46 protein-coding genes and 1 tRNA gene (2 of these 47 cut by a window edge) are annotated in these 57671 nt (G+C 42.8%); 22 read left to right on the forward strand and 25 right to left on the reverse strand.

All coding sequences use genetic code 11. The annotated features are described in order from the left end of the window. Together folK and folB are read right to left on the reverse strand one after the other, a co-directional pair. Positions 1-259: the 5' portion of a 2-amino-4-hydroxy-6-hydroxymethyldihydropteridine diphosphokinase gene (gene folK, locus VPNCDNU1_RS08510; protein WP_104399952.1), read on the reverse strand. The gene continues 236 nt to the left of window position 1, outside the view; 259 of the gene's 495 nt are visible here — the first part of the coding sequence; its start codon is at positions 257-259; its stop codon lies beyond the left edge, outside the window. Then, positions 256-615 (reverse strand): bifunctional dihydroneopterin aldolase/7,8-dihydroneopterin epimerase, encoded by a 360-nt coding sequence (gene folB, locus VPNCDNU1_RS08515; RefSeq protein ID WP_104399953.1) that lies wholly within the window; start codon positions 613-615, stop codon positions 256-258. Before folB ends, folK begins: the two co-directional genes overlap by 4 nt. A gap of 112 nt (positions 616-727) precedes the next feature. On the opposite strand from folB, the gene plsY reads away from it, so the two are divergent. Beyond that, positions 728-1333, forward strand: a complete 606-nt coding sequence (gene plsY, locus VPNCDNU1_RS08520) for a glycerol-3-phosphate 1-O-acyltransferase PlsY (protein ID WP_104399954.1) — start codon at positions 728-730, stop codon at positions 1331-1333. 14 nt (positions 1334-1347) lie between these two features. On the opposite strand, the gene VPNCDNU1_RS08525 is transcribed toward plsY, so the two are convergent. Beyond that, positions 1348-2163, reverse strand: a complete 816-nt coding sequence (locus VPNCDNU1_RS08525) for an alpha/beta fold hydrolase (protein WP_104399955.1) — start codon at positions 2161-2163, stop codon at positions 1348-1350. A 110-nt stretch (positions 2164-2273) separates the two neighbouring features. After that, the gene (gene tsaD, locus VPNCDNU1_RS08530; protein ID WP_104399956.1) at positions 2274-3293 is read right to left on the reverse strand and encodes a tRNA (adenosine(37)-N6)-threonylcarbamoyltransferase complex transferase subunit TsaD; all 1020 of its coding nucleotides are present in this window, start codon (positions 3291-3293) and stop codon (positions 2274-2276) included. Positions 3294-3501: 208 nt separating this feature from the next. Between tsaD and rpsU the strand changes: the two genes are divergently transcribed. The 5 genes from rpsU to VPNCDNU1_RS08555 all read left to right on the forward strand — a co-directional run bounded on the left by rpsU (position 3502) and on the right by VPNCDNU1_RS08555 (position 8224). Continuing rightward, positions 3502-3717, forward strand: a complete 216-nt coding sequence (gene rpsU / locus VPNCDNU1_RS08535) for a 30S ribosomal protein S21 (protein ID WP_001145625.1) — start codon at positions 3502-3504, stop codon at positions 3715-3717. A gap of 25 nt (positions 3718-3742) precedes the next feature. Then, positions 3743-4186 carry a GatB/YqeY domain-containing protein gene (locus VPNCDNU1_RS08540; protein WP_104399957.1) on the forward strand — a complete coding sequence of 148 codons (444 nt, stop codon included), beginning with the start codon at positions 3743-3745 and terminating at the stop codon, positions 4184-4186. A 100-nt stretch (positions 4187-4286) separates the two neighbouring features. Then, the gene (dnaG, locus tag VPNCDNU1_RS08545) at positions 4287-6029 is read left to right on the forward strand and encodes a DNA primase (protein ID WP_104399958.1); all 1743 of its coding nucleotides are present in this window, start codon (positions 4287-4289) and stop codon (positions 6027-6029) included. A gap of 129 nt (positions 6030-6158) precedes the next feature. Further along, the gene (gene rpoD / locus VPNCDNU1_RS08550) at positions 6159-8006 is read left to right on the forward strand and encodes an RNA polymerase sigma factor RpoD (RefSeq protein ID WP_101113303.1); all 1848 of its coding nucleotides are present in this window, start codon (positions 6159-6161) and stop codon (positions 8004-8006) included. A gap of 142 nt (positions 8007-8148) precedes the next feature. Then, positions 8149-8224, forward strand: a tRNA-Ile gene (locus VPNCDNU1_RS08555). 89 nt (positions 8225-8313) lie between these two features. Here VPNCDNU1_RS08555 and VPNCDNU1_RS08560 read toward each other — a convergent pair. Next, positions 8314-10233 carry a hypothetical protein gene (locus tag VPNCDNU1_RS08560; RefSeq protein ID WP_104399959.1) on the reverse strand — a complete coding sequence of 640 codons (1920 nt, stop codon included), beginning with the start codon at positions 10231-10233 and terminating at the stop codon, positions 8314-8316. A 328-nt stretch (positions 10234-10561) separates the two neighbouring features. After that, positions 10562-13354 carry a methyl-accepting chemotaxis protein gene (locus VPNCDNU1_RS08565; protein ID WP_104399960.1) on the reverse strand — a complete coding sequence of 931 codons (2793 nt, stop codon included), beginning with the start codon at positions 13352-13354 and terminating at the stop codon, positions 10562-10564. A gap of 814 nt (positions 13355-14168) precedes the next feature. On the opposite strand from VPNCDNU1_RS08565, the gene VPNCDNU1_RS08570 reads away from it, so the two are divergent. From VPNCDNU1_RS08570 to VPNCDNU1_RS08600, 7 genes are all read left to right on the forward strand, one after another. Continuing rightward, complete coding sequence (locus VPNCDNU1_RS08570) at positions 14169-15962, forward strand: lysophospholipid acyltransferase family protein (protein ID WP_104399961.1); 1794 nt, start codon at positions 14169-14171, stop codon at positions 15960-15962. Positions 15963-16150: 188 nt separating this feature from the next. Continuing rightward, entirely contained in the window at positions 16151-17299 is a 1149-nt protein-coding gene (locus VPNCDNU1_RS08575; RefSeq protein ID WP_104399962.1) for a histidine decarboxylase, read from the forward strand. Positions 17300-17420: 121 nt separating this feature from the next. Next, positions 17421-18308 (forward strand): hypothetical protein, encoded by an 888-nt coding sequence (locus VPNCDNU1_RS08580; protein WP_145959449.1) that lies wholly within the window; start codon positions 17421-17423, stop codon positions 18306-18308. A 198-nt stretch (positions 18309-18506) separates the two neighbouring features. Continuing rightward, on the forward strand, positions 18507-18737 hold the full coding sequence (locus tag VPNCDNU1_RS08585; RefSeq protein ID WP_104399964.1) for a microviridin/marinostatin family tricyclic proteinase inhibitor: 231 nt from the start codon (positions 18507-18509) through the stop codon (positions 18735-18737). A gap of 261 nt (positions 18738-18998) precedes the next feature. Then, positions 18999-20066: a TRAP transporter substrate-binding protein gene (locus VPNCDNU1_RS08590; RefSeq protein ID WP_104399965.1), complete on the forward strand. Its 1068-nt coding sequence runs from the start codon at positions 18999-19001 to the stop codon at positions 20064-20066. Between the two features lie 165 nt (positions 20067-20231). Continuing rightward, a complete protein-coding gene (locus tag VPNCDNU1_RS08595; protein WP_104399966.1) occupies positions 20232-21194 on the forward strand; it encodes an LLM class oxidoreductase in 963 nt (320 codons plus the stop codon). Positions 21195-21276: 82 nt separating this feature from the next. Beyond that, a complete protein-coding gene (locus VPNCDNU1_RS08600) occupies positions 21277-21519 on the forward strand; it encodes a YdcH family protein (protein WP_104399967.1) in 243 nt (80 codons plus the stop codon). Positions 21520-21644: 125 nt separating this feature from the next. On the opposite strand, the gene glmS is transcribed toward VPNCDNU1_RS08600, so the two are convergent. Both glmS and VPNCDNU1_RS08610 read right to left on the reverse strand, forming a co-directional pair. After that, positions 21645-23480 (reverse strand): glutamine--fructose-6-phosphate transaminase (isomerizing), encoded by a 1836-nt coding sequence (gene glmS / locus VPNCDNU1_RS08605; RefSeq protein ID WP_104399968.1) that lies wholly within the window; start codon positions 23478-23480, stop codon positions 21645-21647. 54 nt (positions 23481-23534) lie between these two features. Next, on the reverse strand, positions 23535-24299 hold the full coding sequence (locus tag VPNCDNU1_RS08610) for a DeoR/GlpR family DNA-binding transcription regulator (protein WP_104399969.1): 765 nt from the start codon (positions 24297-24299) through the stop codon (positions 23535-23537). Between the two features lie 437 nt (positions 24300-24736). Between VPNCDNU1_RS08610 and pykF the strand changes: the two genes are divergently transcribed. Together pykF and VPNCDNU1_RS08620 are read left to right on the forward strand one after the other, a co-directional pair. Then, positions 24737-26149 (forward strand): pyruvate kinase PykF, encoded by a 1413-nt coding sequence (gene pykF, locus VPNCDNU1_RS08615; RefSeq protein ID WP_104399970.1) that lies wholly within the window; start codon positions 24737-24739, stop codon positions 26147-26149. A gap of 198 nt (positions 26150-26347) precedes the next feature. Then, a complete protein-coding gene (locus VPNCDNU1_RS08620) occupies positions 26348-27013 on the forward strand; it encodes a GntR family transcriptional regulator (protein ID WP_104399971.1) in 666 nt (221 codons plus the stop codon). Between the two features lie 88 nt (positions 27014-27101). Here the strand turns inward: VPNCDNU1_RS08620 and VPNCDNU1_RS08625 are convergent, their stop codons facing one another. The 13 genes from VPNCDNU1_RS08625 to VPNCDNU1_RS08685 form a co-directional block, all read right to left on the reverse strand. Continuing rightward, entirely contained in the window at positions 27102-28976 is a 1875-nt protein-coding gene (locus VPNCDNU1_RS08625; protein WP_104399972.1) for a sensor domain-containing diguanylate cyclase, read from the reverse strand. A gap of 209 nt (positions 28977-29185) precedes the next feature. Beyond that, the gene (gene ilvN / locus VPNCDNU1_RS08630; RefSeq protein WP_101113318.1) at positions 29186-29680 is read right to left on the reverse strand and encodes an acetolactate synthase small subunit; all 495 of its coding nucleotides are present in this window, start codon (positions 29678-29680) and stop codon (positions 29186-29188) included. A gap of 1 nt (position 29681) precedes the next feature. Next, positions 29682-31403: an acetolactate synthase 3 large subunit gene (locus VPNCDNU1_RS08635; protein ID WP_104399973.1), complete on the reverse strand. Its 1722-nt coding sequence runs from the start codon at positions 31401-31403 to the stop codon at positions 29682-29684. 512 nt (positions 31404-31915) lie between these two features. Next, a complete protein-coding gene (locus VPNCDNU1_RS08640; protein ID WP_104399974.1) occupies positions 31916-33076 on the reverse strand; it encodes a lipase family protein in 1161 nt (386 codons plus the stop codon). Next, entirely contained in the window at positions 33076-33609 is a 534-nt protein-coding gene (locus VPNCDNU1_RS08645) for a DUF6795 domain-containing protein (RefSeq protein ID WP_145959450.1), read from the reverse strand. Before VPNCDNU1_RS08645 ends, VPNCDNU1_RS08640 begins: the two co-directional genes overlap by 1 nt. A 234-nt stretch (positions 33610-33843) precedes the next feature. Further along, positions 33844-35652, reverse strand: a complete 1809-nt coding sequence (locus tag VPNCDNU1_RS08650) for an AMP-dependent synthetase/ligase (protein ID WP_104399976.1) — start codon at positions 35650-35652, stop codon at positions 33844-33846. 334 nt (positions 35653-35986) lie between these two features. After that, positions 35987-36946 carry a transcriptional regulator LeuO gene (gene leuO, locus VPNCDNU1_RS08655; protein WP_104399977.1) on the reverse strand — a complete coding sequence of 320 codons (960 nt, stop codon included), beginning with the start codon at positions 36944-36946 and terminating at the stop codon, positions 35987-35989. 417 nt (positions 36947-37363) lie between these two features. Beyond that, positions 37364-38416: an MJ1255/VC2487 family glycosyltransferase gene (locus tag VPNCDNU1_RS08660; protein ID WP_104399978.1), complete on the reverse strand. Its 1053-nt coding sequence runs from the start codon at positions 38414-38416 to the stop codon at positions 37364-37366. Positions 38417-38431: 15 nt separating this feature from the next. Continuing rightward, positions 38432-38956, reverse strand: coding sequence for a phosphatase PAP2 family protein (locus VPNCDNU1_RS08665; protein WP_104399979.1), 525 nt, complete (start codon positions 38954-38956; stop codon positions 38432-38434). Between the two features lie 141 nt (positions 38957-39097). Then, positions 39098-40135, reverse strand: a complete 1038-nt coding sequence (locus VPNCDNU1_RS08670; protein WP_104399980.1) for a porin — start codon at positions 40133-40135, stop codon at positions 39098-39100. Between the two features lie 117 nt (positions 40136-40252). Continuing rightward, on the reverse strand, positions 40253-41068 hold the full coding sequence (locus tag VPNCDNU1_RS08675; RefSeq protein ID WP_237324106.1) for an SH3 domain-containing protein: 816 nt from the start codon (positions 41066-41068) through the stop codon (positions 40253-40255). Then, positions 41055-42416 (reverse strand): ATP-binding protein, encoded by a 1362-nt coding sequence (locus VPNCDNU1_RS08680; RefSeq protein ID WP_104399982.1) that lies wholly within the window; start codon positions 42414-42416, stop codon positions 41055-41057. The genes VPNCDNU1_RS08675 and VPNCDNU1_RS08680 overlap by 14 nt, the downstream gene beginning before the upstream one ends. Further along, entirely contained in the window at positions 42403-43065 is a 663-nt protein-coding gene (locus VPNCDNU1_RS08685) for a response regulator transcription factor (protein ID WP_104399983.1), read from the reverse strand. Before VPNCDNU1_RS08685 ends, VPNCDNU1_RS08680 begins: the two co-directional genes overlap by 14 nt. A gap of 246 nt (positions 43066-43311) precedes the next feature. On the opposite strand from VPNCDNU1_RS08685, the gene VPNCDNU1_RS29310 reads away from it, so the two are divergent. From VPNCDNU1_RS29310 to VPNCDNU1_RS08700, 3 genes are all read left to right on the forward strand, one after another. Then, positions 43312-43587 (forward strand): hypothetical protein, encoded by a 276-nt coding sequence (locus tag VPNCDNU1_RS29310; protein WP_371410782.1) that lies wholly within the window; start codon positions 43312-43314, stop codon positions 43585-43587. 173 nt (positions 43588-43760) lie between these two features. Then, positions 43761-44819: a molybdopterin guanine dinucleotide synthesis B family protein gene (locus tag VPNCDNU1_RS08695; RefSeq protein ID WP_104399985.1), complete on the forward strand. Its 1059-nt coding sequence runs from the start codon at positions 43761-43763 to the stop codon at positions 44817-44819. Next, positions 44816-46336, forward strand: coding sequence for an ABC transporter transmembrane domain-containing protein (locus VPNCDNU1_RS08700; protein WP_104399986.1), 1521 nt, complete (start codon positions 44816-44818; stop codon positions 46334-46336). The genes VPNCDNU1_RS08695 and VPNCDNU1_RS08700 overlap by 4 nt, the downstream gene beginning before the upstream one ends. Before the next feature lie 56 nt (positions 46337-46392). On the opposite strand, the gene VPNCDNU1_RS08705 is transcribed toward VPNCDNU1_RS08700, so the two are convergent. The 4 genes from VPNCDNU1_RS08705 to VPNCDNU1_RS08720 form a co-directional block, all read right to left on the reverse strand. Then, the gene (locus VPNCDNU1_RS08705; RefSeq protein ID WP_167404753.1) at positions 46393-47193 is read right to left on the reverse strand and encodes an SH3 domain-containing protein; all 801 of its coding nucleotides are present in this window, start codon (positions 47191-47193) and stop codon (positions 46393-46395) included. Between the two features lie 309 nt (positions 47194-47502). Next, positions 47503-50607, reverse strand: coding sequence for an efflux RND transporter permease subunit (locus VPNCDNU1_RS08710; protein WP_104399988.1), 3105 nt, complete (start codon positions 50605-50607; stop codon positions 47503-47505). Beyond that, the gene (locus VPNCDNU1_RS08715; protein ID WP_104399989.1) at positions 50604-51914 is read right to left on the reverse strand and encodes an efflux RND transporter periplasmic adaptor subunit; all 1311 of its coding nucleotides are present in this window, start codon (positions 51912-51914) and stop codon (positions 50604-50606) included. Before VPNCDNU1_RS08715 ends, VPNCDNU1_RS08710 begins: the two co-directional genes overlap by 4 nt. Positions 51915-51917: 3 nt before the next feature. After that, a complete protein-coding gene (locus tag VPNCDNU1_RS08720; protein ID WP_104399990.1) occupies positions 51918-52610 on the reverse strand; it encodes a TetR/AcrR family transcriptional regulator in 693 nt (230 codons plus the stop codon). A gap of 446 nt (positions 52611-53056) precedes the next feature. Here VPNCDNU1_RS08720 and leuA point away from each other — a divergent pair, with 446 nt between their 5' ends. The 4 genes from leuA to leuD form a co-directional block, all read left to right on the forward strand. Further along, on the forward strand, positions 53057-54610 hold the full coding sequence (leuA, locus tag VPNCDNU1_RS08730) for a 2-isopropylmalate synthase (RefSeq protein ID WP_104399991.1): 1554 nt from the start codon (positions 53057-53059) through the stop codon (positions 54608-54610). A 129-nt stretch (positions 54611-54739) separates the two neighbouring features. Further along, positions 54740-55831 (forward strand): 3-isopropylmalate dehydrogenase, encoded by a 1092-nt coding sequence (leuB, locus tag VPNCDNU1_RS08735; RefSeq protein WP_104399992.1) that lies wholly within the window; start codon positions 54740-54742, stop codon positions 55829-55831. 175 nt (positions 55832-56006) lie between these two features. Then, the gene (gene leuC / locus VPNCDNU1_RS08740) at positions 56007-57407 is read left to right on the forward strand and encodes a 3-isopropylmalate dehydratase large subunit (protein WP_104399993.1); all 1401 of its coding nucleotides are present in this window, start codon (positions 56007-56009) and stop codon (positions 57405-57407) included. Positions 57408-57420: 13 nt separating this feature from the next. Then, positions 57421-57671: the beginning of a 3-isopropylmalate dehydratase small subunit gene (gene leuD, locus VPNCDNU1_RS08745; RefSeq protein ID WP_104399994.1), read on the forward strand. 352 nt of this gene lie beyond the right edge of the window; 251 of the gene's 603 nt are visible here — the first part of the coding sequence; the start codon lies at positions 57421-57423; its stop codon lies beyond the right edge, outside the window.

Raw genomic sequence — 57671 nt, forward strand, 5'->3', positions numbered from 1 at the left:
GCATTTTTTTTGCGTCAGGGTTTCGCCCCCAACGAATTTCGGCTTCTCGTAACTTAACCGCTAAATCGTCAAGATTTAACGGCGTTTTCATCTCGACGACTAAGTTATAAAAAGGACGACTTTCAAATCCAACCGAAGCACATTCATAGACAGTTGAAACACGCAATTGTTCGCCAAGTTGACGTAACTCTGACACAGCAGCTTGAACATGCTTCACTGGTTCTATATTTGATCCTACACCTATATAGGTGGTGATCATGCCTGACCTCGCTCGATCACAACGCCAACGCTTTTTGCTTGAGGAACCGCACCAGGTTTAGCTAGACGAATTTTCACCCATGGCACTGAAAAGCGTGACATGATGATGTCGGCCACTTCTTCAGCGACACGCTCAACCAACAAAAATCGCCCATTTTCGATATGCTCTAATACCGCTCCGCTCACTTGAGCGTAATCAAGGGCATCGGCTACATCATCACTCTTACCAGCTGGTTGGTTATCATGTGCCATTTCGATATCTAGAACCAATTTTTGTTTTATTTCTTGTTCCCAGTCGTAAACCCCAATAGTGGTAATCACTTCCAATTGTTCGATGAATACTTTGTCTAAAGCCATTATTCTTCCTTTATCGTTTACAGGTCGGATACCCATTTGAGGTAAAAACCCGTAGAATATACTCGATTTTCCTAACCTAATCAGCATTACTTTTGGTGAATTAAGGACAAGCATGACACCCACTGCACTCATCATGATCATCTCTGCCTATCTGTTAGGTTCGATCTCTAGTGCCGTTTTAATTTGCCGCTTGTTCCGAATCCCAGACCCTCGAACGACAGGTTCCCATAACCCTGGTGCGACCAATGTACTCAGAAGTGGTTCTAAGTTTGCTGCGGTATCAGTATTGCTGATCGATATGCTCAAAGGCACCGTTCCTGTTTGGCTAAGTTGGTACCTTGGGGTAGAAGATGTCATTTTAGGCATAGTCGCAATTGCCGCTTGCTTAGGTCATATGTATCCGCTGTTTTTTCATTTTAGAGGTGGAAAAGGTGTTGCGACGGCACTGGGTTCAATGGCACCCATGGGGCTAGGTTTAATGGGAATGTTAATGGCAACGTGGGTAACGGTTGTCTTTTTTACTCGCTATTCTTCTGTTGCATCTATTCTAACTACGCTAATTGCGCCGCTTTATACATGGTGGTTTAGGCCGGAATACACACTTCCTGTCTCTATGTTGTGCTGCCTAATTATTTTACGTCATCATCAAAACATTAAGCGTTTATATGAAGGTACGGAACCAAAAGTTGGTGACCGCACCTCCTCATCTAAAGCTTAACCGTGCACTCAATTTTAACCGTAGACTCTATTTAAGAAGCTAATCAGTTTTTCATTAACAAAACTTGGTTGCTCTAGGTTACTGATATGACCCGCATTAGGGATAACCGTTAATTCACTACCTGTAATAGCATCTTGCATCAAATACGATTCGAAGACAGGTCTTGGCTTATCTTGATCGCCCACCATAATCAGTGTGGGTAAAGCAAACTTCTCAATCTCTTCAAACTGATCACGGCGGCCAAATACAACTCGCCCTACTTGAGTAACATCAACAGCCGCTTTACCTTGCAATCGAGAAAGTGATTGACGGAAATTTGCGACCAATTCAGGGTTCTCAACTTTCGCATCTTTGGCGAAAAACAAAGGTACGATTGCTTCCAAGATAGGTTCAGGTATCGATTTGGCGAGCGCGATACCATCCAGCATTCCAAAATATTTGGCGTGTGTAATTTCCGGCTCCAGACCAACAAATGAGTCCATAATCACCAAAGCCTTCACTCGAGATGGGGCTAATGTGACAACTTCGGTTCCCCACATTCCGCCGACAGACAGCCCAATAAGACTGAACTCTTCAATCTCCAAACTATCCATTAGTGACAAAACATCTGACGCGTAGTCTTGAAGTGTGGAGGTTTGCTGCGGCAAGGCTTCGGACTTACCGTGTGCCCATAAGTCCGGCACGATACAACGATATTGCTGACTCAATACCTCGATTTGAGGTGCCCACATATTGCTATCCCACAGATAGCTGTGTCCAAACAGTAAAACTGGGCCTTGACCCACGTCTTGATAATGCATGGTTTGACCATGACGGGTGAAAGTAGGCATAGGAATCCTTTAGAAAATGCATCCCAAATAACATCCTAATTAAAGGAAGCTTGGGAACTTACAGAAACGACCAGTTATCAGCTGGTCGCTATATGTGAATCACTTAGTAATCATGAATGTATCGGTTCTAGCTGATCAATTGGCCAACGTGGCTTAGCTGAAACAGATAAATCTGCAATCTCGTCATTCTTAAGACGCTGCATACCAGCATAAGCAATCATGGCACCATTATCGGTGCAGAACTCGGTACGTGGGTAATACACTTCCCCACCAATTTTATTGGCTAACGTTTCGAGATCAGCACGTAATTGTTTGTTTGCACTCACTCCACCCGCAATAACAATGCGCTTCATGCCCGTTTGTTCTAGTGCTCGCTTGCACTTAATCACTAAGGTTGCGCATACCGCTTCTTGAAACGCATAAGCGATGTCGGCGCGGGTTTGATCATCATTATCGTTAGCCGCTATCGTATTGGCCGCGAATGTTTTAAGACCGGAGAAGCTCATGTCCAGCCCCGGGCGATCAGTCATCGGACGAGGGAATTTAAATCGCCCCGGAGTTCCGTTTTCCGCCAAACGAGAAAGCAATGGACCACCTGGGTAATCTAGCCCCATTAATTTGGCGGTTTTATCAAACGCTTCACCCGCAGCGTCATCAATCGATTCACCCAGAATTTGGTACTCACCAATGCTTTTCACTTCCACCATCATGGTGTGTCCACCAGAAACCAGCAGAGCAACAAAAGGAAATGGAGGTGGATTATCTTCCAGCATTGGTGCCAACAAGTGACCTTCCATATGGTGCACTGGAACGGCTGGCACTCCCCATGCGTAGGCTACGCTGCGGCCAATCGTTGCACCTACTAATAGAGCCCCGACCAAACCAGGTCCGGCTGTGTATGCGACGCCATCAATGTCTTTTGATGTTAACCCTGCTTCTTTTAGCGCTTCTTTAATCAATGGAATGGTTTTCTTGACATGATCTCGGGAAGCAAGCTCTGGCACCACTCCACCGTAATCGGCGTGAAGTTTAACTTGGCTATATAGCTTATGACTTAAAAGCCCTTTATGGTCATCGTAAATGGCGATGCCTGTTTCGTCGCAGGACGTCTCTATACCTAAAATGCGCATTACGTTCTCAGTATTAGCTAGAATTGCGGCAAGTTTACCGCTACGAAAAAAAATTAACCAGTTCTGACGGCGATAATACTTTACAAAGGGTAACTGATCAGATTAAAATTCCGCACCATTTTTGATCAAGCTGGTTAAAGACCCTTCAGACTACTGATGGGTTGGTAAGGTACCAGCATTAACGAATAACCCCTGAGGTGAAAGGCATATGCCAGTAGTTAAAGTACGTGAAAACGAACCGTTCGACGTAGCTCTACGTCGTTTTAAGCGCTCTTGCGAAAAAGCAGGTATTCTTTCTGAAGTGCGTCGTCGTGAGCACTATGAGAAACCAACTACAGTTCGCAAACGCGCTAAAGCAGCAGCTCAAAAGCGTCACGCTAAGAAGCTAGCTCGCGAAAACGCACGTCGCGTTCGCCTGTACTAATAACTTGCTCCAAAAGGATTAAGTTATGGCTCTAATTGATAAACTCAAAGATGAGCAAAAATTAGCGATGAAAGCCAAGGACAAACCGCGCCTTGGCACAATTCGTTTAGCTCTATCAGCCATTAAGCAACGTGAAGTCGATGAACGGATTACTCTGTCAGACGACGATATTCTTGCTGTGCTGACCAAAATGGTTAAACAACGTCGCGATTCAGTCGCTCAATTTGAATCTGCTGGTCGTCAAGATCTTGCAGACGCGGAGAAAACTGAAATCAATGTACTAGAGGACTTTATGCCTCAACCGCTAACCGAAGAAGAAGTAGCTGCACTGATTGATGCTGCTATTACTGAATCAAAACCAGCGGGCATGCAAGACATGGGTAAAGTGATGGGTGTTCTGAAACCGCAAATTCAAGGGCGCGCAGATATGGGTAAAGTCAGCGGACTCGTTCGCTCTAAATTGGCTTAAACCCAAATCAAATTGCAACAAGCCGTGCTATCCTCTGGAGTGCACGGCTTGTTTGTATCTGCAAGCCTCTTCTTTTCTTTGATTCAATACTCTGGTTTTTATGGCAGGACAGATCCCTCGTTCTTTTATTGATGACCTCCTCGCACGGCTTGATATCGTCGATATCGTCGACGCTCGAGTGAAGCTGAAAAAGAAAGGCAAAAACTACAGTGCTTGCTGCCCCTTCCATAACGAGAAGACCCCATCTTTTAGCGTAAGCCAAGAAAAGCAGTTCTATCACTGTTTTGGTTGTGGTGCGCATGGCAATGCCATCGACTTCCTTATGGAATACGAACGTTTAGAGTTTGTTGAAACCATTGAAGAACTCGCTTCCTATCTTGGACTGGAAGTGCCAAGAGAACAGCGAAGCGGAGGTGGCTTCAGCTCAGCTCCAAAAGCCAACACGGAGCAAAAGCGTAACCTTTACGACATGATGGGCAGCATTGCGCAGTTTTATCGCTCTCAATTAAAACTATCAAGTAGCAAGCATGCCATTGAGTACTTAAAAGACCGCGGTCTTTCAAAAGAAATCGTTCAAAAGTTCGGAATCGGTTATGTCGCAGATGAATGGGACTTAGTACGTAAAAACTTCGGACAATCTCAAACCAATCAAGACATGCTTGTTTCTGGTGGCATGCTGATCGAAAACGATAAGGGCAATCGCTACGACCGATTTCGTGGACGTGTCATGTTCCCGATTCGCGACAGACGTGGACGTGTTATTGGTTTTGGCGGTCGAGTCATTGGTGATGGCACACCAAAATATCTCAACTCACCAGAGACCCCAATATTCCATAAAGGTAAAGAGCTTTACGGGTTGTATGAGGTACTCCAAGCCTATCGAGAGCCGCCTCAAATACTTGTGGTTGAAGGTTACATGGATGTGGTTGCCTTGGCACAGTACGGGGTGGACTATTCCGTCGCATCGCTAGGTACATCCACCACTGGCGATCATTTGCAACTCCTGTTCCGACAAACCAATACGGTCGTCTGTTGTTACGATGGAGACAGAGCGGGTCGAGAAGCTGCTTGGAGAGCATTAGAAAATGCGCTTAGCTTTTTAAAAAGCGGTAATATTTTAAAGTTTCTTTTTCTTCCTGATGGGGAAGACCCCGACAGCTACATTAGAACACACGGCAAAGAAGCTTTTGAAGAGCAGATGAAAAATGCCGAACCTCTCTCTAATTACCTTTTTAGCAATTTACTTTCGCAAGTAGATGTCGGCAACAACGAAGGTAAAGCAGCGTTAGAAGCGTTGGCACTGCCCTTAATACATAAAGTGCCTGATACCTCTATGCAAGATCAGCTATTAAAGCTGTTGGGGCAAAAGACGGGAATTTACAAAAAGCCATCCTTACCGAAGCAGGATGGAAAGCCCTCAGCTCCTCATAGAGAAATCAAACGCACTCCAATGCGTGAAGTCATTGCCCTACTTCTGCAGAACCCACATTACGTGGAGTTAGTACCGGATTTGACCAGCGTACGGCATATTAACTTGCCTGGGTTAAGTTTATTTGAGGAAGTACTTGATAAATGCCGTTCTCATCCCAATATCAACACTGGCCAGCTACTTGAGCATTGGCGTAACGAGAAAAACGGATCACTGTTATCACGACTCGCAGGTTGGGAAGTACCACTCGAAGACGATAATCAGGAAGACATTTTCCTCGACTCACTGGATAACATTATTGCTCAGTGTGTTGAAAAACAAATTGAATCGCTACAAGCGAAAGATAGAAGTGTCGGCCTAACACCCGACGAAAAAAGAGAGCTCGTCGCTCTAATGCTGGACTTAAAGGCATAGATAACCACCATGTAGCGGTGAAATTATGTGCTAAGTTATCATAGTCATCAGCTATTTTTTTTGATAAAATTGGCGGTTTGCATTTCGCAAAACTAAACTCATCACCAGACCTGAAGTTGGATATCGTCTATGGATCAAAATCCGCAGTCACAGCTAAAAATACTTGTTATTAAAGGCAAGGAAAAAGGCTATCTGACCTACGCCGAAGTAAATGACCACCTACCTCAAGAGATTGTCGATTCTGAACAGGTAGAAGACATCATTCAGATGATCAACGATATGGGTATCAAAGTAGTTGAAACTGCTCCTGATGCTGATGATCTAGCACTGAACGATGACACAAACATCACCGATGAAGATGCGGCTGAAGCTGCAGCTGCAGCACTTTCTAGCGTAGAAAGTGAAATTGGTCGCACCACAGACCCTGTCCGTATGTATATGCGTGAAATGGGTACTGTAGAACTATTGACTCGTGAAGGCGAGATCGATATTGCAAAACGCATTGAAGATGGTATTAACCAAGTTCAGTGTTCAGTTGCAGAATACCCAGGAACGATTTCTTATGTACTTGAGCAGTTTGACAAAGTTCAAGCCGAAGAATTGCGCCTGACCGACATCATTTCTGGTTTTGTTGATCCTAACGACGAAGAAACTGCAGCGCCGACTGCAACACACATCGGTTCAGAGCTTGCAGAGAAAGATCTGGAAGACGAAGACAAAGACGAAGCTGATTCTGACGACGACGATGATGAAGAAGAAGATACAGGTATTGATCCGGAGCTAGCCGCAGATAAATTCTCTGAGCTACGCAACGCTTACCAAAACCTTCAACTTGAAATCAACGAACAAGGTCGCGATGTTGCTCTAGCGGGTGAAACTGCGACAGAGCTACTTGATATTTTCCGTCAGTTCCGTTTGATTCCAAAACAGTTTGATTACCTTGTAAATGAGCTTCGCACTTCTATGGATCGCGTACGCACACAAGAGCGCTTAATTATGCGTTCGTGTGTTGAATACGGTGACATGCCAAAGAAATCTTTTGTTGCTCTGTTTACAGGTAATGAATCTTCAGAAGCGTGGTTAGATGAAGTATTGTCTTCAGACAAACCATACGCAGCGAAGATTAAACGCAACGAAGAAGAAATTCGCCGTAGCATCTTGAAGCTAAAAACCATTGAAGAGGAAACGTCTCTTCCGGTTCAAAGCATTAAAGACATCAGCCGTCGCATGTCAATTGGCGAAGCGAAAGCTCGTCGTGCGAAAAAAGAGATGGTTGAAGCAAACTTGCGTCTTGTTATTTCTATCGCGAAGAAATACACCAACCGTGGTCTACAGTTCTTGGATTTGATTCAAGAAGGTAATATCGGTCTGATGAAAGCGGTAGATAAGTTCGAATACCGCCGTGGTTATAAGTTCTCTACTTACGCCACATGGTGGATTCGTCAGGCAATTACACGTTCAATCGCTGACCAGGCACGTACAATCCGTATCCCTGTTCACATGATTGAAACGATCAACAAGTTGAATCGTATCTCTCGTCAAATGCTTCAGGAAATGGGTCGTGAACCTCTTCCAGAAGAATTGGCAGAGCGCATGCAAATGCCTGAAGACAAGATCCGTAAAGTACTTAAGATCGCGAAAGAGCCAATCTCGATGGAAACACCTATCGGTGATGATGAAGATTCGCATCTTGGTGACTTTATCGAGGATACAACCCTTGAGCTACCGCTCGATTCTGCTACATCGACAAGTTTGCGTGTCGCAACGAAAGATGTACTAGCAGGGTTAACACCTCGTGAAGCAAAAGTACTTCGTATGCGTTTTGGTATTGATATGAATACCGACCATACACTTGAAGAAGTGGGTAAGCAGTTTGACGTAACACGTGAACGTATTCGTCAGATTGAAGCAAAAGCACTTCGCAAGCTTCGTCACCCAAGCCGCTCGGAAACACTTCGCAGCTTCTTGGACGAGTAATAAAAACTCAAATATGTATAAAAGGTGAGCACTTGCTCACCTTTTCTGTTTCTAGTGTTCTAAGTGCGCAAAAACTAGACATAAATTACCCCCTCACTATCTAGACACACCCTTAGGCTTCCCCTATAATCATCCACCTACTGGCCCCTTAGCTCAGTGGTTAGAGCAGTCGACTCATAATCGATTGGTCCGCAGTTCAAGTCTGCGAGGGGCCACCATATACAGAAAAGCCTGAGAGTGAGTTCACTTCTCAGGCTTTTTGCTATTTTGGCTTCCTATTTTTGGAAAAGCCTTCCCTAAAAGACATTCATTTCTGTATCCACTGCGCTGCATTGGCTTTATGGAAAGAAAGAGTCGAACCATTCGGCACATCAATAAAACGATCTGCTAGCGAACCAACACCTATGCTGAGAACTCCAGTGTATGCATTCGCAACACGCTTCACTGAAATTCGTCCAGACGTTGAAAGCATTGAAACCTCCGTATCCACCACTTCATCAAGAAGCTCGGCGTGATTCAATGTAATTACTTGAGCCGCACTACTTTTTGAGCCTGCATTTGCAACATTATTTAAGCTAACATTGACCACTGAGTTCGATATAGAACGGTGATCAAATACCTCATCGACAAGCTCACCATGGCTAATGCTAAGCACATCAACTGTCTTTGCATTACCAGAGTGTTTTAAATCTATAGAAATATGTGCAGAAGACACATCCTGTGTATCCAAAGTTTCATCAAGGAGCTCCCCTTGATGAATCTCAATCTCTTTTGCATTGCTATTCGCTGTATCTGAAATCTCTATATTCGCTCTTGAGTGCTTGAAGTGTCGCTCAATATCAAACACTTCATCAACAAGCTCTCCCCATTCGATATAAGTTTTTCCACCTCCGAAGACGTTTCCAGAATCTTCAATTTCAATGGATACGCCAGAATGGTTTACCTCACCGGCATCTATGGATTCATCCAATAGCTCTCCGTATTTTATTGTGGTGTTGAATGCGTTGGAGTTGGCACTTTCTTCAATATCTACCGACACCAAAGAATGTTCGAGTTTTTCGATATCCATCACCTCATCAATCAATTCACCTTGAAGAATAAACACGTCTTGATGCGTTGCGCTATTTCCTGACTCTTCAACGGAAATGGAAATATTCGAGTGCTTAATGTGGTTGGCATCCAAGACTTCGTCTAAAAGCTCCCCTTCATGAATATGCAGCTTTGTACCACTGACATTGGCCACATTTTCTAGAGAAATAGAAACTAAGCTATGCTGCACGTTAGCCGTATCTAACACTTCATCCACCAGCTCTCCGTCTATTACCCGTAAACTATCGACATACGCATTCCCAACGTCTTCCAAGATGAGGTTAATCACGGAACTCGAAAAACTTTGCGTATCGACACTTTCATCGGAAAGCTCCCCATCAAAGATATGCAGCTCTTTCGCTCTAACATTTGCTACGTTTTCTTTTTCCACTAAAACGCTAGAGATTCCCAAGGTGTAATCGATGTTCTCATCTTCTAGTTGCCCATCTCGAATGTAAACGCGGCTTGAATTAGTACCATAAACGTTCGCTGTGTCTTCTAAATCCAATTGCAAACAACCAAAATGAATATGGGAGTGCTTTCCATCTCTAGGCTTATTGATGACTTCTTCAAATAAACTGGCTTTGCCAATATGAAGCTCTGAGTCTGCTGCTGTTAGGTACACATTCGCAGAAGATTCGACATTGACTTGAATTTGAGCACCTTCTTTCACATCACCATGAATGATGTCAGAAATGAGTGCGGGAGTGGCTATATCGGGTTCTGGGATTACAGGGGCGGGTGGCTGAACGCTATTTGGAATGCCTTCAGGGAGCTCCTCTCCCATCACGAGTTTTTGGCTTACTTCGATATTGGCACTGTTCACGATATCGATTCGCAAAGATGCATTCTTTCCAACACTGCCAATAATCGTAGGAATAACCGAGTAATCAGAAATGACCTTCTCTGCCACTTTGCTATTTTTGTAATGACAGACGGCGACAGATAGCTGCTCTCCATCTTTAACCAAATAGGGTGATTGTTCGTCCCACTGAGCAACTGTACTGCCAGGGTTCTTCATAAAGATCCCTGTTCGCTTCTCACAAGATATGGGGGAAATCTCAATCGCACATTGAGACGAGTAGGCAATGTTCGGCAATAACATTGCAGCTAAAATAAGCACCGCCCTTAACTTCATAAAATCACCTTTATTTCACAAAAATAAAAGTGTAGTTGAGCCGTACACTAAATCACCTGCTCAATTGTTAGTTAAAGTAAAAGACTGTGCCAAAATACTTTTTTTCTACCTAGACAAAACAAAAGCCATGCGTCTGCATGGCTTTATAGGCAATAAATTAGTCATATATAATACAGACTTTTATTTCACGGAAGTAGCCGCCTCTGGGTTCAGCACCTTGACTTCAACGTCCTTCAATTGAGAAGGCAATGAGAGCTGAAATTCCTCAAACATCGGCGCTCTTCTACAATCGTCCGCAGATCTTAAAACACCTATTTAATCGTGACACCTAAACCTTAAACTGATGCGTGTATTCACTCAGGTTTTCAGCGGATTGGGCAACTTCTTGGCTGGCTCCAGATAACTGTTCGGCACTGGCGGCAGTTTGCATAGATGCCTCACTGATGCGTAACACGCTCTGATTGACCTCTTCCGTTACTTGAGATTGTTGCTCAGAGGCGGCTGAAACTTGCGTCATCATGTCGTCTATTTGCTCTATAGACTCTGTTATCTCAATAAATGCCTGTCTAGTCCGATCGGACAACTCTGCAGTGATATTGGCTTGTTCTTCACTTTTCGCCATATTACTTGTCGCAGAGTCCGCGGCTTTTTGAACAGCGGTGATCATAGTTTGAATATCAGAAGCGGACGTTTGTGTGCGCTGAGCAAGAGTTCTAACTTCATCGGCAACGACGGCAAAACCTCTTCCGGCTTCACCAGCACGAGCCGCTTCAATGGCAGCATTCAGCGCGAGAAGGTTGGTTTGCTCAGCAATTTCTTGAATCACAGTAAGCACGTGACCAATTTCACCACTCTTACTCTTGAGCACAAGCATGTTTTCGTTAGTGGATTTCACATCTTCAACTAGTTGGCTCAAGGCTGCTTCGCTATCGGTTAATACCTTCTGACCTGAGTCGCTCTTTGTGTGGGCACCTTGAGCGGCACTTGCAGCACCGGCAGTACTTCTGGAAACATCCGCTATCGTGCTCGACATTTGATTGATAGCTGTCGCGACCATTTCAGTATCCTGATGTTGATGACTTACCGCCGTCGTCGTTTGCTCTGATGCAACGGATGTTTCTTCCGCTGTCGATGCTAATGTATTCGCTGCCTGTTGGATATGAGCAATGAGTGCTGTCAATTTTTCAGACATATCACGCAATGCGCCATACAGTGTTTCGGAAGAGATTTTCTGATCAAAATGATGCGTTAAGTCACCATTAGCAATTTGCCGAGCCAATTGAATCATTTCTTTAGGTTCACCGCCAAGAGGTCGCTTAATGGTATTCGCGAGATAGATAGCAAAGCCAACAGTGAGTACAACGGTAATAGCCAGCAGAGTCCAGATGCTTGTACGAATGGTATTCACTGCCGAAAAAGCTTCAGACTCATCAACTTCCACCACCAATGCCCAAGTAAAGTCACCAATATCTAAAGACGAATAGGAAGAAAGGACACGATTGCCATTATAGTCTTCAATGATTTTATCTCCGGACTTGCCTTGTAGTGCCTCCATTGTGGCTTCTGTTTTAACGCCATTGTTTTTCACGTTCCCTGCAAATGAGGCGCTTACTGTCCTACCTTCTGGATCTAAAAACGAGTCGGATCGCATACGAAAGTCTTGTCCAACTAAATACGACTCTCCGGTCTCCCCCATTCCTGTTCTTAGCTGCATGACGTTATTGATCGCATCTATCGATAACTGAAGTGCAACCACCATTACGGTGTTGCCTTGGTTATCCAAAACTGGCTGACCAATAAACGCAGCAGGGTCGCCATTCGATGGCGCGTAAGGTTCGAAGTCCGCGATGTGATATTGCTGGTTATCCAACACTTTTCGAGTGAGTTCACCTAAATTTGAACCTGAATACTCACCTGTCAGAATGTTGGATTGGTAGTCCGATTCTTTTGCTACGGTATAAAAAACTTCACCGTTTGGTTCGATTAAGAAGAGATCATAGTAGCCATACTTTTCTATGTACTGACTATAAAAATCTATGCCGCTATTGTTTTTGGGCACAAATGATTCGGCAACATCTTTTTCAGTCACCATAACCCAACTCAGTTCATCTGAAACATTGATGATGTCCCACACAGACAATACCAAGTTGCCGTTATAATCTTTGAATATGCCTTGTCCGCTTTGACCTTCAAGCCCCATCTCTACAGCATCGGTATTTACTTGGGTGTTGTTTTTGAAAGACGCAACAACAGAATGCCCTGTGGGATCGAGCTTGGAGTCAGAACGCATGAGCTTATCAGGACCGACTAAATAGGTTTCCCCTGTGCTCCCCATTCCCTGTGATTGGCTAACAATGTGGTTAATCTTGTTAATGGGGAATTGAAGCGCTACATACCCAGCCACATTGCCTGATATGTCTTTGACTGCAGAAAGAAAGAAGCCAGCAGGTTCATTATTAGAAGGTTCGTAGAGGGTAAAATCCCCCACCACAACTTGCCCTTCATCGATGTTCTTATCTACCGCTTGGCGATATGCCTTTGCTAAACCCGAATGCGTTAACATCTCCGAGTCTAAGTTTTGCCCAAGATCCGATTCACGAGCGCTGGTGTACATGATTTGCCCATTTGGCGTAATCATGAATACGTCATACCATCCAAAATGCTTTACATAGGCATCGATTTCATCTTGAAACATAATGGCATGAAATTCCCACATCCCATCTCCGTAGGAAGCATGTGAAAACATCTGTAGGGCTTCTTCAGCCATCTTTGATTCTGCAAGAAGAGATAACCCCGATTTGAGTTGTTCTAAGTAATCAACAAGCTGTTGTTTTTGAGATTGATTAACGGCGCTGAGCTTTCGAAAGGCTTCTAGCTGCAAGGTATTGGCGACTTCAGTAAGAACATCCATATCCCCTTCGCGCTCTTTAAAGAAGTTTTCTATTTGCGATTGCTTAATACTTCGAACCGTATCCAATTGATCATATGAACGCTCTCTTAGCGCCTCTTCTGCCAATCCAGATGACCATAAGCCTAAAATTAAAGCTGGAATAAGCCCAATAAAAAGAAGCGCGCCAATAATGACGTTTGAAAGTTTAAATTTGTTGATGAATCGTCCCATGATAACTCCGCTGAATCCGCTTATCCAAGCCAGCTTTTACACTTCTAATGACGCTTAACTGATTGGAAATCAAAAACATCATCGTGCGGTAAAAATATTTATATCAGTAGGTATGAGACCTAATTAATAATCAAGTTTCAATAAGCAGACACACGTTGAAACATTTTTATTATCAACAATTTATTTAATATTTTTTTACACCATCATTTCGAAAAATGAAAAGCACAAATGCCAAATGTAATGAGGCATGGAAACTAAATATTTAAGAAAGATAAAAGATAAAAGGCAACTAGATGGAAGAGCTAGGAATAAATATAAGAAGAGGTAAATTGGCGAGCAAGAAATCTTAACATGCCCGCCATCCAAGCAGCAGTAAGCGAGATATCATTATGTTGTACTAATGTGGAAATGGGCTTATCTCATGAGCCACATTTCTAAATTAGCATATTCAAATATAAGTGCGTTGAATTATTCAGTATTTTGCGACTGAGTTATTTTTTAGCGTTTCAAAATTTATCATTGTTACATTTTTACATACTTTTGCTGATTATCGTGTCCAAGCAAGAAGATCAAATATGATCTTACAACCTCTATCCAATCTACATTGTCACTTTTTCGACTTGTAATCGAAGCCAAATTGTCACTTCTTCGTCATAGCATAACCTCGTCTGCTCAGAAATGTGTAGGCATAAGGTTCGTTCAATCACGTACCTAAATAAGTAAGTTCATCAATAGATTGGGTAGTTAAAGCTCATTAGCTGCAAATGGTTGAACTCCCCAAGCTTACGTTCTTAAAAATTGAATAGAGGTTCGTATGACAGTAAGCAGTCCATTCAAAATCCCAAGGAAAACCCCATTTGGAATTGGCGAAGCCGTTGCAGAGTGGGCAACAGGCCTCACTCAACTCGACAAATTCTATGCTCAGCGTCCAGCAGAATGTAATACAGCACAGTTTCTACGTTTCACATTGGAGAGGTTGGGGATTGAATATCGGCTATTACAAGGCACACTAGAAAGAGTTCCGAAATCGGGAGCAACCGTTGTGGTTGCTAACCACCCACTTGGCTGTGTCGAAGGGGTAATACTGGCTGAGCTCCTTCTTACTATTCGACCTGATGTTCAGATTTTGGCAAACCAGTATCTTAAAACGGTTCCAGAATTGGATAAGCTATTCATTGGTGTGGATGTATTTGAAGGCCGAGAGGCTCACAAAGCCAACCTCAAAGCATTACGTCAAGCGCACCGACACTTAGCCAATGAGGGGATTCTGCTGGTTTTCCCTGCGGGAGAAGTATCTCGCATAGAAAGAAAACGCACAAAAGCACAAATACAAGACAAAGAGTGGAGCCGCTCTGTCAGCTCTCTTATCAAAAAGAACAAAGCCGCTACAGTGCCATGCTTTATTGATGGTCAAAACTCTCGTCGCTTCTACATGGCTGGAAAGATTCATCCCTTGCTTCGTACGCTAATGCTAGGACGAGAGCTACTGAACAAACGTGAATGTAAAATCGGAATCAGTATTGGCGAACCCATTCAATACAAAGAAATTCACTCCCTTTGCGATTCTCAATTGATCAATTATCTGCGCCTAAATACTTATCTTTTGAAACCAGCAAACTCAATCAAGCACTATTCCTCTCATTCAACACTCGGAAAAGCGTATAACAATGCTGCTCCAATTGCGCCTCAGCTTCCTGTGCACGAACTATTAGACGATCTGAAAAACCTTCCAGATGAAGCGCATCTTTTGGATAGTAATCAGTTCTCTGTATATTGTTGCCACTCAAAACGTATCCCTGCCCTTTTACATGAAATCGGCCGGATGAGAGAAGAAAACTTCCGGCTCGTAGGAGAAGGTACGGGTCGAGATCTAGATTTAGATGCGTTTGATAAGGAATATCTACATTTGTTTGTTTGGGACAATGATGCCAAGTGCTTAGTCGGTGCCTATCGCCTAGGCATCGTGGATTATTTGATGCAAAAAGGTGGGCTCAATGCACTCTATTCCCGAACGCTGTTCCAGTATAAACATCAGTTCATTCAAAAAATGAGCAAGAACGGTAAGTGCATTGAAATGGGCCGCTCGGTTATCGCAAAAGATTATCAACGCAGCATGAGCGCTCTATTATTACTATGGAAAGGGATTGGCGCATACATTCAACGAAACCCAGAATACACCCACCTCTTTGGTCCAGTCAGTATCAGTAATGACTACAGTGACAAAGCGAGAAAGCTGCTTGCTGAAACAATGACGATGCACCATTACGATACGGATAGCGCACATTATGTTAAGCCCACCAACCCTCTGAAAAATGAAAGCAGCGTGTGGAACCCTAGCATGCTTACTGCTCTTGGGGATCTTCAGCTACTCTCTAGAGTGATCGCTAGAATAGATGATGGGAAAACGTTACCCGTACTGCTGCGCCAATATCTTGCTCTTAACGGAAAGTTAGTCAGCTTCAATGTTGATCCTGCATTCAACAATGCGCTTGACGGCCTAATCCTTGTTGATCTTCGAAATGTTCCAATAAAAACATTGGCAAGGTATATGGGGCTAGAAAACGCTCGGGGCTACCTAACTCGGCATAAAGTTAATCAATGCGATTAGGTATTATTAAAACTCATAAATCAGTACTAAATTGGATTATAGGAGCTCAGATAGAGCTCCGTAAAAAATAATTTACAAAACCAGCTCACGTCGAGATATGTCAATCAAGTTACATTTATTGTTCACTCAAACATCAGTTGCTAGCATCTTTACTAGACGCACGCACATATGTAAATGGATGTATATAAATGGCATTATCTCCACAAGACCAGCAAACGCTTCAAGAATTCTTTGAATACTGTAAGACCCACCAATACAACAATATTGGATACCCTGTTGCAGCAGACTTTAACTACAAAGAACTCGAAGAATTCTGGCAGTTTTCATTTAATAACTGTGGAGATTGGGCAGAAACATCAAACTACCGATTAAATACTTTTTACTTCGAAAAAGAAGTGATGGCGTATTTTGCCGATAAGTTTCAATTGCCCTTTGATGAATCTTGGGGGTATGTGACCAATGGCGGTACAGAAGGCAACATGTATGGATGCTACCTAGCACGCGAAATGTTCCCTAACGGCATCTTGTACTTCTCGGAAGATACACACTATTCTGTCGCAAAGATCGTTCGCCTATTAAGAATTGAACACCGAGTCGTAAAAAGCCTTCCAAATGGCGAAATGGACTATAACGACCTTGAAAAACATATTGCTTCGAATGGAAAAGCCAACCCGATAATATTTGCGAATATTGGTACAACCCTATATGGCGCAACGGATGACCTAACCAAAATTAAGAGCATCTTATCGAGTGCAGGTTTCCAAAAGGAGGAATACTACCTCCATGCTGATGCCGCTTTTCATGGCATGATCCTACCCTTTGTCGACCAGCCGCAACAATACTGCTTCTCTGATGGCATCGACTCCATTTCTGTTTCTGGTCATAAAATGATTGGAGCGCCTATCCCTTGTGGCATTGTGCTAACCAAGAAATCCTATGTAGACAATATTAGCGTTGCCGTGGATTACATTGTCGCTTTCGACAAAACCATTACCGGATCTCGCAATGGTTTAACGCCATTAATGATGTGGCATGCCATTAAAAGCAGTACCGAACAAGAAAAAGAACTGCGCGTTAAACGCTGCCTTAGGCTGGCCGAATACGCCGTAGAAAAACTTCAGAATAAAGGTGTTGCGGCTTGGTGTAACCCAAACTCTGTTATTGTGGTATTCCCAACGCCTACAGAAGCTGTGTGGCGTAAATATGGACTCGCAAATTCAGCTAAACATGCGCATCTCATTATTACAGGACACATGATTGATAACACCGATTTGTTAAAGCAACTTATTGAAGACGTTGCGGAAGATACTCTCCATCTTCAGCCCACATGCAGCTAACTTGAAATTGGTGTGATTTTTAAAAGCAACGAAGTGTAATCATTCTCATTTATATGCCATTAAGCTCTTAGGGTTAATATTGTCCCTTTAATTTTTATATTCAATAAGTTAAGGGTACAGAGTGAATAAGGCAGTTATTACGGCATCTTTCTCAAGTATTATGTTGATGGGTTGCGGTGGCGGTGGAAGTGGCGATGCCAACTCTGTCACTCACCCCACCGTCAAGGGCAACTGTGGCGAAATTTACTTAAATCGAAGTTATAGCAACACCGAATTTGTCCGCTCTTATTGGAATACACGAGATCAACAATCTGACATACTTTCTAGATCTCACCCAACTGTCTTCAACGGCGCGGTGGAAACGATCTTAACGTCCAGCTCATCCCAATGTCAGCAAACACTCAATGCATTGGGTGGTTATGAATACCACACATGGGAAGGAGAATCACAAGGTAACTTGGTTACGGGTAAGCAGTTTTATTTTAAACCGACCCTTAATGTTAAATACGATCTCCCTTCGGTCGAGTCATACCAAGAATGGGCTGAAGCTAGCAAACCAGAATTCGTGAATACCACTATCAACAAGGTAGAGCTCTATTCTGTCGTTGCTATTGGTAGTGGCAACAGTTACCAAGATTTTAGACCATCAAACTCAGAAGCCATGTACTTAGCGGAACTTCCACTTCAATGCACAGTAGCTTTACCTACCTCAGTAAAAATTACGGAGAGCTCGCCTAAATCCATCGCGGATGTACAGGTTGCGAATATAGACACTCGATACTGTAGCGAGCCTACTGATGGTGTAATTAATAACAAAAAAGAGTTGGTCAGAAGCTGCATATCAGCCTCTCCAATCACAGAAAAAACACCAGTCAGCTGTACTTTCAACAATGCCAAGGTTGGTGTTCCCGACAACAAAGGTAACTACTTTCCAGCTTATGTTTCTGGCAGTGTGACTCGAGAGCAAGGTCAAGACTTTGTATTACAAGTCAATAAGGTGGAGTATTAAATTTGAAATTTAAGGCGGCGATAACCTTCGCCTTTACCTATTACTTAATGGCATTCATTCTAGTTTGAACTCGGGCGAAGTTTTTCAATCAATGAGAAAAAGTCGCATTTTTTCCTTTATTTTTTTTTGCTTTCACAGAAAAATACGCATTGATTATGACTATTAATCAGTAAGTTATAAAACTAAAAGGAATTTATCATGAGTAAGAACACTCCATTTTTTTCAAATTTTGTTGAGTCACAAATTGAAGAATTGTCACAAGAAGAGATGACACAGTGCGCCGCGGGAAAAGTTGACGGAGCTTTTGAGTTTACAGCTTCAGCTAGCAGCTTTGTCACTCTAAAAGCACCTTCAGATGCCGATGAGCTTGCGTTCGAAGATGTCATCCTTAGAGGTACTTGTCCGGGGATGAACCCGACTTTAGCCTAAACTGATTCAGTTGCCCCTCATATCTCTGAGGGGCAACTTACCTTAAAAGTGATGTTCATATCACTTTGAATTCCACATAAAGCACTAATTAAACTCAATATTCTGGCTTAATACCCCACCCTTTCTAGCACAATTATTTTTATCGCCTTACCAAATACAATTCGTAAGAATAATCAATTATTCAAAGCTCTAGAACACTATTTTTATTCTTCATTATTTGTCTTTATGCTGGCTAAAAACCATGGAACAGGATGAATAACAATGACAATAAAACAGTGTGTCTCCAAAGTGCTCATTGCCTTAGCCGCAATATCTTTACCGTTAAGTGCAAGTGCCGCTGAAAAAATCTACCGATTAAAGTTGGCTGAAACTTGGGGACCGAATACTCCAATACTTGGAGACGCCACCAAAAATATGGCGAAATTGGCAAAAGAAATGTCGAATGGTCGCCTCGATATTCGAGTGGATTCTGCAAACAAGCACAAAGCACCTTTAGGCATTTTTGATATGGTCAAATCAGGTCAATACGATCTGGGGCATTCCAGCTCTTATTACTGGAAAGGTAAAGTGCCAAACACATTGTATTTCTCTTCTATGCCATTTGGCATGATGTCTACAGAACAATACGCTTGGTTTTACCGAGGTGGAGGCATGGAGCTAATGCAGCAGGTGTACGCTCCTCATAACTTGCTTTCTTTCCCCGGTGGCAATTCCGACATTCAAATGGGAGGTTGGTTTAAAAAAGAAATCAATTCCGTCGACGATCTAAAAGGCTTGAAAATCCGCATTCCAGGGTTTGCCGGAGAGGTGATGGCTAGAATCGGTGCAAAGCCGACGAATATTGCACCTGGTGAGCTTTATACTTCATTGGAACGAGGCACAATTGATGCGCTTGAATGGGTCGGACCGGCATTTGATTTACGTATGGGCTTTCAGAAAATCGCGCCTTACTACTATTCAGCATGGCATGAGCCCGGAAGCGAAACCCAATTTCTAGTGAATAAAAGAGCTTGGGATAAGCTACCTAAAGATCTACAGGTTATTTTAGAAACGGCATTCCGAGTGACTGCTTTCGATATGTATAACCAAGCATTGGATGCAAACGCCAATAGTTGGGCAACCATGAAAAGTGAATACCCAGATATCAAAGTACGTGATTTCCCAACATCGGTACTTACCGCTATGCGTCAGGCAACCGATGAATTACTGCAAGAACAAGCGAGTAAGGATGAGTTAGCAAAAGAAATCATTCAGTCTCAAGCCATTTATCTTAAGAAAGTTCGCGATTGGACTGATATCTCACTCAAAGCCTACTTAAACTACGAGTAATCAGAATGAGGAATGTTAATACCATTCCTCATTTCCTCATTTCCTCATTTCCTCATTTACATTATCAATAAAATTTAAAAACTGATTATCATTAATGATGGATTATCTGTTTTTTCATTGATTGTTAACATTCAATTAAATGTGAGAGTTGAGTGAGTAGCCACTATGAGCGAGTCCTATCTAAATAAAGATTTCCTTTCGATTAATCAAGCTTACAACTCCGTTTTTAAAGTTGGTAAGCTCAGCATCGGATTGGTTGTTCCATTGGAATCCTACCCTGTTGGAAGCGAACCTAATATGGCTGATGACATAGCTCGAATTCAATATGCAGAACAACTCGGTTTCTCTGCCGTGTGGTTACGTGATGTTCCATTCAATGTGCCTGCATTTGGCGATGTGGGACAAATCTATGACCCATTTGTTTACCTTGGTATGTTAGCAGGGCAGACCAAACGTATTGCACTGGGAGTTGCTAGTATCATTTTGCCTCTTCGCCACCCGGCCCATGTCGCAAAAGCCGCGTCGAGTATCGATGTTCTATCTCAGGGGCGACTTCTTCTTGGAGTCGCGTCTGGTGACCGCCCCGAAGAATACCCAGCACTAAACATGCCCCATCAAGACCGAGGCGTTCGATTTCGTAGGAGCTTTGAATACATAAGAAGCATGGCAGAAGCCAAACCTCGCTTTTCCAATCAATATGGAGAATTAAACGGTGATATAGACATGCTTCCAAAGCCTAATGGCATTCATTTACCTATGTTGTTAACAGGTTCGAGTCAACAAGATCCAGATTGGCTGGCTCAAAATGGAGACGGGTGGATGACTTATCCCAGAAACATCTCACTTCAAGCTAAGATAGTAGATGACTGGCGGGACCGAATTTTCTCTCATGGTGGAAGTAATAAACCGGCTATGCAATCGCTGTACATTGATTTAGTAGGCGACCCGAACATGGCACCTGAACCGATCCATTTAGGCTTTCGAACGGGGATCAATTACTTACGTACCTATTTAAAGTCGTTGGAAGAAATTGGAATGAACCACGTGGCGTTAAACTTGCGCTTCAATCAAGCCAATATTCCAATTACCTTAGAGCGCATTGCCGAGGAGTTGTTACCAGATTTTTAGGTATAAGTTGCCAAGGAATGAGTTGAACAGCTACACCCTAATCCCGCTTTGACCATTGCCACAAGATAAAAAGGTGATAATTATGCTAGGAGAAGATCATAGTTTAATCGTCGATTTCCCGGAGTTGGAAGCAACAATTGTAGAGCTCATGCAGTCCGATGCGGAATTTGCGAAAGAAAACAAAAAATACACCGCCTTAGATAAGGAGATAAGAACATTAGAACTCAGAAATGCTCCTATTGATGACGATGAAATGCACCGAATCAAAAGTGAGCGCGCTTATCTAAAAGACACCCTATATAAAAAACTCACTAGCGGTCGTTAAATACCGAAATCTCATTTACTCAAACCACTCTATCTTGAAACTCGCACCAGTAAGTTAATTGGGTAGAAACTGAAAGAGCCATCTGGGTTAAAGATGGCTCTTCTGTTTACTTAGGAAATGATCCGTTATTCTACCGTCACCGATTTCGCTAGGTTACGCGGTTGATCGACATCTGTCCCTTTGATCAAAGCGACATGGTAAGACAGCAACTGCATGGGTACTGTATAGAAAATTGGCGCTATCACCTCGTCGACATGCGGCATAGTGACGATTTTCAACCCATCGCTTTCTTCAAAGCCCGCTTCTGCATCCGCAAAGACGTAAAGTTGCCCGCCACGCGCTCGCACCTCTTCAATGTTGGATTTTACTTTCTCCAGTAAATCATTACTTGGTGCAACGACAATGACAGGCATTTCTGCATCAATCAGCGCAAGGGGACCATGCTTCAATTCGCCAGCAGCATAAGCCTCAGCGTGAATGTAGGAAATCTCTTTAAGCTTTAATGCCGCTTCAACAGCGATAGGGAAAAATTCACCTCGCCCTAAAAATAAAGAGTGGTGCTTATCTGCAAAATCTTCCGCCAGCGATTCAATCACGGCATTGCTTGTCAGTGCGTTTTCAAGCTGAACTGGCAGTTCATTAAGGGATTTAACGATCTCCGCTTCTTTAACGAAGTCTATCGTTCCTTTTTGCTTACCCAGTGCGGTAACAAACATCAACAATGACGCTAGCTGAGTCGTAAATGCCTTCGTTGAAGCAACCCCTACTTCTGCTCCTGCACGAGTCATAAAAGCAAAATCAGATTCGCGTACCAAAGAAGAACCCGGAACGTTGCAGATCGTCATTGCAGCCAGATAGCCTTTCTCTTTTGCGAGGCGAAGCGCTGCCAATGTATCAGCGGTTTCACCTGATTGAGAGAGGGTAATCAGGAGACTGTTAGGTCGAGTGACAAATGGGCGATATCGAAATTCAGAGGCAATTTCAATGTCACAACTTACGTTTGCCAATGACTCGCACCAATATTTTGCTACCATTCCGGCATTAAATGACGTACCACAAGCGACAATCTGAACATGTTCAACTTGGTTAAACATGTCTGCGCTATTTGCGCCAAACGATTCTAAAAGAATAGAGTTACCAGTGACTCGTCCTTCTAGGGTGTCTTTGAGAACCACAGGTTGTTCATATATCTCTTTTTGCATGTAGTGACGGTATTGACCTTTATCCGCCGCATCTTGTTCCACCGTTGACTCTTTCGCTTCTCTCTCGACCGATTCTCCGTTCACATCGAAAATATTTACGTTACGACGTGTAATTTCAGCGACATCCCCTTCTTCAAGGAAGATAAAACGACGCGTCACGTTCAAAAGAGCGAGTTGATCAGAAGCTAAGAAATTTTCCCCAACCCCTAACCCTATAACCAATGGGCTGCCTGAACGCGCAACGACCAATTTATCGGGTTGCTCTCGGTCAACGACAACCATTCCGTAAGCCCCTTCCAGCTGCTTAACAGCAATTTGAACAGCATCTATCAGGGAATTCGCTTGCTTTAATTCAAGATCCACTAAATGACCTATCACTTCCGTATCGGTTTGAGATTGAAACTGGTATCCCAGTTCTTTCAGTTTCTCTCGCAGAATTTGGTGATTTTCAATAATACCGTTGTGCACAACGGCAATACGTTCATTGGACATGTGTGGGTGTGCATTGGCTTCAGAAGGTTCTCCGTGCGTTGCCCAACGTGTATGGGCCAAACCAGTACCACCTGAAAAGGTGTTAAAATCAATGCTGTCTGCTAAATTTTGGACTTTACCAACTTTACGCATTCGTTGAATATTAGAATTGGTATCAATGACCGCAACTCCGGCCGAATCGTACCCTCGGTATTCCAGTCTTTGTAATCCTTGTAACAAAATTTCAGCAACGTCGCGCTGCGCAACTGCACCTACAATTCCACACATAGTAACTCCAATTTTTAATAGTATTTTTTGGGGTCTTTCGACCTGGCAAGCAAGTTAGCTAACTTGAATAACTTTAACGTTGTGAGATTCAATGATCGCAACAGACTCAGCCTTAACCTGATCGTCTGTTACAAGCACATCTATCTCTTTCCAAGGTAGCTCAAGATTTGGTATTTTTCGTCCAACCTTCTCAGATTCAACCATCACAATAACTTCTCGAGACACATCGGCCATGACTTTGCTCAGCCCCAGTAATTCATTAAAACTGGTTGTTCCTCGCTCTAAATCAATACCATCAGCACCTATAAATAGCTGATCAAAGTCATATGCACGTAAAACAGATTCCGCAACCTGCCCCTGGAACGATTCAGAATGTGTATCCCAAGTCCCTCCAGTCATCAATAAGGTAGGTTCACTTTCCAGCTCATTGAGAGAATTCGCAACATTAAGTGAATTGGTCATGACAACCAGTCCTTTTTTTTCATTTAATTGCTGAATTAGCGCCCCCGTTGTGCTCCCACTGTCGATAACAATTCGATTGTGGTCTCTTATCAACTTAGCGGCAGCTTGTGCCAACTTAACCTTACGAACTGAAACCTTACTTTGAAAGTCATCATGAACCGTTTCTTTTGGCAGTGCGACAGCACCACCATATCGACGAAGTAAAAGACCGCTCTGCTCTAATGTTGCTAGATCCTTTCTTATAGTGACTTCGGAGGTTTCAAATTGATGAGATAGCGCTTCAACACTCACCTCACCAGATTCTTCTACAAGCTTGGATATTGCGTGTCTTCTTAGTTGTGTATTTCGTTTTGACATTTCGAATCGATAGTTAAAGTTTCACTTTGAAAGAAATATAGTCGATCTGAAACATAATTGTCTATTTTTTTTACAGCAAAAAATAAATCAATTTGCATCAAAACCTTGTTCTAAGACAACCCAGACCCGTGATATTGACGAAATTCGGTGGTAGAATCCGCACCCTAAAAGAAAAAAAATTACAGAAATTCACGTTATTTTTTTGCAATCAATTTCAGTTAGGCTGATTTAAATAGACAAAAATTTACTTACATCAATATCGTTTAGGTAGATACACCCTAAACTTGTTGAAAGATTTTGCGATACCAGAGGGCGTTGACGTCTAAAGCTACAGAAAGTCACAACTTACGAAAATGTTGTCATTTTCTTTCTTATGAGCGTTTCCTTTGGTTCACCCAAATTAAAATTGCAACTATACGTACCGGAGAGTATTTTCCATGAAAAAGACCAAAATCGTTTGTACGATTGGCCCTAAAACTGAACCAGTAGAGAAGCTACGCGAGCTCGTTGATGCAGGCATGAATGTAATGCGCCTGAATTTCTCTCACGGTGACTTCGAAGAACACGGCAACCGCATTGCTAACTTCCGTCAAGTAATGAAAGACACTGGTAACCAGCTAGCGATTCTTCTTGATACTAAAGGTCCAGAAATTCGTACTATCAAACTAGAGAACGGCGACGACGTTGATCTAGTAGCTGGTCAAGAATTCACTTTCACTACAGACGCAACAGTTGTTGGCAACAAAGATAAAGTTGCAGTGACTTACGCAGGTTTCGCGAATGATCTAACAGCTGGTAACACCATTCTTGTAGACGATGGTCTAATCGAAATGGAAGTTATCGCAACTACAGAAACTGAAGTTAAGTGTAAAGTGCTTAACAACGGTGCACTAGGTGAAAACAAAGGTGTTAACCTTCCTGGCGTTTCTGTGAAGCTTCCTGCTCTATCTGAAAAAGACAAAGCCGATCTTAAGTTTGGTTGTGAGCAAGGTGTCGATTTCGTTGCGGCGTCTTTTATTCGTAAAGCAGAAGACGTTCGTGAAATCCGTGAGCTTCTAAACGCAAACGGCGGCGAGTACATCCACATCATCTCTAAGATCGAAAACCAAGAAGGTGTTGATAACTTTGACGAAATCCTTGAGCTTTCTGATGGCATCATGGTTGCTCGTGGCGATCTAGGTGTAGAGATCCCTGCAGAAGAAGTTATCTTCGCTCAGAAAATGATGATCGAGAAATGTAACCGCGCTCGTAAGATGGTTATCACTGCCACTCAAATGCTTGATTCTATGATCAACAACCCACGTCCTACACGTGCGGAAGCAGGCGATGTTGCCAACGCAGTAATGGATGGTACTGATGCTGTTATGCTTTCTGGCGAAACTGCGAAAGGTAAATACCCTGTTGAAGCAGTAACGATCATGGCTCAAATCGCGAACCGTACGGATTCAGCGTTAGAAGCTGAGCTAGGTTCTCGTTTAGACAGCCCTCGTCTTCGTATCACTGAAGCAGTATGTAAAGGCGCAGTAGACACAGCTGAAAAACTAGCGGCACCACTTATTGTTGTTGCGACGCAAGGCGGTAAATCTGCTCGTTCAGTACGTAAATATTTCCCTACTGCGAACATTCTTGCTCTGACAACGAACACTAAGACTGCTGCTCAGCTTGTTCTTACTAAAGGTGTTACGCCAGTAGTTGTTGAAGAAATCAGCAACACCGATGCATTTTATGTACGCGGTAAAGAGCTCGCGCTTGAATCTGGTCTTGGTAAAAAAGGTGACATCGTTGTTATGGTATCAGGCGCATTAGTTGCATCCGGTACAACAAACACAGCATCTGTACACGTTCTGTAAGATCAAACAGTTAACATCTGATAAAAAGAGGGCTTAAGCCCTCTTTTTTTATGAAACAAGCTTGCCCCATTAATCCGCATGGCGTATTATTCAACATACTGAACTGTATGTGGTTAAAAGTGAGACACATTTAAATGTGAGCTCAGTGCGAAAAGCCTACTACAATAATTATGCAATTGAAGTACTAATGAGGATATCGTGTCTAGCCCCACTCTGACTGACAAAGTGTCAAAAATGATTCGCCAAGATATCTTAAATGGCATTCTAATCCCTGGTCAAAAACTAGTTGTAGCAGAACTCAAGGACAAATACGCAGTAGGAGCTTCACCTATTCGTGAAGCATTAGTTCAGCTTTCTTGGAAGAAATACGTCCGACTAGAACCACAAAAAGGTTGCTGGGTCTCTTCAGTAACTCAAAGTGAACTGTCTGATTTATTTGAAAGTATGAAAATTGCGTCGGTCCATTTGCTTAAAAAGGCAATTCAGCAAGGTGACGAAAACTGGGAACTGGAAGTACTGTCTGCATTCCATAAACTTTCCCGTATACAACACACGGAAAATGCATTCGACAATTCAGAATGGGAAGAGCGCCATCAACGCTTCCATACTGCATTGCTAGAAGGTTCTGATGCCCATACCATGTATGGTTTTTTCCTTGAGCTCGATAATCAAATCAAGCGTTACCGTTATGTTGCATTAAACTCAGACAAATTTGAGTCAAATACCTTCATTAATGTTGACGAACATGAAAGCTTAATGAAACTGGTTCTAGCCAAAAACGAAGTGCAAGCGCTTCAAGTTATGGACAAGCACCTGGACAATACTCAACGCAAAATCGAATCCGTTTTGCCTGAAGAAGAATAAGCCCTCTTTTTTATACGAAAACGCTGAGCCATGGCTCAGCGTTTTTATTTGTTTCTCACTCAAAATACTGGATATCGATTTCGATTTGTTAAGCGATATCATCGTTACTCAAACACACTGAGACCCTATTTCGCCCCTGAGTTTTTGATTCATACAGTGCGATGTCCGCGTATTTATAAGAACGTTTTGTATCGCTGCACACATCTGTTACGCCAGCACTCACCGTCACTCGGTTAGATGACTCTAGTTCTATAGAGATTCTCAGTCGGTTCATCAGTACTTCTGCTTGCTCAACCTGTGTATTCGGCAAAATAATGGCAAATTCTTCGCCGCCAATTCGAGCTAAAAAGTCTGTTTCTCTCAATTGCCCTTCCATAGAACTTGCAACACTTTGGATAACTCTATCACCCTCATCATGACCAAACTGATCATTTACACGTTTGAAATGATCGATATCCACTAATACCAAGCAAGATGGGGAAGAATAACGCTCAACCAACCGAGTTTGTTTAAACAACTCTTGATCAAACTTCCTTCGATTCCAACACCCCGTCAGTGCATCTCTCTCACTCAGCTGGCGCAACTGCTCTTCAAGGTGTTTACGCTCTGTAATATCAAACAGTGAAAGAATGTAATATTTCGAACGAGCATTTTCAGAGTCAATAGATTGAATTCGCGTTAAGCTAATAAAGCTATCACCACAGGATTTGTTATTTTCTAATTCTCCTTCCCAAAACCCAAAGCCTTTCAACCCTTCCGCTATTTCAATGATCTGATCATTACTGTGTTTTCCACATAACAATTTAAGTGCATTTCGCCCAACCACTTCATTATTCGTAAAGCCCGACAAATTCTCAAATTCTGTGTTCACCTGAATAATTCGGTGGCGCTTATCCGCAATGATCACCGCCGACATGCCATGCAGAGCTGCAATAGCTAACTTACTTTCTAGGTTACGTTTCTTATAAAGGTAAATAAAATACGCCGTAGGAATGGCAAATAAGAAAATCCACACTAATACATAAGTAAACTGCTTCACTAAATTGGAAGTTTGCAGCTTAATGCCTTCTTCAAGTTGATCTTGTTTCACTTCTATAAGTAGCTTAACTTCGCCTTCTTTAAAGAATTCTACTTGGTAGAAAACAAATAGATTACCGTTTTCAATGGCGTGGCCATGTCTGCTGTTCTTTATTTTCTGCCAAGCTTCTGGGTGAGTTACCGAAAGATTGTATTTCTGCCTGTCTGGTAATAGAAAACCAAAGAGTTTCTGACGATCTTTACTCACTAAATAGTCTCCATCTTTGGTGACGACCTCTGGCATCAATTGCGAACTGGGTGAATATTCGATCACTGACATCAAAAACCAAACATCCAAAACGAAGACAAGATAGCCTGCACGTTCCCCTAAAGAATAGATGGGGGTAACTATTTCAAGAACTGGACTGAAACTGGATTCTTCGACATGCTCCATAGCTCGGATCGTTAATCCATAAGTGGCAATATCGTTGGCGTTTAAAGACTCTGAGAATTGAAAGAGAGGGGTATTTTTATGGTCCTCTAAATGATGTCTAGCCTGAGCACTACTTGCTTGAAAAGAGAAATCAACGGCGATTGATTCTTTTCCTTTATTATCCATGTAATAAATACTTTTAAACCATTGCTGGCTAGACGCTATCGACATCCATAGCTCTTCAACCAACACTCGCCGACTTTGAATAGGATATTCGACATAGTCGTATAAGAAACGATTACCTCGTAGCAGCTCCATCGTCGCACGCAGTTGGACTTCGATCTCATTGAGTTCTCGTTCAGAAAAGGCCATCTGGTGCTTGGATTGGCTTATCAATTGATCGACATGCTGATCCACCAATTGATTATATCGCTTGTGATACATAAGCGCTGCACCAGTAGACAAAATAAGGCAAGTGAGAGCAATGTAAATAACAAGATTTTTTACTTTCACTGACGACCTCAAACCAATAACCGAACCATTACACGACGAAACGAAAATACGCTGTCTGCAAGTATATAACCAAACTCTATAAACAGGTTAGATCCGCTTGATTTTTATACAAACCATAAAAGCTATGAGATCAGACCACCTTGAGAAGGTGCAATATAACAAAAAAGCCACTTCTCTAAAGAAGTGGCTTGCCTCAAAGATACAATTGGTTACGCTTTCAACGAATGCTTGCCTCGCGCAATTCCGACCACACCGCTTCGAGCAACTTCAATAACTTCCGTAACTTCGGTCAACGCGTTGATAAATGCGTCTAATTTCTCACTTGTTCCTGCCATCTGAACTGTGTACTGAGAGGCTGTGACGTCGACGATTTGACCTCGGAAAATATCCGCAGTTCGTTTCACTTCTGCACGCGCAAAGCCGTCGGCCTTCACCTTAATTAACATGAGCTCTCTTTCTACGTGCTCAAGATCAGTAACCTCTTGCACCTTAAGAACATCGATCAATTTGTGCAATTGCTTTTGAATTTGTTCCAGTTGCATTTCACTTGAAGTGGTTGTGATGTTCAAACGAGATAACGTCTCATCATCTGTAGGTGAAACTGTCAGCGATTCAATGTTGTATCCGCGCTGAGAAAACAATCCCACAACACGAGACAAAGCACCCGGCTGGTTTTCCAGTAGTAGTGAAAGTATATGTCTCATATTAGGTTCTCTCCGTCTTGCTTAGCCACATCTTATCCATACCCTCGCCTTTAATTTGCATTGGGTATACATGTTCAGTCTCATCGACACTGATATCGACAAATACCAGTCGGTCTTTCATATCCAGTGCTTTTTGCAAGCCTGACTCCAGTTCGTCTGGGGAAGAGATACGAATACCAACGTGACCATAAGCTTCTGCGATTGCAGCAAAATCGGGAACAGAACTCATGTAAGAGTTAGAATGACGACCTTGATAAATGATGTCTTGCCACTGCTTAACCATGCCAAGGAATCGGTTATTTAGGTTAATAATTTTGACCGGGATATCATATTGAAGCGCTGTAGAAAGCTCTTGGATATTCATCTGGATGCTGCCATCACCGGTTACCACGACCACTTCTTCATCTGGATTGGCGAATTTCACCCCCATACCAGCTGGCAAACCAAAGCCCATCGTTCCCAAGCCACCTGAATTGATCCAGCGACGTGGCTTATTAAACGGATAGTAAAGCGCAGCAAACATCTGATGCTGACCAACATCTGACGCTACATAAGCATCACCATTTGTTAGCTTGTGCAAAGTTTCAATGACTTGTTGGGGCTTGATGCATTCTGGTGACTTTTCATAGGCGAGACAGTTTCTGTCTTGCCATACTTTAATCTCGCTCCACCATTGCTCTAACGCTGCTTCGTCATTGGACTTATCTTGCTCAACAAGCAACTTAACCATCGTTTCCAGCACTTTCTCCGCTGAGCCTACAATGGGTAAATCCACTTTCACATTTTTAGAGATAGACGACGGATCGATATCAATGTGCATTATTTTGGCGTCGGGACAATATTTCTCAAGGTTATTGGTCGTGCGATCATCAAAACGCACACCCACACCAAAGATTAAGTCAGCATTGTGCATTGCCATATTGGCTTCATAATGCCCGTGCATTCCCAACATACCGAGTGCATTCTTGTGCGTACCCGGAAACGCGCCCAGCCCCATTAGCGTACTGACGACGGGTAAATTCAATGCCTCAGTCAGCTTAAATATATGCTCATGCGCTTCAGAAATAACCGCACCACCACCAATGTATAACACTGGCTTCTTAGCTTCTAATAGTGCTTTAAGCGCCTTCTTGATTTGCCCCTTATGACCAGACGTTGTTGGCTTATAGGAACGCATTCCTATCGTTTCTGGGTAACTATATGGGAGCTTGATTTGCGGATTCATGACATCTTTAGGCAAATCAATAACCACAGGACCAGGTCGCCCAGTCGTTGCAATATAAAACGCCTTTTTGATGGTTTCTGGAATATCTTCCGCTTTCTTCACTAGAAAGCTGTGTTTTACGATGGGACGAGAAACGCCAACGATGTCGCACTCCTGAAAGGCATCATTTCCTATCAGACTATTTGGTACGTTACCAGAAATGACAATCATTGGGATAGAGTCCATGTATGCGGTCGCAATACCCGTTACGGTATTAGTAGCACCAGGACCAGAACATACCAGTACTACACCGGGTTTACCGGTAGAACGAGCGTAACCATCAGCCATATGGGTGGCGGCTTGCTCGTGTCGTACTAATACGTGTTTGATTTGTTCAGTTTTTGCATGCAGAGCATCGTAAATATCAAGTACGGAACCACCTGGGTAACCGAAGATCTGATCAACTTGCTCTTCTATCAGAGATTGCACAACCATCTCTGCGCCGGACAACATTGCCATATTTTCTCCTTATCAAACGCCTTGCAGTAAGGTCAACTGCTGAGTTTGATATCACATAGTCTAGGGCTTATTCGTAGCCTATTCGAAATTCTTCCAATTTTTCATCTATGTGCTTTTTGTCAGTCATAACCAACAAAAAGATCACATTCGAACTTTACATCCGAATGAAGCTGGCTGTCTAATCGCTCATTTAACGCTTTTTTGCCAATATGTTGCTAATCACTTAATTGGCAGCCTATAAAATCATAAAGATGAAACCATACAACGTAAAAGGCTTATATTTAGCGAAATTTAAACCGAATATTTTTTACACTTGTAACAAACTATGATTCTCAGCGGTGAGATATAAGCTTTATGGCATCAAAAAAGCCTGCAAAAGTGCAGGCTATTTTTGAAAGAAAAGTAACGCATAATTACTTTTTATTGGGAAAGTCCGTATACATTTCTTCTATTTCGACTTGATATCGATCGTTAATCACTTTTCGACGAAGTTTCTGTGTTAGTATTACTGCTTAATCGAGTGAATCTATAGCGCGATGAGCAGCGTTATAAAGCTTCTTTAATGTTACATCAAAAACCCACCGAATGTATTTAGCCGTCAGGTTTGCAATTTTCGTTACAGATCGACCAACAAAAACCAACATATGTCCCAATAGGCCTATCGCTTGATCTGCTAGCTTTTCAGATGCTGCTGCAACCTTTTCTATACATTGTGCAAGTTTATCGTAAAATGTCAGACCACTTGATATTCTAGCTTGCGCTTTTACAACCGTATAATAACCGGCATCTTTCAACAATGTCTTCAATGCAGCACTAAGTTTATCCGCCCAATGCTCGGTAAATGTCGCTTGATTTCTATCTTTAAATTTCAATCGTACAGGTTTGTTAAGAAATTGGTTAGAGCGGACTCTTAAGGAGTGCCAGTCCTCACTTTTGGCAGTGTTTACATACCCTGGGTTATCTTCAGGTCCCATACCATGAGTTCCAGCATTAATTCCAGAACTGTTGTCTAAGCGATATTCCTTGCCAGTAAACGGTGCGTGTTGAAAGGGCCAAAGTGGTATCATTGGAACGGGATCAGCCCCGTGAGTACAACGGAAAATTTTGTCGTTTGCGTGTTCAGATTTACGAGCATATACTTCCTGCCCTACACGAGGTGCACCAAATGTATACAGGTTTACTCGAATAGAAAACTCAGCTTTTAGCCAGTCAGCAAAAAGTGAAGCCAAAGCCCCTCCGAGGCTGTGACCAACACAATGTACTCGCTTAGGCAATCTTTTCTGGGATAACAAAAAACTTTTTATTTTGGGTCTTAGCGAATGAAAAGTATTAATAAATCCTGCGTGACCAGTAGCTCCATTAGGTGCCCCCTTTAAGCCAATGTTCAAATTAGTTATCCAGTCGTTGGTTCGCTTAGTTCCTCGAACGGATATAACTAGTTCATCTTTATATTTCCCTTTCCCAATCCCAACTAATGCAAAACCTTCAGTACGAGAGCCAATTCCAATGAACCCAAGCACCCCACCAGTTTTGCCTTCGTAACTTCGGGTTGCTCGATCAAAAGAAAAGTTTTCTTCTACAGATGTATGTATATCTAAAGGTCCACGATGTAAAAGAAGTTGATAAGGGATATGAGCAATTCTTGAAGCTAGCTTAGGCGTTAACGTAGACATTACTTATTATCCTTATTAAATTTTTCTATATATCCTTTAAGGTTACATATTCCATAGACGCTGTATGGAATTGCATCTTTTTTTTCATTTTCAAATTCGAATTGGTACTTATCACTATCTATATCGCACTCTAAATCATTTAAGTTATCTACAATGAACTGCATAGGGCTTAACTTACCAATATATGAACCCCACAATTGCTTTTCTACTCCATTGAAATTAGTAAAGATTCTAATTGCGACAACATTATTATTAAGCTTAAATGGTTTAGTCCAACGGTGTAGAATGACTTCATCGAAAGAAAAACGTCCAAACTCATCTGTCACAGAGTCAAAAGTGAAATAGCTGTCACCGTATTCCACATCCAATGTGATTTTGAGTCCTTGATAAACTTCACCAGTTTTAGTGACTACACCAGAAACGTCTGGTGACAGTATGTAAGAATAAGGCTTTAAAAAATCTAACATATTGCTATAACTACCGAATGAGATTAGTAAAATAATCAAATAAGAAAAAACTCTTATAAACTTCATAGTTTTTACTCAAGTTAACGTTGCGCAAATAGTACTCCACACACTTCAATCGTAATATTATTTATTTTGATTTTTTGATATGACTCGAAAACTATAAATTGACACTTAAAACAATAAGATATTATTAAACCTTACGAGGATAATTTTATAAATAAATGTGAAAATAATATTCCTTAATAACAAAAAAAAGCCTGCAAAAGTGCAGGCTATTTTTGAAAGAAAAGTAACGCATAATTACTTTTTATAGGGAAAGTCCGTATACATTTCTTCTATTTCGTCTTGATATCGATCGTTAATCACTTTTCGACGAAGTTTCTGTGTTGGAGTTAGCTCGCCAGAATCCATAGAAAACGCTTTTGGAAGCAATGTGAATTTTTTCACTTGCTCAAACTTCGCCAATTCATTTTGAAGTTCAGCTAGGCGACTTTCGAACATTTCAACGACTTGAGAGTGCTTGATGAGCTCCATTCTATCTTGGTATTTGATATTCAGTTCTTTAGCGTATTCTTCTAAGGAATCAAAACAAGGTACGATCAAAGCTGACACAAATTTTCGTGTATCCGCTATTACAGCAATCTGTTCAATAAAGTGATCTTTTCCTATCGCACCTTCGATCATTTGAGGCGCTATGTATTTGCCTCCTGACGTTTTCATTAACTCTTTAATTCTGTCGGTAATGAATAAATTGCCTTTATCATCAAACGTACCTGCATCACCCGTCTTCAGAAACCCGTGCTCATCAAACGTTTTAGCGGTTTCTTCCGGTAGCTTGTAATACCCTTTCATAACCATAGGTCCGCGAACTAAGATTTCATTGTTCTCGCCTATCTTCACTTGAGCGCCCGGCATTGAAGTTCCAATGGAGTCAGGATCAAACGTACCATCAGCCCAGCACGAAACCGTTGCTGTTGTTTCAGTCATGCCATAGCCGAGCTTAACGTTAATACCAATAGCATGGAAAAAGCGACCTATGGTTTCATCTAACTTGGCACCACCACACGGCATAAAATTGATGTTTCCACCAAGCAATGCGCGAAGTTTACTTAAAACCAATTTATCAGCCAGTTTGTGGCTACGTTTTAACATGAACGAAGGTTGGGTATTGGTGCGCTTGCACTCTGCCATTTTTGCGCCCATGTTGACAGCCCAAGTAAATAGTACCTTTCGAATAACAGGCGCTTTGGATACTTTTTCGTGAATGGCAGAGAATATTTTCTCGTAAAACCTAGGGACGGCGCACATTACCGTAGGGCGAATGTCTCCAAGCGCTTCTCGCACTTGCATGGTGTCTTTTAGGTAGCAGTTCACTGCCCCCTTATAAAGCACATAAAATGTCCAAGCTCGCTCAAATACGTGCGATAAAGGAAGAAAACACAGTGATACGTCTTTTGGCGTCAAGCCTAGTCGACGGTCATGCCCTTCAAGTTGCGCCGCTATGTTCGAATAGGTCAGCATCACGCCTTTTGGCTGGCCTGTTGTACCAGAAGTGTAGATAAGGGTTGTTAGGTCATCTAAATCAATATCGTCTAATCGCTGGCCAAGCTCATCACTCGCATGTTCCTGCCCCAGTGACATGAAAGTATCCCAACTCAGGCTGTTAGATCCTTCAACGATCTCAATGTCCTTCGACATGGCAACGATAAGCTCAAGCTGTGAACACTGATCAAATATGGATAGTGCAGCATCATATTGCTCTTGCTCGCCAACAAATAGAACTTTTACATCGGCATTGTCTAGGATATATGCAGCTTGGGCGGCGGTATTTGTTGGGTAAATAGGAACGGTAACGCAGCGGAGTTGTAACGTGCCTATATCGGCAATTGTCCACTCAGGCATATTGTTGGAGTAGATCCCCACTTTGTCTTGGACGTCGATACCCTGCGACAATAACGCGAGAGAAAGCGAATCAATTTGCTCACCAAATGATTTCCAACTGATGCTTTCCCATTTGTCCGAGACTTTGTGTTTGAGCGCTGTTTTGGCTCCACCTTGCGCAATTCGTTCTCGAATGCACTTTACGATGTGAAAGTCTTTATTCAACATGTCTTTATTTACCTCTAACAGCGCCTCTGTTTCCTAACTTAGGCTCGGATGAATGGCATCTCCTTTGCCATTTCGCCAGCTACGTTCTATGCAGCTTAGCTGAATCATGTGTTATCTCGTCGACCGCATGGTATTTTGAGTAAACACATGTAAGCTGAATAAGCCGCCCAAGTTTACAAGCGCGATTAAAAAAGGCAACTGATGTAGACCAAGCTTTGCCACATTAATTGTAAAAACTCATATCCTGCACATACCCTGTACTTTACGTTCCTTTTCAAATCCAAAATTGAGATAAAAAAAACGCCGGACAATGCCGGCGTAGTACTTCGTTTTTTTAACGAGTTGCGACCGTTTCACCGCAAATCATCATTAGCTGATCACGCATCCAGATGTGTGCTTTGTCTTTCTCACTGGATTCATGCCAGCTTAAGTAACCCGAAATTGACTTGTTTGACATGGGGAGATCCAGCACTTTCAAGTTTTGCAAATTCACAGCGTTCTCAACTAACCATTTCGGTGCAATTGAAATCAATTCAGATTGGCTTACAACGTAGAGAATATTGCTTAAGCTTGTTCCTTGATATGCGCTGCGGCAATCTAAGTTCTTATAGGCTTGCTCTGAGAAGCATCGTACGCCATTCACTTTTGATAATGTTGCATGCATTTCAGATTGGAGTTCTTCGATAGAAATATCGTTACCAATGCGCGGATGAGAAGATGATGCTACAACAACCAATTCATCACTAAAAACTTCTGTGCTCGAATAGCCCACTTCCTCGAAGCGTTCATAGTTGATGACAAAGTCCACTTCTTGAAAACGCATTTTTTCCGCTAATTCGTTATCGACATCGGACTCCATTTGCAACTGAATCACTGGCGCTTGCTTAGCAATGGTACTCATGATTGCAGGTGCAAATCGAACATCACAAGGGCTGCTTATTGCTAGACGGAAAAGGCGAGACGATGTTTTTGGGTTAAATACCGAACCCGGTAACTCATTGCGGATCAGCTGAAGTGCTTGTCTCACAGGACCAAATAGCTGACGAGCACGCTGGGTGGGTTGAATCCCTCGCCCATGACGCATAAACAATTCATCATCAAACATATTCTTTAAACGTGATACTGCGTTGCTCACGGCAGGTTGTGACATGCCTAAATTGTGCGCTGCACGAGTAATGTTCTGCTCTTGCATTACTGCATCAAAGACGGTGAGTAAATTTAGGTCCACTCCACGTAATGTCGATTCCATTCGATAACCTGCTACAGCTTGACTTGCTTCAATCCTATTCGACATTGGGTTGCCTCTCACTTATATCAATAGTTCTTTAAAATAGGCATTAGCCTCGGTTATTCGAAAGCCTTTGATTGGTATTTACTGCACTAATGCTTTCGCTCTTTTCAAGAATATCCCTAAATACCACGGGTAGGACAAGTGGTTTAATATTAAATTATCATTTTTTAGCCTGTTAAATGATTTAATATTATTAATCAATAAGATATGAGCAGCATAAAAAAAGCTAAAACACTTCTTTTGATAATAATTGAGATGAGGATGTCGCAGAAATGATACAGGAAGGAATCGAGCTTTCGAGCTGAATTGTTAATAGGAAGAGGCATTTTAAGAGGTCACTATTGTACGTCCTCTCCCATTAACGTATATAACCAAGTTGCCACAAGATACTTGGTTCAGCGAGAATTAATTGTGCTTTATCTAGCCTTGAATCGTTGCGTAACTCGGGTAATCCACCTGTTCCCAAAGCAAAGACCACAATTCTTGAACGCAATCCCATCGCCCCTGCATAATCCAGTTCACAATTGAAGCGGCGACATCTGGATAGATCACTTTTTCCGCACTTTGTTCATCGAGCCAGTTGCGCACAGCGGTAGGGTCAAGGTATTCCATTGCCGATGCCAGCCCTAAGTGCTCTAAAGTAGCAACATTGCTTTGCTGTTCAAATTGACCTTTTAAAGGTTTAAGTAACAGTTTTTTCCCTAGTGTTAGTGCCTCGGAAGGTAATTCAAAGCCACCATTAGCAATCACTCCAGAACACGATTTCAAGCTACTTTGAAATCGCTCGTGAGAAAGAGGATGAAAAGTGATGTTTTCCAATACATGGGTTTGCTCAACACCTGGGTGATAGCAATCAAAGTGCTGATGGCTGAACCTATCAAGTAACTCTTGAATATCGCCTAAGGACTCAAATGGTAGGTACACCAATATGGATGCACCGACTTCTTCAGATAAGCCAGAAGTTGTATGAACAATGGGTGGTAAAATTTGTTGATCAAAATGATACCAGTGCAACCCGATAGGAATACTTGTTGGCGCAAAATAGTGGATTATCCAGTGATCGAACCAACGAGAATCCTTTATTGGAACCTGATAGCGGAACGCGTTTTGATGGCTAAGCCCTATGCAAGGCACGTTTTGCTTTTTGGCAGCCCAAGCAGATACGGGTTCAAAATCATTGATCACCACGTCGTACCCACTCAGATCTAATTCATCGATTTCTTTCTTTATGTTGAATAAGCTGTTTTTAAGTATGGTTTGCGTAAGATTAATTTTTCCATTGCTGGTGATAAAGCTCATCCCATTTCTGGTTTGATAATCACCAAAAGACTCCATGGAAAAATATTTGTCTTTATCTCGCCCTGAAAACAGAAAATCCACATCGATATTCTGTTCTTCGAACGCATTAGCCATCGCTCTCGCTCTCGCAATATGGCCGTTCCCCGTGCCTTGAACACCGTAAAGAATTCTCATGATCCAACGTACCCTCTAACTCAAAGTCAGTAGCGCGGCTTTTGCACACACAAGACCAAGCCCTGCTCCGATAACCACGTCTGTAATAAAATGAACGCCTAAAAGAATGCGAGAAAGCCCAATAAATGAAGCCCATATAACGGCTATTAGGTAGAAACTGGGATAGAACTCCCCTATCAGAGTCGCCATTACAAATGCAGCCGCAGTATGCCCAGACGGCAAACTGTAACGATCAGAAGGGGTGATAAAAGCAGTGAGCAGATTACTTAATTCTTGAGGGCGTCGTCGCTTAAAGCTATTTTTTAATACCCAGTAGATGGGAAGCTCTAATGCAAATGCCATCAACCCTGCGGTAAGGAATTCTCCTCCAGACATCGAATCGAACAACCAAAGCACGATACCTAGTACGGCGTAGAAGTGCCCATCTCCACTCCGAGAGACAGCTTTACTGATTCTTGCTACTTGTAAGTTAAACCGGTGTTGTAAGCAAAAACTTGAAAATGCCAGATCGAATCTGGCAATGGGTTCGATAGAACGCATAGCCCATTCCCTCTTTTCCTATTTCCTGATTAGAAATTAGGTGAAGCAGGTGACAGCTAAGTGACGAGATGTTTGTATTTCGATGACAGTCCACGTTAACTTTGCTCTAACACTGACTGTCAGACATAAATTTATCGTTATCTAAAACTGATAATGTGCTCCCAAAGCAACTTGCCATCGCTCAGTCTTTTGTTCATCAAACCAAGAGCGTTGAGCTTCGGTATACAGCTTGGTATTCTCAAAACCAACAAACTCTAATCCCAGAGCAGCCGAGGTTTCTTTTCCACCTGACAACACGTCAGATCCTGTTAAGTTTTCAATTGTGGAATAGGTATTGAAACCTTGATGAACTTGAAACTTCACGCTTGCACCCGCAGCAAAAACTTGACCAATTTCGTTATTATCATCCAATTCATAGTGTCCTAATGTTCCTGCGTACCAAACTGGCGCTCCATACAAATCGTTCTTCTTAACAACCGTTATACCGACACTGGTAGAGCGAGCATTGTTCTCAAACGTAGTCACTTGTAGAGCGCCACGTACCTGTAAGTCTAGATCTCGGTTACGGTATTGAGCAGCAGTAGACCAACCATTATTGATGCGTTTTTCTTTTGTTTTCAAAGATTGACTTCCCACACCAAGCCTAACGGATTGATCGACGTTTCTGGAAAAGTTGTACTGCGCCATTAACCGCCAATCTTCTACATCCGTTCTAACAGATAGCGTGTTTTCATTTCGCTTATTTCCCAGAGACTCACGAGTAATATGGGCGGCACCACCAAGCTTATTCGTAAAATCATAGTTATCCAGATTGTGAATCAGTGCTTCTTGTTTACCAAAATCTACTCTTCCGCTGTCTGTTCTAAGCCCTGCGTAAAACAATCGGACAGAAAGTAAATCATCGGCATTCGTATTTAGGTGGGTTCCTACTTCAAATGTTGAGTAGAGTCTGGCTTGTTCTAGATCCCAATGACCTTTCACACCTATTCGTGAGCGGTCATCGGTCAATTTAAACTGGGAAGACGTACTTTGGTAACGTGCTAATATTTTGGCTTTGCCGTATAACTCTGCCTGATATGTCTCTTCATCAACTAGAGAAATTTCAGCAGAGACAGAGAAACAGCTCGCAAGTAAACAAGAACTGAGTAAGGTGTGACGGATTGATAAAATAGAGTACATAATCATATTGCCTTGTAGGTAAGTTCAATGGGCAACATATTAAGACTCAATGCCTGACAGAAAGCTGATTAACGCTGTAAGCTTCCTGTCAGGTTCGAATAAAACGGCTCGACTAGGCTAGCTCGTTCCTCCGCGAACTTCTGGAGTTTCGATGTACCAAACGTTTTTTTGCTTGCGACACGCTTTGAAACTTCCTTCGAGTACGTCTTCATTCTTGCGGATCTCATAATTCAGGTTCCGGCATATATATATCCCTAAAACCCCTTCAATTGGTACGTCCGTTTTATGCTCTGATTGTTTGTCATGGTAAGGATAAAGTAACGGATTAGGCTGAGTGGCAATGATACTTCGACTTCTTACATTGGTCGTCACATAATCCTTGTGAACATAGCCTCGAATGACGCCTTTCTGTTCGACCAGATACCAAGGTTCTTCAAGTACTTGAGCCATCGAATTGAACACTTCACCTTTGCTCAATACGCCAAGCTTTTCCCCATGAGTTCCAGGTTCTCCCCTGAGATTAAGCTTTGTGTTGGAGCGATAAGGGATGTCCATAAAAACCAAATCAGCATCCGTGACAACACCTATTTCTGTCGGGCGTTTGACCTCAATAGCTTGCCAATCTTGCTCCTTAGCTTTAATGGTCCAAGAGGCATAAGTATGTTTGTCTTTTCCAACAAAAGGGGTTTCTGATGGCGATTCAAGCGCACTCGTCACTTGTTTTAGAAATCGTTCGCGACTTGTTTGGCTCAAATACAGATCAAGGTGGTCACTTATTTCAGCCACATTTTGTGCATGTGATTGTTTAACTTCGCGAGAGACCTTTTCAATTTTTGACTGGGAAGATAGAAGTTGACACCCAGACATCAGCAAGCCAACACTGGCAACCAATACACCTCGAATGACCTTTCCTTTCATGTTATTCCTTTTCATCGAGGTAACCTCCTGGAAGTAGAATCTGAAAACATGCACCGCCAAGATGTGAATCGTGGAGCGATATTGTTCCGCCATACAACAAAACAACGTCTTGTACGATGTGAAGCCCAAGACCGGAGCCTTCCGTTGTCTCATCTAAACGCTGCCCTGGCTTGAACACTGAATCTTTGTTTTGTTCTGAAATACCTAAGCCGTCATCATCCACTTGAATTGTCACTTGATATTCAAATGCGCTGACATCAACAAACACCTTTCCTCTCGACCATTTACAGGCGTTATCTATTACGTTTCCTAACACTTCCTCTAAGTCATGTTGGTCGCCTTTAAAATACAGTTCGGAATGACAACGGAAACTCAAGTCGATGCTTTTGTCTTTGTAAAGCAGCTCCATAGAGAAAAGAATGTCACTCAAGCTTTCTGCAATATTGGTTTGACTAGCGAGATGATTCATCGACCCAGCCAATCGGGCACGTGAAAGATGTGTTTGAGCGTTCTGCGATAACTTATCTAGCTGTTCGGCCATCACATCAACTGAATTAGCATCAAGCTTTTTCAATTCATTTCGCAATACCGAGAGAGGATTCTTCAATGCATGCGCTAGGTTAGACGCTTGCAGTCTAGAGCGCTCTAGAATTGCACTATTGTGTTGAAGTAAGCCATTTAACTCATTCACGACCTCTTGCAACTCTTTTGGTAGCGTCCGGCTAATTTCCGTTTGTTTTCCTTGACGAATTCCTGCAATTTCTTCACCCAACTCTGTCACTGGGTTTAAAAGGATTCGTATTTGACGAAACAACGAATACCCCATCACAGCTGCAAGCAACACCAAAATACCAAACAGCGGCTGCGCAAAGGCTAGTACATCTCGATTAATGTTTGAGACAGGGCCTGCAACAATAAACTGCAATCGCAAATCGGCATTAGAGAACTGAATGGTTTGAATTCCAGAGCGCAGTTTTTGCAGTGGTCCGTCGAATTCGCCCCAATGGTAGCGCTGGTCACCATCAAACGTGGTAAGTGGCGTCGGCAAGTCGCTGTATAGTGATAATGACTGATGAAGTACTTCATTATCTTGCCCGAGAATCTGCCAGTACCAACCTGATAATGGCTGGTTAAATCGAGGGCTATTCGGTTGCCACAGCAAATCTAGCTTTCCACTCGCTGTCACCTCGGTTGCTGCGACTAAATCATGCAATTGAGATTGAATTCCTTCGTCAAATCGCTTTTGGATATAGAATTCAAATAAAGCCAGTAAGATTCCACCTACCATCAAAAGGGCAATCAAATACCAACAGAGTGCCGCCTTTAGAACTTTTCGTGTCAGTGATGGGCTAGTCTTGCTCATTCAACTGATACCCCAATCCGCGGCGCGTTTGAATGTGTCCTGTTCCCATTTTCTTGCGAACCCGATTCACTAACACCTCAATCACGTTAGAATTGTGCTCGAAGTCCATCTGATAAAGATGTTCGGTCAATGTGGACTTTGATACGACTTCACCTTGATGGTTCATGAGATAGGCGAGCAATCGATATTCAAGAGAGCTAAGGTCAAGGTGTGCCCCTTTTAAGGTTGCTCGTTGCGTAGAGGTATCAAGTTCAATTTGTCCGCACTTTAAAACGGAACTGGCGTGACCATTTGATCGACGAACAAGCGCTTCAATTCGCGCAAGCAATTCTTCCATTTCAAATGGCTTGACCAAATAATCATCAGCCCCAGCTCGAAGACCCGTAACTTTCTCGCGCCATGTATCTCTTGCGGTAAGGATAATAACGGGCATTTTATTACCGGAACGTCGCCACTCCATCAAAACACTCAGCCCATCTTTTCCCGGTAACCCAAGATCTAAAATAGCAATGTCATAATCTTCAGTGTCACCATGAAACCAAGCATCATTGCCATCATGAGTCACATCCACGATGAATCCATGCCCAGACAACGAATCTGAGATTTGTCCTGCTGCTTGAATGTTGTCTTCTACTATTAGTGCTCTCATTTAATCGTCGTCGCCATCATCATCGTCATCATCGTCATTATCATCGTCTCGATCACCACTGCCACTAGATGCCCCTCCGCTTGAACTGCCACTTTTATTTTGGTTACTGTTATCTCTATCAGAGCTCGAGCTACCAGTATGCAAAGGTTTATCTTCAGCAAGCAGCTCAAAAGTGTCAGCATTGTAGACTCTGGTCACTACTCGACCTCGTGCGTCTAAAACCTTCAACTCAAAAGAGGGCTGACAATCACTTGTTCCTGCAGACGCTTTCAACAAGGTTTCCCCTGCACTTTTCGCCTTTGCTTTCATGCCTTTCATAAATTTAAAAAACGAACTGGCGGATGGCTTTACTTCACAATTAGCCAACACCAGATTTGGCGATCCGGTTATCAACAAAATGCTAGTAATGAACATGGCGGTTCGTTTATTCAATTCACATACCTTTATCGAGAAAATTCTCAGCGTCTAATATACCAAGACAACCTTACAAAGAGCTTACGGCTTTCATTAAATCATGGATAGAAAAAAGCCAAAAAATTAAAAAGTAAGAATTAATTAACCATAACAATCAAAAAGTTAAACGAGGTTTTTAGAAGCTTACTGAAACCTTACATGCTCTATAAGCTTTATGTCAGCAACTGCTCACTACAATGGCTCCCCGTTGAAGTAACACACTAATTTATTTGGAGAGCATCATGATTTCACTAAACCAATCTCAACGCATTGTTTCCGCTAAACGTTCTTTCGTAACTCGACGTGTACCAATCGAGCTGATGCAAACACTTGTTACTGGCATTCAAACACCTAAAGCTGGAGACCTTGTGTTAGCGAAAGTCACTTTGCTTGGACACCATAAACGCAGCGAACGTGTTGATGGTCGTCGTGCCACTTTATTCCAGGGCGACGAAGTCATTTTGGCATACGGCAATCGATACGCCCCCGATCAATTCGAAGCGATTGTTCCAGACTCTATGGAACCATGCCACATGGTGGCCGCTGGTGGTATTGCAGGCAAGGCGTTGAGTTGGCACCATAAAATTGATTTTCCTACAGAAATCACTCCAATAGGGCTCATTGGTAACGCAGAAGGAAAAATCATTAATTTATCTGATTTTTCTGTCCATCCACCAGCAACAACACAACTTATTCCCAATGTAGTGGTGGTTGGTACGTCAATGAATGCCGGAAAAACCACCTCAGCAGCACATATTATTCACGGACTAACCAAAGCTGGTTATCAAGTTGGAGCAATGAAAGTAACAGGAACTGGTGCTGGTGGCGATCTATGGCTAATGCAAGACGCAGGAGCCCACTCTGCTATTGACTTTACTGACGCTGGCTACCCAACGTCATTTAACGTTAAGTTAAACGAACTTAATGACATTGTAGAAAAGTTATCAGCTGAACTTATTCACCGAGGATGTAACGCCATCGTCGTAGAGATTGCCGACGGCGTATACCAACGCGAAACTCGTGCTTTGCTACAAAACCCAAGTTTTAAAGCAAATTACCGAAACATTGTATTTACAGCCAGAGAGTCTCTTGGCGCAACATCAGGTGCTCAATGGTTAACCGATCAGGGTTACTACGTTCCAGCAATCAGCGGCATGATTTGCGCCTCTCCATTGGCACACCGTGAAGCAGCAAAGCAAATTGATGTGCCTGTTTACGGATTGGAACAATTAGTCGAACCGCGCATCGCCAAATCTCTACTTAACTTTCCCGTTGCTTTAGAAGAAAAAATCTCGGCATGAAGCTAACGCCCTTATGCCAGGGAGTGAGAACTCGCTGGCTACTTCTTCTTGTTGCGACAGGAGTGGTGATTGCCTCTCTGAATATCTTTAGCCTGTTATTGCTTAAACATCTTTGGCAAAGCAAATGGGATTTGCTTCTACTCAGCCTATTTCTCACATCATCTGTGAGTATTTTCCTATTTAGCTTAGTAGAAGCTTTCCTAGCTGAACGTTTAGGTCAACACTACTTAAAAGATGTTCGCCACCAGCTCTATATCACTTTGATGTCCGCTCCTGATTATCAAGCCCCCAAAAGGTTAGGAGTAATGATGACGCGCCTCATTACCGACAGCAGTAATATCAAAAATTGGGCAAGCCAAGGTGCAGCCAAGTTAGCTACACATGGATGCTCTACACTCGGTTATTTGGGATTGCTGATAACATTGTGGGGAAACACTGGAGGATTGATTGCAGGGATTATTGTCGTTGTTTTCATTGTTACTGCGATAATTAGCCCGACACTTTTTAACTTAGCCCGCAATATTAGACGAGACCGAGGGAGGCTTAGTGGGCACTTATGTGAGCGAATTGTTTCGTATCGATGCGTCAATCAATTTAGGCAGATAAAACGTGAAGGCAGAAGATTAAATCGCGCCAGCGATAAACTTGCCAAAACTTCAGTTAATGAATTTGTTCTTCAAGCATTCTTGACCCAGCAAACTGTATTTTGGCTTCCCGTTACACTAGCAGGCTTGATTGTCACTTTCGTATGGCAACAAGACACGAAAAATGAAGATATCGCCACGCTGCTTTTGGTTTTAGGGCTGTTGTTCAACTCTGTGAGGGAAGTATTGATCAGTTGGGGATATGCCATCACATATGTCGTAGCTAAACAAAGGCTTGAGCTTGCCATGTCACATGCAATGGCAATTCGACCCCATCGCGACAAGCGTTTAACTCATAATCAGGCACACAGCATCAAGTTAAAGCAGTTAAAAATGGATGCTCATTCAGAATCCATCACCCAAGTATTTTCTTCTGGTGAGGTTATAAAACTTAGGGGTTGGCGAAGTTCAGAGCGAAGTCGGCTTTGTCGAATATTGACTGGAAATGAGCAGCCAATAGAAGGAGGGGTCGTTGTGTCAGGTCGAAAATTGGAGTGGCTAAACCCAGATTCTATCTCTAAAAGCATCATTCACATTAATGACAACAGCAAACTCTTTAGAGGATCAATTCTAACCAATATCCGTTATGGAAAACGTAAAGCGACAGAGAAAGAAATTCGACGAGTTTGCCAGGTGGTTGATCTATCCCTCGATCTATTGAATGTGCCTGTGCTCGAATTTGGCGTAGGTATCAATTCAGAATTAACCGATAAAGTACTAATCGCTCGCTCACTACTCCTGCAACCAAGATTAATATTGCTTGATCGTCTGTCTATTTTAAACAATACCGACCTTTTAAATATATTAGAGAACTTTGCCGGGTCAGAAACCTTTACGTTACTGCTAACTCATTCAGAGCAAACAATACAATAAGGGGAAGCATATGCTTCCCCCTAGTCAACAATTCACACCAACTTAGTCACACCAATTTAGTTTGATGCTTTTACAATTCGGGCACTGCCTTCTTCAATATACCAAGAGCCTTGCTGCTTCTGGCACGCAGTAAATTCGCCAAACTGCACTTTCTCATCACGAGAGAATGAGTATTGTAAATCTCGGCATACGTAACTGCCTGCTAACACGGACGTTTCTTTATCTGTCTCTAAGTGTTTTTGGATCCCAACTTTAGAAACAATTAAATCCTGCGGTGGACCTGCTAGCGTAATGTAATCATGATGTACGTAACCGCGAACATCACCTTCTTGCTCAACCAAAACCCAAGGTTTTCCGCTTGCCTGAGCTAGCACATTAAAGGCTTCACCTTTTTGTAACTGACCAATTTTTTGGCTGGATTGTCTTGGACCCGTTCTTAAATTAAGCGCTGTTGTCGTCTCATGCGTCAAACCAACAAACGTTAAATTTTGTGCGGTATCTACCGTTTCTTCAACCGGGTAATGAACTTCAACGGATTGAACTTCTGGAGAGGCCACTTTGATCAGCCATTTTGCGCTATTTGATGAATCAATGCCTTGCCACTCATTGGTGCCTTGAGATTCCAGAGCTTCAATAGACTGCTTTAAGAATTGATCTCGCGCTTCCTGACTCAAAAACGCGTCTAGTTGCGTACTAACCAAACCTGAACTTGTACTACCAGACACTTTGTTAGCAGAAGCTGCATTCGAATTTGTTCCGGTACTTTGACATCCTGTCAGCAGGATCAATCCTGCACACCCGATAAGACTTTTAATGGAAAGTGGGCGTAATTGAATTTTGCGTTTCTGCCATGACATTGATATTGGGTCCTTATATTTTCTGTTCGGCAAGCTAAGTGTTACTTGCTTCAATACGCATCTCTTGGTATCAACGCTCATGCTTTTCGTTCTTTGCCAGCCAAGCGAAGAATCATGGTAAAACCAATGAGCAACCGATTTGATATGCATTTAGATAAGCCATCGTAACATATGCATATGGTGTATTTACATACTATTGATATTCAAGTGCAACAAACATCAAAATTATTATTTTTAGAGTCAAATCACGACGAAAGGGGGATTCTTCCCCCTTTATTGCTTTTACATGAATATTTTATGATTTCTGCGTTAATGAATATCTTGGTGTTTACGCACCAATCCAAAATCCGCTAGTACTGCATACGCAGCAGGAATCATAAACAGCACCAATAGTGTAGAGGCAAATATGCCAAATACAATGGATATTACCAGTGGTTGTATCACTTGAGCTTGAAGGCTCGTTTCTATAAGCAACGGTAATAGACCAGCAGCGGTGGTAATTGACGTCAAGAATACCGCACGGAAACGCTCCCTGCTTGCTTTTACCACCGATTCGTACACAGAATCACCTTCATCAACATGGTGCCGTATGTATTGAACCAGAAGAATAGAGTCATTCACAACAATTCCTGCCAATGAAACAAATCCCATGATGCTTGGCATACTTAAAGAATGCCCTAACAAGAAGTGCCCCCAGATAACACCAATTAACGCCAAGGGTATCGCCACCATAACCACAAACGGTTCCATGTAACTGCGGAACTGGTAACTCAAGATAATGAAAACACCAAATAGACCGAGCAAGAACCCACTTGCAATTGAGCTGCCTGTTTTGGCGGCATCTTCTGCCTCACCTTCGAAGTCAAATCTTAACCCTGGATACTTCGCCATTAACTTGGGTGCTTCTTCTTTTTGGAACTGGGTAATAATCTCTGACGAGCTGGCTTTTGAATTATCTACGTCACCGTAAACACTGATCGTTCTCAAGCCATCCACTCTCTGGATTCGTACATAATTACGTTGGAAATCTAATGTGGCGATAGCCCCAAGTGGAATTTGAGAGCCATCCGACTTTATAATGGGAAAATTCGCGAGCTGCTGCAGATCGCCAGCCTGCTTTTTATCGAGCTGAACGTCGATCTTTATGTTTTCCACTCCAATTTGAATTTCATCTGCGGTTTGACCAAAAAAAGCAGAGCGCAATTGCCCAGCGATCATTTGCCCGTTAACCCCAAATGTTTCCGCTCCCTGACGCAGCTTCACTAGTATTTCTTCTTTGCCGAGTCTCATATCATCCAACACACCATGCACGCCATCAAACTCATTGAGATAACTCTGCATTTCAATTGATGCAGATTTTAGTGCCGACAGGTCATCATGTTTGGCTCGAATCTCTATCGCCCGCCCGCCCGGTCCCATCGTAGGTTGCTTGAACACAAGTGACACTGGTTGGGCAAGCTCTCCCACTTCATTGCGCCATGCTTCGACAAATTCATCAATCAAAGTATTGCGCGACTCTGCCCCCAGAAGATCTAACCGTACCGTAGCCAAGTGCGGACCTGATTCGTCTGCATCTGCATTGACGTTATAACTGCTAGTGACATGTTGAACTAACGTTCTTCCACCTTCGACTCGTTCACTCCAATCGCGGTTTAGCTTTTCTGCCGCTAGCACAATATGATCAACGACCGCCTCGGTTTGGCTTAACGAAGCCCCTGGAGGAAGAATGATGCGTGCCTCTGCAATGTCGCCATCTAAATCAGGAAACGGTACAAACTTCACTACACCACCCGCCAACATGGCAACAGATGCTAGCAAGGTCGCCAATACGCCTCCTAAAAAGGCATAACGCCACTCCACCACTTTGGTCACAGCAGATACCAATTGGTTGTTGCGGAAACTCTCAAAACGTTCAAGCAGTACTCGCTTGAATTTTAATGGTGGACGATCATTTTTTTGCTTGTGCAATGAGTGGGATAAATGATTCGGTAGAATCAAAAACGCTTCGACAAGGCTTAAACACAAAACCAAAATGAGTACTTGAGGAACCGCACGGAGCACTGCCCCCATCTCTCCTTCAAGAAACAGCAAGCTACCAAAAATACAGATAGTCGTTAGAAAGGAGGACAACACACCAGGAAAGACTTTACGTACACCGTTATACACGGCTTCATCAACACTTTGCCCACGATCCAAATGCGAAGCAATAGACTCTGCAATAACGATGGCATCATCCATCATGATACCAATCGCCATCAACAGCCCAACCAAAGACATGATGTTAATGGAGAGCCCTAGGTTTGCCATCAAGAACATGCCGCCCAAGAAAGCAACTGGTAAACCGGCAGCAACCCAAAACGAGTAGCGAAAGCTAAAGAACAGCCACATTGTCGCAAACACCAACACGATCCCTTGCCAACCATTGGAGAGCATCATACTGAGTCGATCCCACAGAACAGAAGAGAGATCGTTGGTTAATTCCAGTGTGACGCCATCTGGTGCTACCGCTCGCTGCGCTTCAACAAATTCAGCAACCTGATCTTTTATTCTTAATGCATCATCTTCTTTATTTTTACTGATTTTCAGTACGGCAGAAGGCTGACCATCAAACAGCACTTTTTGTTCATCCAGCTCAAACCTGTCGGTGATTGATGCAATATCAGCTAACCTGATGACACTACCATTCGGTGCTGAACCAACCACGATTTGGCTCAGCTCATTGGGCGTGATGCTTCGTTCGTCAAAACGAATAAGAAAATTTTTATCCGGTGTTTCTATATTCCCACTAGGAAGCTTGACGTTCTGCCTGCCAATTTGCTCTGCAATATCACCAACGCTTAGCCCTAATTGTCTTATTGCGATGGTATCTAGCTCCACTCGGTATTGGTGATCAGAAAAGCCACTTACATCTACCAGCGAAACGTCGTAATCCAACTTCAAGGTACGTTTAAGCTGCTCAGCATACGCTTTAAGCTCCGGCCAAGTGGTGTCGGCTGTAATAGCAACATCAACAACAGGTTCATTCCAATCCATTTCCCTTACAACAGGTGATTCAATCTCATCTGGGAAATCATTTATCGAGTTAATCTGAGTTTGAACATCCACCAGCATGCGACCGATATCCGCCCTTTCATTCAGCTTAAGAATCAATCGCGCTGAACCTTCTACCGCTTCACATCGAGTTTCTTCAATATTGGCTAGCCCATCAACGGCATCTTCCATCCGCACACACAAGCTTTCCTCCACTTCTTGAGGTGAAGCTCCTGGATAGGCAACTCCCGCCATAATAAATGGTGGAGAAAACTCAGGGAATGTCTCACGCTTTAACTTGGGTAGTGACGTAATTCCTATAATCAAAAGCCCCAGCATCAACAAATTAGCGGCAGTGGGGTGTCTAGCAAAAAATCGAATCATTCCAATACCTCCACTGCTTCCGTTGTCTTGAGTTGCATCCCTTCAATCGCTGGGAGCAAGTCATTCAAAATCAACGCTTCACCTTGTTCTAGGTCGCCATCTACAATCACTTGGTTATCACGGCGGTAGAGCACTGTTACGGTTTTAATCCGTAGCTTATTGTGCTCATCTTTAATATAAATTCGATTACCATGTAGAGCTCGTTCCGGAATCACCCAGCTTGGGTTCTCTTGCCCGATGATTTCCGCTTTTACGAACATACCATTCACTAATGGAGGAGAGTTCTGGGGCTTTAATTGACGATAGTCTTGCTCCATCTCCAAAATTACACCTACCGTTGCCTGATTGGGGTCGACCGTTTCACTGACTCGCGCTACTTTAGCATCCCAGTTGGCGGCTAGACTTCCACTGGTTAACTCAATATTCGCCCGTATTTCCTCTGTAGCTGGTATTGGGTTCCCATACTCATCCTTATTGAATGTGCTGAGGCTAGAAATCAGTGTTCTCATGTCGTGAAGAGGTAACTGCGCTTCCACTTCCATCGTCGTGACACCATGGGCAACAATCATCGTTTGTTGCAAATTGACGACTTGATCTTGTTCGATGTCGACTTCTGCAATACGTAGGTTTTCTGGCAAAACAACCGAAGTTTTGTCTAGAGAACGCTGGGCTTCGTCTAACCTCGCCGAATTCACTTTCACTTGCGCTAAAGCTACTTTTCGTTCATCAGGAAAAAGAGCGAGTTGATTTCGCATATCTTGAACAAGTTTTTGCTGAGATAAATAGGACTGAGTTTGTTGATCCACATCCGACTGGGATGTAAGCCCTTTTTTACGCAAATTTTTCTTACGGTTTAATTCTGTTTTGCTTATTGCCAGACGGTTTTCTTCGATCTTTAAGGTGTTGGTTAAATTAATTTTTTCAAGATCGAGTTTCGCTAACTGGGTTTTACTTGAACTTAGATCGGCTTCGGTCTGTGCCAGTTTTAATTCGTAGTCCAGTGGATCAATTCTTAGAATTTCCGTTCCAGCTGGCAGCATTCGCCCCTTTTCCAGTTGAGGGTGCCTGTACACCACTTTACCAGACACCTCCGCTATAGCTTTCCACTCCAATTTAGGGGTGACTTTACCAAAACCAATCACCACAGGTGCCATAGCCTTTAGTTCAAGCGGCATGGTTTCAACTAATCGAGCACGATCGCCAGCCGGTTTTGTCGGAGGAGTGGGTCTCAGTTTTACAGCGAGGATAAGAATAATGACACCGACAGCTAACGCCGGAAAGAACAGTAATTTACGGTTAAACGCCATCGATTACTCCTTGTTATTTTCAAGGGGGGAGGATAAAAAGCCACGGGACAATAGTTGCAAGTTGTGCTCTAGCAACCTTGCAAGAAAGTCTTCATCCAACGTGACATCGTGTATTTTTAAAAGCTGAGGAGGGGCGATAAATGGGAATACCATTAAGCTGATGTAACTTACCTTACACAGCATGGGGTCAAGATCGTCTCTTATCACACCATTGTTTTGCATCGATTGGAAAATGAGCTTCTGAGCAGGCATCGCGATTTCCATGAATACTTTTTCCATCATCTGACGCTGGACGGCACCTTCTTCCATCATCATGATTCTGGCAACCAACCGCGGAAAATCAGGGTTTTTCACCATCATGCTGTAGTAAGTTTTCATAATGCCGGTGAAATCACTGCCACTTTTGTTACTTTCAGCACTATTATCACTTGCACGATCATTATCACTTCCGTGCCCAACAATATTGCTAACATGTTTTTTCATGGGGGCTAGTGTTTCTCTCAGCATGGCTTCAAATAACCCATCTTTACTACCAAAGTAATATCGAATCATTGCCATATTGACGCCAGCTTTCTCAGACAATAAGCGGGTCGACACTTTTTCATAAGGATGCAAGGTAAAAAGTTTCCTTGCTTCTAAAATAAGCTTTTCTCTGGCATCAGTTTTTTCGGCAGGACGCCCAACTTTTCGGCTCATTTCAATCTCCAGAATTATTCATCTGAATAATTATAGAGGCCAAAATTTCATCACGATAGCAGAATAATTAATCATTATTTAATCATTTGAATAATTAATTTACTCAGGTTTGAATTTGTTAAATTCGACACGTTTATGGGATTTCACCTCGGAACTGATCCGATATGCAGAAAAAAACAACGAAAAGGTTGACGCATCATCAGGAGTACGGTACTAATTTGTTAACTTAATTTTGTGGAAATGTTTTACATGACATCTCGTTTTTCTATCCTGCTAAGCCTCCTCCTTATCGTGAATCGATCGCGCGGGTAGGCAGTGGAAGAAAAATAACCACATAAGATTCTCAAAACCCGCATTCAAATGCGGGTTTTTTTATAGCTTAAGAAAATAAAAAATCGGCATCTGCGGACAGAAAACGATTAACCAACAGGAAAAGGACAGCAAACATGAGCGATCAAGTCATTATTTTCGATACAACTTTGCGTGATGGCGAACAAGCTTTGTCAGCAAGTTTAACCGTTAAGGAAAAACTGCAGATCGCTTATGCACTCGAGCGTTTAGGAGTAGATGTGATTGAAGCGGGTTTCCCCGTTTCTTCTCCGGGTGACTTTGAGTCGGTAAAGACCATTGCCCAAAATGTTAAAAATAGCCGTATCTGTGGTCTTTCTCGTGCCGTTGCGAAAGACATTGATGTAGCTGCAGAAGCATTGAAAGTGGCTGAAGCGTTTCGAATTCACACTTTCATTTCAACCTCAACGGTCCATGTCCAAGATAAACTGCGCCGCAGCTACGAAGATGTTGTTGAGATGGGCGTACAAGCCGTAAAGCGAGCTCGTCAGCATACCGATGATGTAGAATTTTCTTGTGAAGATGCGGGTCGTACCCCAATCGATAACCTATGTCGTATGGTAGAAGCCGCTATCGACGCTGGTGCCAGCACTATTAATATTCCAGATACCGTTGGTTACACCATTCCAGGTGAATTCGCAGGCATTATAGAAACGCTGTTTAACCGCGTTCCAAACATCGATAAAGCCATCATTTCAGTTCACTGCCACGACGATTTGGGTATGTCCGTCGCGAACTCTATTGCCGCAGTTCAAGCCGGTGCTCGTCAAATCGAGGGAACCATTAACGGTATCGGTGAGCGCGCAGGTAACTGTGCACTAGAAGAAGTGGCGATGATTTTGAAAACGCGCTCTGAGTTAATGGGTGTGCAAACTGCCATTAAACACGAAGAGATTCACCGCACCAGTAAGTTGGTTAGCCAATTGTGCAACATGCCGATTCAAAGTAATAAAGCCATTGTCGGAACTAACGCATTCAGCCACTCTTCAGGCATTCACCAAGATGGCATGTTGAAGAACAAAAATACCTACGAAATCATGACGCCTGAGTCGATTGGTCTGAAAAATCAAGCATTGAACTTAACGAGCCGAAGTGGTCGTGCTGCGGTTAAAAGCCATATGGACACCATGGGCTATGGCGAAAACGAGTACAATTTAGACACACTTTACGCCGACTTCCTAAAACTTGCTGACAGAAAAGGACAGGTGTTCGATTACGACCTAGAAGCATTAATGCATTTTGCCAACCTTCGTGAAGAAGATGATTTCTTCAAACTGAATTATTTAAGCGTCCAGTCTGGAAGCTTAATGGCAACCACCAGCATAAAATTGAAGTGTGGTGATGAGGAAAAATGCGAAGCTGCGGTTGGTAACGGTCCTGTTGATGCGCTTTACCAATGTATTTACCGTTTAACAGGGTATGACATTGTATTGGATAAATTCGATCTCACTGCAAAAGGTGAAGGCGAAGATGGTTTAGGTCAAGCAGACATTATTGCCAACTATAAAGGCAGAAAATACCACGGCACGGGTGTATCCACCGATATTATTGAAGCTTCAGGTCAAGCATTGCTGCATGTTATTAACAGTATTCATCGTGCAGACCAAATTGCTGACATTAAGCAAAAAAAAGATAAGATAGAGACAGTATAAAAACAGGGTAAAGCATAGGCAGAATTGATCATCGCGAGCATAACGCGTCTTTCTGCCTAGTTTCTCTAACACTAAATTTGCTTACTCTCAAAATTCAAACACAACTTAACTAACAAGGAATATTTCACCATGGCAGGCTCAAGCTACAACATTGCCGTATTACCGGGAGACGGAATTGGTCCGGAAGTCATGCAACAGGCTCATAAGGTACTGGATGCGATTGAAAAGAAACATGGCATCACCTTTACGCGTGAAGAGCATGATGTTGGCGGTATTGCAATTGATAACCATGGTTGTCCGCTACCAGAGAGCACAGTAAAAGGCTGTGAGAATGCTGATGCCGTTCTATTTGGTTCGGTTGGTGGTCCTAAGTGGGAACACCTTCCACCTAACGATCAACCTGAACGTGGTGCATTGCTTCCTTTACGTAAACACTTCCAACTGTTTTGTAACCTTCGTCCAGCCCAAATACACAAAGGCTTAGAATCTTTCTCACCTCTACGTGCAGACATTTCTGGTAACGGCTTTGATATTGTTGTTGTACGTGAATTGACTGGCGGTATTTACTTTGGTCAGCCAAAAGGTCGTGAAGGTGAAGGACCAAACGAAAAAGCATTTGATACTGAGATTTACCATCGTTACGAAATAGAGCGTATTGCCAAAATTGCCTTTGAATCTGCACGCTTAAGAGATAAAAAAGTCTGCTCAATTGATAAGGCAAACGTACTTCAGAGTTCAATCTTATGGCGTGAAGTCGTTGAAGAGGTCGCAAAAGACTACCCTGATGTCGAGCTTTCTCACATGTACATCGATAACGCCACCATGCAGTTAATCAAAGATCCATCTCAATTCGATGTCATGCTGTGTTCCAATATCTTTGGTGACATTATTTCAGATGAGTGTGCCATGATCACAGGATCAATGGGTATGCTCCCTTCTGCTAGCCTGAATGAAAGCAAGTTTGGTTTGTATGAGCCGGCTGGCGGAAGCGCTCCTGATATAGCAGGTAAAAATATTGCAAACCCTGTTGCTCAAATCTTATCTGCAGCGCTCATGCTACGTTATAGTTTAAATGAAGAAGCAGCTGCACTCGATATTGAAACCGCCGTATCAAAAGCGCTTGAAGCTGGTGAGTTAACAGGTGATTTAGCGGGGAACAAACCTGCGCTATCTACATCGGAAATGGGCGACAAGATTGCTCAATACATAGTTAACGCATAGTCATGTTAACGCGTCATAATTCCATCGTTTTTACGGACGGAAAAAATCGCAAAACAGATTAATCTACAAGACAGTTCAAAGTTAGCATGAAGGTGTGCCACTAACCGTTCAGTGACCACTTTCTGCTTAACTTTAAGATAGAGAAATACAGAGCGCTTCGCTCAAGGAAGAAGCAATGTCGAAAACATTATACGAAAAAATTTATGACGCTCATGTCGCGGTTGCGGCAGAGGGCGAAAACCCGATCTTATACATCGACCGTCATCTAGTACACGAAGTCACCTCTCCTCAAGCGTTTGATGGATTACGTGAAAAAGGCAGAAAAGTTCGTCAAGTAAACAAGACGTTTGCCACTATGGATCACAACGTATCCACCCAAACAAAAGACATCAACGCCTCTGGTGAGATGGCTCGTATCCAAATGGAAACGCTGTCCAAGAACTGTGAAGAGTTTGGTGTCACGCTTTACGACATCAATCACAAATACCAAGGCATTGTGCATGTCATGGGACCTGAGCTAGGAATCACTCTTCCTGCAATGACCATCGTTTGTGGTGACTCACACACTGCTACCCATGGCGCTTTTGGCTCTTTGGCCTTTGGTATTGGTACGTCGGAAGTTGAACACGTTCTTGCAACTCAGACACTGAAACAAGCCCGCGCCAAAACGATGAAAATCGAGGTGAAAGGCAAAGTAGCTGAAGGCATAACGGCTAAAGATATTGTTTTAGCCATCATTGGTAAAACAACCGCTGCGGGTGGCACTGGATACGTGGTTGAGTTTTGTGGTGAAGCCATCACCGATCTCACAATGGAAGGTCGAATGACGGTCTGTAACATGGCCATCGAACTGGGTGCGAAAGCGGGTCTAATCGCACCTGATCAAACTACCTTTGACTATATTAAAGGTCGAAAGTTTGCTCCTTCTGGTGAAGATTGGGATGCCGCGGTTGAATACTGGTCATCAATGAAAACCGACAGTGATGCAACATTTGATGCCGTTGTCACTCTTGATGCTACCGAGATCAAACCTCAAGTCACATGGGGAACCAACCCTGGGCAAGTGATTGCAGTCGACGCCACCATTCCTGAACCTGAAAGCTTTGCCGACCCTGTAGAAAAAGCATCTGCTGAAAAAGCGCTGGCTTACATGGGACTTGAAGCTGGTAAAAAACTATCTGATTACAAAGTCGACAAAGTCTTTGTTGGTTCTTGCACTAACTCGCGCATTGAAGATATGCGTGCCGCTGCTGCGATTGCTAAGGGCAATAAAGTCGCAGACCACGTACAAGCACTCATTGTTCCGGGTTCGGAGCAAGTTAGATCTCAAGCCGAGTTGGAAGGACTGGACAAAGTCTTTATCGATGCGGGCTTTGAATGGCGCTTGCCGGGCTGCTCTATGTGCCTAGCCATGAATAACGATCGCCTAGGTCCACATGAGCGTTGTGCGTCAACCAGTAACCGTAACTTCGAAGGACGCCAAGGTCGCGATGGTCGAACTCACCTAGTGAGCCCTGCCATGGCCGCTGCGGCTGCGATTGCTGGCCGTTTTGTCGATATCCGTGAATTGAATTAATAGGGAAGTAATCATGTCAGGTTTTAAGCAACATACAGGTCTGGTTGTTCCTTTAGATGCAGCCAACGTTGATACCGATGCCATCATTCCAAAGCAGTTTTTACAAAAAGTCTCTCGCTTAGGTTTTGGTAAACACTTATTCCACGATTGGCGCTTTCTGGACGATGCCGGTGAACAGCCAAACCCAGATTTTGTCATGAACGCACCGAGATACAAAGGTGCTTCTATCTTAATCGCAAGAGAAAACTTTGGTTGTGGGTCTTC

Origin of the sequence: Vibrio penaeicida (assembly GCF_002933855.1) — a bacterium.
GTDB classification, from domain to species: domain Bacteria; phylum Pseudomonadota; class Gammaproteobacteria; order Enterobacterales; family Vibrionaceae; genus Vibrio; species Vibrio penaeicida_A.

Bases quoted from the DNA above. Each gene is read 5' to 3' on its own strand.
- folB (WP_104399953.1), bottom strand. From the start codon at position 615: ATGGCTTTAGACAAAGTATTCATCGAACAATTGGAAGTGATTACCACT.
- plsY (WP_104399954.1), top strand. From the start codon at position 728: ATGACACCCACTGCACTCATCATGATCATCTCTGCCTATCTGTTAGGT.
- VPNCDNU1_RS08525 (WP_104399955.1), bottom strand. From the start codon at position 2,163: ATGCCTACTTTCACCCGTCATGGTCAAACCATGCATTATCAAGACGTG.
- tsaD (WP_104399956.1), bottom strand. From the start codon at position 3,293: ATGCGCATTTTAGGTATAGAGACGTCCTGCGACGAAACAGGCATCGCC.
- rpsU (WP_001145625.1), top strand. From the start codon at position 3,502: ATGCCAGTAGTTAAAGTACGTGAAAACGAACCGTTCGACGTAGCTCTA.
- VPNCDNU1_RS08540 (WP_104399957.1), top strand. From the start codon at position 3,743: ATGGCTCTAATTGATAAACTCAAAGATGAGCAAAAATTAGCGATGAAA.
- dnaG (WP_104399958.1), top strand. From the start codon at position 4,287: ATGGCAGGACAGATCCCTCGTTCTTTTATTGATGACCTCCTCGCACGG.
- rpoD (WP_101113303.1), top strand. From the start codon at position 6,159: ATGGATCAAAATCCGCAGTCACAGCTAAAAATACTTGTTATTAAAGGC.
- VPNCDNU1_RS08560 (WP_104399959.1), bottom strand. From the start codon at position 10,233: ATGAAGTTAAGGGCGGTGCTTATTTTAGCTGCAATGTTATTGCCGAAC.
- VPNCDNU1_RS08565 (WP_104399960.1), bottom strand. From the start codon at position 13,354: ATGGGACGATTCATCAACAAATTTAAACTTTCAAACGTCATTATTGGC.
- VPNCDNU1_RS08570 (WP_104399961.1), top strand. From the start codon at position 14,169: ATGACAGTAAGCAGTCCATTCAAAATCCCAAGGAAAACCCCATTTGGA.
- VPNCDNU1_RS08575 (WP_104399962.1), top strand. From the start codon at position 16,151: ATGGCATTATCTCCACAAGACCAGCAAACGCTTCAAGAATTCTTTGAA.
- VPNCDNU1_RS08585 (WP_104399964.1), top strand. From the start codon at position 18,507: ATGAGTAAGAACACTCCATTTTTTTCAAATTTTGTTGAGTCACAAATT.
- VPNCDNU1_RS08590 (WP_104399965.1), top strand. From the start codon at position 18,999: ATGACAATAAAACAGTGTGTCTCCAAAGTGCTCATTGCCTTAGCCGCA.
- VPNCDNU1_RS08595 (WP_104399966.1), top strand. From the start codon at position 20,232: ATGAGCGAGTCCTATCTAAATAAAGATTTCCTTTCGATTAATCAAGCT.
- VPNCDNU1_RS08600 (WP_104399967.1), top strand. From the start codon at position 21,277: ATGCTAGGAGAAGATCATAGTTTAATCGTCGATTTCCCGGAGTTGGAA.
- glmS (WP_104399968.1), bottom strand. From the start codon at position 23,480: ATGTGTGGAATTGTAGGTGCAGTTGCGCAGCGCGACGTTGCTGAAATT.
- VPNCDNU1_RS08610 (WP_104399969.1), bottom strand. From the start codon at position 24,299: ATGTCAAAACGAAATACACAACTAAGAAGACACGCAATATCCAAGCTT.
- pykF (WP_104399970.1), top strand. From the start codon at position 24,737: ATGAAAAAGACCAAAATCGTTTGTACGATTGGCCCTAAAACTGAACCA.
- ilvN (WP_101113318.1), bottom strand. From the start codon at position 29,680: ATGAGACATATACTTTCACTACTACTGGAAAACCAGCCGGGTGCTTTG.
- VPNCDNU1_RS08635 (WP_104399973.1), bottom strand. From the start codon at position 31,403: ATGGCAATGTTGTCCGGCGCAGAGATGGTTGTGCAATCTCTGATAGAA.
- VPNCDNU1_RS08640 (WP_104399974.1), bottom strand. From the start codon at position 33,076: ATGTCTACGTTAACGCCTAAGCTAGCTTCAAGAATTGCTCATATCCCT.
- VPNCDNU1_RS08645 (WP_145959450.1), bottom strand. From the start codon at position 33,609: ATGAAGTTTATAAGAGTTTTTTCTTATTTGATTATTTTACTAATCTCA.
- VPNCDNU1_RS08650 (WP_104399976.1), bottom strand. From the start codon at position 35,652: ATGTTGAATAAAGACTTTCACATCGTAAAGTGCATTCGAGAACGAATT.
- leuO (WP_104399977.1), bottom strand. From the start codon at position 36,946: ATGTCGAATAGGATTGAAGCAAGTCAAGCTGTAGCAGGTTATCGAATG.
- VPNCDNU1_RS08660 (WP_104399978.1), bottom strand. From the start codon at position 38,416: ATGAGAATTCTTTACGGTGTTCAAGGCACGGGGAACGGCCATATTGCG.
- VPNCDNU1_RS08665 (WP_104399979.1), bottom strand. From the start codon at position 38,956: ATGCGTTCTATCGAACCCATTGCCAGATTCGATCTGGCATTTTCAAGT.
- VPNCDNU1_RS08670 (WP_104399980.1), bottom strand. From the start codon at position 40,135: ATGTACTCTATTTTATCAATCCGTCACACCTTACTCAGTTCTTGTTTA.
- VPNCDNU1_RS08675 (WP_237324106.1), bottom strand. From the start codon at position 41,068: ATGAAAAGGAATAACATGAAAGGAAAGGTCATTCGAGGTGTATTGGTT.
- VPNCDNU1_RS08680 (WP_104399982.1), bottom strand. From the start codon at position 42,416: ATGAGCAAGACTAGCCCATCACTGACACGAAAAGTTCTAAAGGCGGCA.
- VPNCDNU1_RS08685 (WP_104399983.1), bottom strand. From the start codon at position 43,065: ATGAGAGCACTAATAGTAGAAGACAACATTCAAGCAGCAGGACAAATC.
- VPNCDNU1_RS08695 (WP_104399985.1), top strand. From the start codon at position 43,761: ATGATTTCACTAAACCAATCTCAACGCATTGTTTCCGCTAAACGTTCT.
- VPNCDNU1_RS08700 (WP_104399986.1), top strand. From the start codon at position 44,816: ATGAAGCTAACGCCCTTATGCCAGGGAGTGAGAACTCGCTGGCTACTT.
- VPNCDNU1_RS08705 (WP_167404753.1), bottom strand. From the start codon at position 47,193: ATGTCATGGCAGAAACGCAAAATTCAATTACGCCCACTTTCCATTAAA.
- VPNCDNU1_RS08710 (WP_104399988.1), bottom strand. From the start codon at position 50,607: ATGATTCGATTTTTTGCTAGACACCCCACTGCCGCTAATTTGTTGATG.
- VPNCDNU1_RS08715 (WP_104399989.1), bottom strand. From the start codon at position 51,914: ATGGCGTTTAACCGTAAATTACTGTTCTTTCCGGCGTTAGCTGTCGGT.
- VPNCDNU1_RS08720 (WP_104399990.1), bottom strand. From the start codon at position 52,610: ATGAGCCGAAAAGTTGGGCGTCCTGCCGAAAAAACTGATGCCAGAGAA.
- leuA (WP_104399991.1), top strand. From the start codon at position 53,057: ATGAGCGATCAAGTCATTATTTTCGATACAACTTTGCGTGATGGCGAA.
- leuB (WP_104399992.1), top strand. From the start codon at position 54,740: ATGGCAGGCTCAAGCTACAACATTGCCGTATTACCGGGAGACGGAATT.
- leuC (WP_104399993.1), top strand. From the start codon at position 56,007: ATGTCGAAAACATTATACGAAAAAATTTATGACGCTCATGTCGCGGTT.